The 56795-nt window shown below is 62.5% G+C and carries 49 protein-coding genes (1 of these 49 cut by a window edge); 18 read left to right on the top strand and 31 right to left on the bottom strand.

The window, feature by feature from the left end; translation table 11 throughout:
• From ACOX7T_RS03475 to ACOX7T_RS03460, 4 genes are all read left to right on the top strand, one after another.
• Positions 1 to 1095: the 3' portion of a V-type ATP synthase subunit B gene (locus ACOX7T_RS03475; protein ID WP_433439935.1), read on the top strand. 333 nt of this gene lie to the left of the window's left edge; 1095 of the gene's 1428 nt are visible here — the last part of the coding sequence; its start codon lies off the left edge, out of view; it ends in the stop codon at positions 1093 to 1095.
• Between the two features lie 19 nt (positions 1096 to 1114).
• Complete coding sequence (locus tag ACOX7T_RS03470; protein WP_433439933.1) at positions 1115 to 1744, top strand: V-type ATP synthase subunit D; 630 nt, start codon at positions 1115 to 1117, stop codon at positions 1742 to 1744.
• 121 nt (positions 1745 to 1865) lie between these two features.
• Positions 1866 to 2162 (top strand): DUF2089 family protein, encoded by a 297-nt coding sequence (locus ACOX7T_RS03465; RefSeq protein WP_277216025.1) that lies wholly within the window; start codon positions 1866 to 1868, stop codon positions 2160 to 2162.
• A gap of 5 nt (positions 2163 to 2167) precedes the next feature.
• Entirely contained in the window at positions 2168 to 2500 is a 333-nt protein-coding gene (locus tag ACOX7T_RS03460; RefSeq protein WP_433439931.1) for a hypothetical protein, read from the top strand.
• Positions 2501 to 2559: 59 nt separating this feature from the next.
• Here ACOX7T_RS03460 and ACOX7T_RS03455 read toward each other — a convergent pair whose 3' ends face one another.
• From ACOX7T_RS03455 to metF, 6 genes are all read right to left on the bottom strand, one after another.
• Positions 2560 to 2736: a hypothetical protein gene (locus ACOX7T_RS03455; protein ID WP_433439929.1), complete on the bottom strand. Its 177-nt coding sequence runs from the start codon at positions 2734 to 2736 to the stop codon at positions 2560 to 2562.
• Between the two features lie 35 nt (positions 2737 to 2771).
• Entirely contained in the window at positions 2772 to 3470 is a 699-nt protein-coding gene (locus ACOX7T_RS03450; protein ID WP_433439927.1) for a hypothetical protein, read from the bottom strand.
• Between the two features lie 169 nt (positions 3471 to 3639).
• The gene (locus ACOX7T_RS03445) at positions 3640 to 4206 is read right to left on the bottom strand and encodes a uracil-DNA glycosylase (RefSeq protein ID WP_433439925.1); all 567 of its coding nucleotides are present in this window, start codon (positions 4204 to 4206) and stop codon (positions 3640 to 3642) included.
• Positions 4203 to 6602 (bottom strand): homocysteine S-methyltransferase family protein, encoded by a 2400-nt coding sequence (locus ACOX7T_RS03440; RefSeq protein ID WP_433439923.1) that lies wholly within the window; start codon positions 6600 to 6602, stop codon positions 4203 to 4205. Before ACOX7T_RS03440 ends, ACOX7T_RS03445 begins: the two co-directional genes overlap by 4 nt.
• A gap of 12 nt (positions 6603 to 6614) precedes the next feature.
• Positions 6615 to 7265 (bottom strand): Vitamin B12 dependent methionine synthase activation subunit, encoded by a 651-nt coding sequence (locus tag ACOX7T_RS03435; RefSeq protein WP_433439921.1) that lies wholly within the window; start codon positions 7263 to 7265, stop codon positions 6615 to 6617.
• Positions 7262 to 8122 (bottom strand): methylenetetrahydrofolate reductase [NAD(P)H], encoded by an 861-nt coding sequence (gene metF / locus ACOX7T_RS03430; RefSeq protein ID WP_433439919.1) that lies wholly within the window; start codon positions 8120 to 8122, stop codon positions 7262 to 7264. The genes ACOX7T_RS03435 and metF overlap by 4 nt, the downstream gene beginning before the upstream one ends.
• Before the next feature lie 503 nt (positions 8123 to 8625).
• Here metF and aspS point away from each other — a divergent pair.
• The 4 genes from aspS (at position 8626) to gatB (ending at position 13295) form a co-directional block, all read left to right on the top strand.
• The gene (gene aspS / locus ACOX7T_RS03425; protein ID WP_433439917.1) at positions 8626 to 9948 is read left to right on the top strand and encodes an aspartate--tRNA(Asn) ligase; all 1323 of its coding nucleotides are present in this window, start codon (positions 8626 to 8628) and stop codon (positions 9946 to 9948) included.
• A 148-nt stretch (positions 9949 to 10096) separates the two neighbouring features.
• A complete protein-coding gene (gene gatC, locus ACOX7T_RS03420) occupies positions 10097 to 10384 on the top strand; it encodes an Asp-tRNA(Asn)/Glu-tRNA(Gln) amidotransferase subunit GatC (protein WP_433439915.1) in 288 nt (95 codons plus the stop codon).
• A 12-nt stretch (positions 10385 to 10396) separates the two neighbouring features.
• Positions 10397 to 11863 (top strand): Asp-tRNA(Asn)/Glu-tRNA(Gln) amidotransferase subunit GatA, encoded by a 1467-nt coding sequence (gene gatA / locus ACOX7T_RS03415; RefSeq protein WP_433439913.1) that lies wholly within the window; start codon positions 10397 to 10399, stop codon positions 11861 to 11863.
• Between the two features lies 1 nt (position 11864).
• Complete coding sequence (gatB, locus tag ACOX7T_RS03410) at positions 11865 to 13295, top strand: Asp-tRNA(Asn)/Glu-tRNA(Gln) amidotransferase subunit GatB (protein ID WP_433439911.1); 1431 nt, start codon at positions 11865 to 11867, stop codon at positions 13293 to 13295.
• Positions 13296 to 13369: 74 nt separating this feature from the next.
• Here gatB and ACOX7T_RS03405 read toward each other — a convergent pair whose 3' ends face one another.
• The 4 genes from ACOX7T_RS03405 to ACOX7T_RS03390 all read right to left on the bottom strand — a co-directional run bounded on the left by ACOX7T_RS03405 (position 13370) and on the right by ACOX7T_RS03390 (position 15314).
• On the bottom strand, positions 13370 to 13552 hold the full coding sequence (locus ACOX7T_RS03405; RefSeq protein WP_433439909.1) for a hypothetical protein: 183 nt from the start codon (positions 13550 to 13552) through the stop codon (positions 13370 to 13372).
• A 6-nt stretch (positions 13553 to 13558) separates the two neighbouring features.
• On the bottom strand, positions 13559 to 14044 hold the full coding sequence (locus tag ACOX7T_RS03400) for a hypothetical protein (RefSeq protein WP_433439907.1): 486 nt from the start codon (positions 14042 to 14044) through the stop codon (positions 13559 to 13561).
• 154 nt (positions 14045 to 14198) lie between these two features.
• On the bottom strand, positions 14199 to 14807 hold the full coding sequence (locus ACOX7T_RS03395) for a TetR/AcrR family transcriptional regulator (RefSeq protein WP_433439905.1): 609 nt from the start codon (positions 14805 to 14807) through the stop codon (positions 14199 to 14201).
• Positions 14808 to 14984: 177 nt separating this feature from the next.
• On the bottom strand, positions 14985 to 15314 hold the full coding sequence (locus ACOX7T_RS03390; RefSeq protein ID WP_433439903.1) for a hypothetical protein: 330 nt from the start codon (positions 15312 to 15314) through the stop codon (positions 14985 to 14987).
• A gap of 208 nt (positions 15315 to 15522) precedes the next feature.
• On the opposite strand from ACOX7T_RS03390, the gene ACOX7T_RS03385 reads away from it, so the two are divergent.
• The 3 genes from ACOX7T_RS03385 to ACOX7T_RS03375 all read left to right on the top strand — a co-directional run bounded on the left by ACOX7T_RS03385 (position 15523) and on the right by ACOX7T_RS03375 (position 18740).
• Positions 15523 to 15894, top strand: coding sequence for a BlaI/MecI/CopY family transcriptional regulator (locus ACOX7T_RS03385; RefSeq protein ID WP_433439901.1), 372 nt, complete (start codon positions 15523 to 15525; stop codon positions 15892 to 15894).
• Entirely contained in the window at positions 15891 to 17747 is a 1857-nt protein-coding gene (locus ACOX7T_RS03380) for a M56 family metallopeptidase (RefSeq protein ID WP_433439899.1), read from the top strand. The genes ACOX7T_RS03385 and ACOX7T_RS03380 overlap by 4 nt, the downstream gene beginning before the upstream one ends.
• Positions 17748 to 17882: 135 nt before the next feature.
• Positions 17883 to 18740, top strand: coding sequence for a carboxypeptidase regulatory-like domain-containing protein (locus ACOX7T_RS03375; RefSeq protein WP_433439897.1), 858 nt, complete (start codon positions 17883 to 17885; stop codon positions 18738 to 18740).
• 451 nt (positions 18741 to 19191) lie between these two features.
• Here ACOX7T_RS03375 and ACOX7T_RS03370 read toward each other — a convergent pair whose 3' ends face one another.
• From ACOX7T_RS03370 to ACOX7T_RS03355, 4 genes are all read right to left on the bottom strand, one after another.
• The gene (locus tag ACOX7T_RS03370) at positions 19192 to 23478 is read right to left on the bottom strand and encodes an EAL domain-containing protein (protein ID WP_433439895.1); all 4287 of its coding nucleotides are present in this window, start codon (positions 23476 to 23478) and stop codon (positions 19192 to 19194) included.
• Between the two features lie 318 nt (positions 23479 to 23796).
• Positions 23797 to 25173, bottom strand: a complete 1377-nt coding sequence (gene ypeB, locus ACOX7T_RS03365; RefSeq protein WP_433439893.1) for a germination protein YpeB — start codon at positions 25171 to 25173, stop codon at positions 23797 to 23799.
• A 68-nt stretch (positions 25174 to 25241) separates the two neighbouring features.
• Complete coding sequence (locus tag ACOX7T_RS03360; protein ID WP_433439891.1) at positions 25242 to 30881, bottom strand: family 16 glycoside hydrolase; 5640 nt, start codon at positions 30879 to 30881, stop codon at positions 25242 to 25244.
• A 303-nt stretch (positions 30882 to 31184) separates the two neighbouring features.
• Positions 31185 to 31646 (bottom strand): pyridoxamine 5'-phosphate oxidase family protein, encoded by a 462-nt coding sequence (locus ACOX7T_RS03355; RefSeq protein WP_433439889.1) that lies wholly within the window; start codon positions 31644 to 31646, stop codon positions 31185 to 31187.
• Positions 31647 to 31933: 287 nt separating this feature from the next.
• On the opposite strand from ACOX7T_RS03355, the gene ACOX7T_RS03350 reads away from it, so the two are divergent.
• From ACOX7T_RS03350 to ACOX7T_RS03340, 3 genes are all read left to right on the top strand, one after another.
• Entirely contained in the window at positions 31934 to 33457 is a 1524-nt protein-coding gene (locus ACOX7T_RS03350) for a 4Fe-4S dicluster domain-containing protein (RefSeq protein WP_433439887.1), read from the top strand.
• A gap of 266 nt (positions 33458 to 33723) precedes the next feature.
• Positions 33724 to 34623 (top strand): hypothetical protein, encoded by a 900-nt coding sequence (locus tag ACOX7T_RS03345; protein ID WP_433439885.1) that lies wholly within the window; start codon positions 33724 to 33726, stop codon positions 34621 to 34623.
• A 234-nt stretch (positions 34624 to 34857) separates the two neighbouring features.
• A complete protein-coding gene (locus ACOX7T_RS03340) occupies positions 34858 to 35304 on the top strand; it encodes a DUF6465 family protein (protein ID WP_433439883.1) in 447 nt (148 codons plus the stop codon).
• A gap of 74 nt (positions 35305 to 35378) precedes the next feature.
• Here the strand turns inward: ACOX7T_RS03340 and ACOX7T_RS03335 are convergent, their stop codons facing one another.
• From ACOX7T_RS03335 to ACOX7T_RS03315, 5 genes are all read right to left on the bottom strand, one after another.
• The gene (locus ACOX7T_RS03335) at positions 35379 to 35906 is read right to left on the bottom strand and encodes a Crp/Fnr family transcriptional regulator (RefSeq protein ID WP_433440115.1); all 528 of its coding nucleotides are present in this window, start codon (positions 35904 to 35906) and stop codon (positions 35379 to 35381) included.
• Between the two features lie 256 nt (positions 35907 to 36162).
• The gene (gene hslO, locus ACOX7T_RS03330; protein ID WP_433439882.1) at positions 36163 to 37038 is read right to left on the bottom strand and encodes an Hsp33 family molecular chaperone HslO; all 876 of its coding nucleotides are present in this window, start codon (positions 37036 to 37038) and stop codon (positions 36163 to 36165) included.
• Positions 37039 to 37270: 232 nt separating this feature from the next.
• Complete coding sequence (locus ACOX7T_RS03325; RefSeq protein ID WP_433439880.1) at positions 37271 to 38020, bottom strand: class I SAM-dependent DNA methyltransferase; 750 nt, start codon at positions 38018 to 38020, stop codon at positions 37271 to 37273.
• Positions 38007 to 38318: a YerC/YecD family TrpR-related protein gene (locus ACOX7T_RS03320; RefSeq protein WP_294532724.1), complete on the bottom strand. Its 312-nt coding sequence runs from the start codon at positions 38316 to 38318 to the stop codon at positions 38007 to 38009. Before ACOX7T_RS03320 ends, ACOX7T_RS03325 begins: the two co-directional genes overlap by 14 nt.
• 116 nt (positions 38319 to 38434) lie before the next feature.
• A complete protein-coding gene (locus ACOX7T_RS03315) occupies positions 38435 to 38716 on the bottom strand; it encodes an acylphosphatase (protein ID WP_433439878.1) in 282 nt (93 codons plus the stop codon).
• A 107-nt stretch (positions 38717 to 38823) separates the two neighbouring features.
• Between ACOX7T_RS03315 and ACOX7T_RS03310 the strand changes: the two genes are divergently transcribed.
• The 4 genes from ACOX7T_RS03310 (at position 38824) to ACOX7T_RS03295 (ending at position 43748) form a co-directional block, all read left to right on the top strand.
• Positions 38824 to 39498, top strand: coding sequence for an RsiV family protein (locus ACOX7T_RS03310; protein ID WP_433439876.1), 675 nt, complete (start codon positions 38824 to 38826; stop codon positions 39496 to 39498).
• Positions 39499 to 39813: 315 nt separating this feature from the next.
• Positions 39814 to 41088, top strand: coding sequence for an adenylosuccinate synthase (locus tag ACOX7T_RS03305; RefSeq protein ID WP_433439874.1), 1275 nt, complete (start codon positions 39814 to 39816; stop codon positions 41086 to 41088).
• Between the two features lie 206 nt (positions 41089 to 41294).
• Complete coding sequence (locus tag ACOX7T_RS03300; protein WP_433439872.1) at positions 41295 to 42491, top strand: coenzyme F420-0:L-glutamate ligase; 1197 nt, start codon at positions 41295 to 41297, stop codon at positions 42489 to 42491.
• A 126-nt stretch (positions 42492 to 42617) separates the two neighbouring features.
• A complete protein-coding gene (locus tag ACOX7T_RS03295; protein WP_433439870.1) occupies positions 42618 to 43748 on the top strand; it encodes a DUF3048 domain-containing protein in 1131 nt (376 codons plus the stop codon).
• Between the two features lie 61 nt (positions 43749 to 43809).
• Here ACOX7T_RS03295 and ACOX7T_RS03290 read toward each other — a convergent pair whose 3' ends face one another.
• The 12 genes from ACOX7T_RS03290 to ACOX7T_RS03235 all read right to left on the bottom strand — a co-directional run bounded on the left by ACOX7T_RS03290 (position 43810) and on the right by ACOX7T_RS03235 (position 56782).
• Positions 43810 to 45093 carry an O-acetylhomoserine aminocarboxypropyltransferase/cysteine synthase family protein gene (locus ACOX7T_RS03290; RefSeq protein WP_433439868.1) on the bottom strand — a complete coding sequence of 428 codons (1284 nt, stop codon included), beginning with the start codon at positions 45091 to 45093 and terminating at the stop codon, positions 43810 to 43812.
• A gap of 123 nt (positions 45094 to 45216) precedes the next feature.
• The gene (locus ACOX7T_RS03285) at positions 45217 to 46161 is read right to left on the bottom strand and encodes a GerMN domain-containing protein (RefSeq protein WP_433439866.1); all 945 of its coding nucleotides are present in this window, start codon (positions 46159 to 46161) and stop codon (positions 45217 to 45219) included.
• Positions 46158 to 47642 carry an ATP-binding protein gene (locus ACOX7T_RS03280; RefSeq protein WP_433439864.1) on the bottom strand — a complete coding sequence of 495 codons (1485 nt, stop codon included), beginning with the start codon at positions 47640 to 47642 and terminating at the stop codon, positions 46158 to 46160. The genes ACOX7T_RS03285 and ACOX7T_RS03280 overlap by 4 nt, the downstream gene beginning before the upstream one ends.
• Positions 47643 to 47675: 33 nt before the next feature.
• The gene (locus ACOX7T_RS03275) at positions 47676 to 48524 is read right to left on the bottom strand and encodes a metal ABC transporter permease (protein ID WP_433439862.1); all 849 of its coding nucleotides are present in this window, start codon (positions 48522 to 48524) and stop codon (positions 47676 to 47678) included.
• Positions 48524 to 49294: a metal ABC transporter ATP-binding protein gene (locus ACOX7T_RS03270; protein ID WP_433439860.1), complete on the bottom strand. Its 771-nt coding sequence runs from the start codon at positions 49292 to 49294 to the stop codon at positions 48524 to 48526. Before ACOX7T_RS03270 ends, ACOX7T_RS03275 begins: the two co-directional genes overlap by 1 nt.
• Positions 49291 to 50238 (bottom strand): metal ABC transporter substrate-binding protein, encoded by a 948-nt coding sequence (locus ACOX7T_RS03265; RefSeq protein WP_433439858.1) that lies wholly within the window; start codon positions 50236 to 50238, stop codon positions 49291 to 49293. Before ACOX7T_RS03265 ends, ACOX7T_RS03270 begins: the two co-directional genes overlap by 4 nt.
• A gap of 105 nt (positions 50239 to 50343) precedes the next feature.
• Positions 50344 to 50799 (bottom strand): MarR family winged helix-turn-helix transcriptional regulator, encoded by a 456-nt coding sequence (locus ACOX7T_RS03260; RefSeq protein ID WP_433439856.1) that lies wholly within the window; start codon positions 50797 to 50799, stop codon positions 50344 to 50346.
• 12 nt (positions 50800 to 50811) lie between these two features.
• The gene (locus tag ACOX7T_RS03255; RefSeq protein WP_433439854.1) at positions 50812 to 52665 is read right to left on the bottom strand and encodes an ABC transporter ATP-binding protein; all 1854 of its coding nucleotides are present in this window, start codon (positions 52663 to 52665) and stop codon (positions 50812 to 50814) included.
• Positions 52665 to 54401: an ABC transporter ATP-binding protein gene (locus ACOX7T_RS03250; protein WP_433439852.1), complete on the bottom strand. Its 1737-nt coding sequence runs from the start codon at positions 54399 to 54401 to the stop codon at positions 52665 to 52667. The genes ACOX7T_RS03255 and ACOX7T_RS03250 overlap by 1 nt, the downstream gene beginning before the upstream one ends.
• A gap of 157 nt (positions 54402 to 54558) precedes the next feature.
• The gene (locus ACOX7T_RS03245; protein ID WP_433439850.1) at positions 54559 to 55359 is read right to left on the bottom strand and encodes an ABC transporter permease subunit; all 801 of its coding nucleotides are present in this window, start codon (positions 55357 to 55359) and stop codon (positions 54559 to 54561) included.
• Positions 55356 to 56180 (bottom strand): ABC transporter ATP-binding protein, encoded by an 825-nt coding sequence (locus tag ACOX7T_RS03240; protein WP_433439848.1) that lies wholly within the window; start codon positions 56178 to 56180, stop codon positions 55356 to 55358. The genes ACOX7T_RS03245 and ACOX7T_RS03240 overlap by 4 nt, the downstream gene beginning before the upstream one ends.
• Positions 56177 to 56782 carry a TetR/AcrR family transcriptional regulator gene (locus tag ACOX7T_RS03235; protein WP_433439846.1) on the bottom strand — a complete coding sequence of 202 codons (606 nt, stop codon included), beginning with the start codon at positions 56780 to 56782 and terminating at the stop codon, positions 56177 to 56179. The genes ACOX7T_RS03240 and ACOX7T_RS03235 overlap by 4 nt, the downstream gene beginning before the upstream one ends.
• Positions 56783 to 56795: the final 13 nt, after the last annotated feature.

Raw genomic sequence — 56795 nt, 5'->3', positions numbered from 1 at the left:
AACGGCGCCGCCATCAACCCGGTGTCCCGCCAGTACCCCCGCTCCTGCATCTACACCGGCATCTCCGCCATTGACGGCTGCTCCACCCTGATCCGCGGTCAGAAGCTGCCCATCTTCTCCGGCTCCGGCATGAAGCATAACGAGCTGGCGGCCCAGATCGTCCGTCAGGCCCGGGTCGGTGACCAGGACGGCGAGTTCGCCATCGTGTTCGCCGCCATGGGCGTCAAGAACGACACCGCCGAGTTCTTCCGCCGCAACTTCGAGGAGGCCGGCGCCCTCCAGCGGGTGGTCATGTTCATGAACCTGGCCTCCGACCCCATCATCGAGCGTATCCTGACCCCCCGCTGCGCTCTCACCGCCGCTGAGTATCTGGCCTTTGACCTGGGCTACCACGTGCTGGTCATCATGACCGATATGACCTCCTACTGCGAGGCCGTCCGTGAGTTCTCCTCCTCCAAGGGCGAGATTCCCTCCCGTAAGGGCTTCCCCTCCTACCTGTACTCCGACCTGGCCTCCCTCTACGAGCGCGCCGGTATGATCAAGGGCCGCCCCGGCTCCGTGACCCAGGTGCCCGTCCTGACCATGCCCAACGACGATATTACCCACCCCATCCCCGACCTGACCGGCTACATTACCGAGGGTCAGATCGTGCTCAACCGGGACATGGACCAGAAGGGTATCTATCCCCCCATCGCCATCCTGCCCTCCCTGTCCCGTTTGATGAAGGACGGCATCGGCAAGGGCTTCACCCGGGACGACCACCCCGACCTGTCCAACCAGCTCTTCGCGTCCTACTCCAAGGTGCAGGACGCCCGCAGCCTGGCCAGCGTTATCGGCGAGGACGAGCTGAGCGACATCGACAAGAAGTACCTGGAGTTCGGCAAGGCCTTTGAGTCCCTGTTCATCAACCAGGACATGGTGGACAACCGCACCATCGACCAGACCCTGGACCTGGGCTGGAAGCTGCTGAGCATCCTGCCCAAGAGCGAGCTGGACCGTATGAGCAGCACCATGATTGAGGCCCACTATGTGGAGGACGCCTACAAGACCATTCTCAACCCCGAATCCGCCGCCGGAGACGGGAAGCTCAACTAACCTGAGAGGAGGCCCGTAAATGGCCGCTGTCCTACCAACCAAAGGCAACCTGATGGCCACCAAGCGCTCCCGGGCCCTGGCTCAGACGGGCTATGAGCTGATGGACCGGAAGCGGAACATCCTCATCCGGGAAATGATGTCCCTGATGGAGACCGCCAAGGAGGTCCAGGACCAGATCGACACCGTCTTCACCGAGGCCTACGCCTCCCTCCAGACCGCCAACATCAAGCTGGGCATCTGCGACCGTATCGCCGAGGCCGTTGACGTGGACGAGAGCCTGGAGGTGCAGTACCGCTCGGTCATGGGCGTGGAGCTGCCCCATATCCCCGACCGGTCCGCTCCGGTCCGGCCGGAATACGGCTTCGCCTCCACCAGCTCCGAGCTGGACGAGTGCTACCTCAAGTTCCACAAGGTGAAGGAGCTGGTGCGCCAGCTGGCGGAGGTGGAGACCTCCATCTACCGCCTGGCCACCGCCATCAAAAAGACCCAGAAGCGGGCCAACGCCCTGCAGAACATCGTCATTCCCGGCTTCAACGACACCATCCGCTTCATCACCGAGGCGCTGGAGGAGAAGGAGCGGGAGGAGTTCACCCGCCTGAAGGTCATCAAGGCCTTCCAGAACAAGAAGCGTTCCCGCACAAGTGCCTGAGAAAGAAGTCCCCTTCCTCCGAAGGGGACTTCTTTATTTTATTTTTATTTTCTTTTATCTTAACTTTCATAAAATTAAAGTTTATATTAATATTATGAAAGTCACAGAAAGGGTGATTCGCATGTCCATTGACCGGGTTCCAGGCTGGATGGCCGGACTGGAGGAGGAAGACGCGGCCTTTATCCGCAATTTTCTCCTGTGCTCCGGCTCCCTCAAGGACATCGCCGGGCAGTACGGCGTGTCCTACCCCACCGTCCGCCTCCGGCTGGACCGGCTGATCCAGAAAATCCGGCTCAGCGAGGAGGCCGACCAGGACCCCTATGTGGCATTGATCAAACGCCTGGCCGTCAATGAGAAGCTGGACTTCGACACGGCAAAGCTCCTGATTCAGGAGTACCGCAGGCAGAAAAAGGAGTGAATTGTATGTCCGTCCCCATGTCCCTTGTTGTTCTTCTGGTCCTCTTGACCATCCCCACCTGCGTCCTTGGCGCGGTGCAGTACCTGCTCTCCCGCCTGACGCCCCCCCCCTGGCCCGGGCTGATTATCCCTGCTCTCTCCGGCATCGCTTCCGTGGCTCTGTCCCTCCTGTTCCTGTTCAATATGGTTTCCCTCTCCCCTATGGGCGTGCTGATGTCTCTTCTCCTGCTGGTCGTGCTCAATCTGCCCACCGCGGTATACATCGTCATCTACTGTCTCACCCGCCGCCGTCTCCAGTCGCAGGATGAGGTCACGCGCATGAACCTCCAGGACCTGTAACCCATATACAAAAACCGCCCGCTGTACAAGACAGCGGGCGGCTTTTTCTCTTTTTCACTTCATTCCTCTTCCTCACGGGACCAGTCCGAAATCATATGCAGTTCCCCGGAATCCATGTCCATCGCCATGTGGTCGTCCATCCGCATCAGCAGGTCCCCATCGGAATCAATTGCCATGCGGTCTGAGATGGCGTATGCAAAGTCCCCGTCGTCATAGTCAAAGAAATGCTTTCCCATAGAATACCGTTCTCCTTTCTCTTGCGTCTCCGCTGTCAAAGTATGATGCGGAATCCGCTTTGCATTATCTGATTATATACATTGTTTACGGCCTCAATATAGCATACAAAGGACGGATGGTTCACATACATATTTCCCAGCCAGACAGTATGGCCGCTACGGCTCAAGTATCCGTTTTTGATTTTCAGATACTCCTCGCGCAGCTGCGCCCATTTTCCATGGTTTTTGATACAGTCTGCCTTTTCCCTGAGTCCCGCTGAGTTCCGTACAATATTCCAGTAATACCGGTCGTAAGCGATGCTCCCTGTTTTTTCATGGATCAGTCTGTGGTAGTAGTCCGCTTCATCCCGTTTTGTGATACACACATCGATGGAAAATTCCGTTTTGTTCCCTCTCGTAAAATATATCCTTGGGCTTGCCAGGCAGGAGGTGGATTCCTGGCAGTCACCGAATCTATGTTCATTCAGCACCTCATTGAACGCCTTTCTGACGCCCTCCTTGAGTTCCCGGCCGTTATTGATGTCCTGGTATCTGAGAATTTCCAGATTGTAGTCCAAATCCACCGGCTCGTCGGCGTTCTGCAGGATGAGATTGCGCCCGCCGCTGCCCACCAGCTTGAAATTTGCCCCGATGTCATACTCGACCTTCAAGCGATGGCACAGGCTCTGCATGATTTTTCCCGCCAGGCGCCGCATTCTGTGCTCAAATTCCCTGTCATCCAAATAGTGGTACATATACCTTCTCCTTTCTTTTCCCCAACCGACCATTCAGACTTGGAATCTAAATCATTGTATTGTATCTGTGCCGGATATGATTGTCAATCCTTTTCCAAGATTTATCTGCTTATATAGAAAAAATTCTCCTGCTGTCCCAAGGGGCAGCAGGAGAATTTTTTCTTATCACTCAATAGGTTCTGGTACAGATTTCCTTGATTTTGGCCTGGAGGGACTTCAGGTCCTCAAAGGCGGCGGGGCGCCAGCCCGGGTTGCGCAGCAGGGCCGCCGGGTGGTACATGGCGGTCATCTGTACCCCCGCCTTCTCCACCCACTGGCCGTGCTCCCTGGTGATTTTGAAGTCCTCTTTGATCAGCTTCATGGCGGCAATCCGGCCCAGACAGACGATAATCTTGGGCCGGATGATGGCTACCTGGTTGCGCAGATAGCCGATGCAGGCCTCCTGCTCCACGTTGAGGGGGTCCCGGTTCTGGGGCGGACGGCACTTGACCATGTTGGTGATATAGATTTTGCTCCTGTCCAGGTCGATGATCTCCAGCATGTCGTCCAGCAGCTTACCCGCCCGGCCCACAAAGGCCTCCCCCTTCAGGTCCTCCTGCTCGCCGGGACCCTCGCCGATGAACATGACCTCAGCGTTGGGGTTTCCGGAGCCGAACACCACGTTGTGGCGGGTCTCAGCCAGGGCGCATTTCCGGCAGGCCATACACTCGGCCTGGAGCGCTTCCCAGTTTTTCATGCCTTCTCCTCCGTTTTGTAGACTTCCTTGGCGTAGCGGACGGTGGCCATGGCGTCCCTGGCGCAGCAGTCCGCGCCGATGCTGTCGGCGTACTCCTGTGTGAGCACCGCGCCGCCTACCACCACCTTGACGCCGCTGCCGCTCTGCCGCAGGGCCTTGATGGTCTCCTCCATGCTGACCACCGTGGTGGTCATGAGGGCGCTCAGGCCCACCAGCCGGATATCAGGGGCAGCGGCAGCCTCCACAATCTTCTCCGGGGCCACGTCCTTGCCCAGGTCCACCACCTCAAAGCCGTAATTCTCCAGCAGGACCTTGACGATGTTCTTGCCGATGTCGTGGATATCTCCCTTGACGGTAGCCAGCACCACCTTGCCCTGCTTCTCCTGAGGCTCACTGGCCATGGCGGCCTTAACCACCTCAAAGGCGGCCTTTGCCGCCTCGGCGCTCATGAGCAGCTGGGGCAGAAAGAGGGTCTTTTTCTCAAAGCCCTGACCCACCTTGTCCAGGGCGGGAATGAGGGCGCTGTTGACCAGCTCCAGGGGCTGTGCGCCCTTGTCCAGGGCCGACCGGGCGGCCTGGGCCGCGCCCTCCTGCATGCCCCGCATCACACACTCCTCCAGGGACAGGTCTGTCCCGGAAGCGGGCACAGCGGGGGCGGCGGTCTGGCCGCTGTACGCCCCGATATAGCCGCCGCACTGGCTGTCCAGCCCGGCAAGAGCGCAGTAGGACCGCCAGGCGCCCATCATGCCCTCGGCCAGAGGGTTGATGATGGCGCAGGACAGCCCGGCCTCCAGGGCCATGGCGAAGAAATTGGCGTTGATGATGTCCCGCCGGGGCAGGCCGAAGGACACGTTGGACACGCCCAGAATGGTATGGCCGCCCAGCTCGTCCCGCACCCGCCGGAGGGTCTCCAGGGTGACCACAGCCGCCCTGGGCTCAGAGGAGACGGTGAGGGTCAGGCCGTCAATTACGATGTCCTCCGGGGGGATGCCGTACTCAGCGGCGGTGCTGTAAATCTTCCGGGCCACCGCCAGGCGGCCCTCAGCGGTCTCGGGGATGCCGCCCTCGTCCAGGGCCAGGCCCACCACCACGCCGCCGTACCTGCGCACCAGAGGGAACACCGCCGCCATGCTCTCCGCCTTACCGCTGACCGAGTTGATCATGGGCTTGCCGTTGTAGCGGCGCATGGCACGGGCCATGGCCTGGGTGTCGGAGGTGTCAATCTGCAGGGGCAGGGGGATGACGCTCTGGAGGGCGCACACCGCCTCCTCCAGCATGGCGGGCTCGTCAATCTCGGGCAGGCCCACGTTTACGTCCAGAATGTGGGCCCCCGCCTCCTCCTGGGCAAAGCCTTCATTCAGAATATACTCCAGGTCGTGGCTGCGCAGAGCCTCCTTGAAGCGCTTCTTGCCGGTGGGGTTGATGCGCTCGCCGATGATGACGGGCATGGGGCCAATCTCCACCGCCTGAGAGAAGGAGGACACCACGGTCCGCCCCTTACGCTCTGGCGGAGTGACGGGGATGTCCCGGCAGGCGGCGGTGAGGGCGCGGATATGGTCGGGGGTGGTGCCGCAGCAGCCGCCCAGACCCCACACGCCCAGCTTGGCGATGCGCTCCATGACAGCGGCGAACCGCTCCGGGTCCACGTCGAACACGGTCTTGTCCCCCTCACGCCGGGGCAGGCCGGCGTTGGGGTTGACTACCACGGGGACAGAGGCCAGCTTCACCAGCTCCTCGGCCAGGGGAAGCATCTGCTCCGGGCCCATGCCGCAATTGACGCCCAGGGCGTCCACCCGCAGGCCCTCCAGCAGGGCCACGGTGGAGGCGATGGTGCCGCCGGTGAGCATCTTGCCGTTCTCGTCGTACACCGTGGTCACCACCACGGGCAGGTCGCTGTTCTCCTTGGCCGCCAGCACGGCCGCCTTGGCCTCGTAGCCGTCGCTCATGGTCTCAATGAGCACCAGGTCGGCGCCCGCCTGGGCGCCCACCCGGACCACCCGGGCAAACAGCGCCACCGCGTCCTCAAAGTCCAGGTCCCCCATGGGACGCAGCAGCCGCCCGGTGGGGCCCATGTCCAGGGCGATGTAGGCGTCGGCCTCGCGTCCCGCCTCCGCTCTGGCCTTCTTGGCATTGTCCACGGCAGCCCGGACAATCTCGTCCAGGTCCCACTCTCCGCCATCGGGGAATTTCAGGGCGTTAGCCCCAAAGGTGTTGGTGCAGATGACGTGGCTTCCCGCCTCCAGATAGGCCTTATGCACGGCCTGAATCCGCTCGGGATAGCGCAGGTTCCAGGTCTCGGGCAGCTCGCCGCCCTTCAGGCCCTGGGCCTGCAGCAGGGTGCCGGTGCCGCCGTCAAAAAAGAGGCGCTCACGCCCCAGTTTCTCCAAAAAACTCATAGGTTCCTCCTGTTATCTGCGAAAGGCGCAGTCGGTCTTATCGCAGGCCTCACAGCCCTGCCGGTGACAGGGCGCCGCCTGGCGGGACATGCCGATCACCGCGGTGACCGACTTCATGGGGGCCAGCAGCATCTGCTCCGTCACCGTCAGGCCGATTCTGGCCGGAGTCTGGAGCAGGGTTGTGATATCCCGCTGGTGGGCGATGGAGAAGTCCCCGTAGCCGGGGCTGAACCGGGGCCGGAGATACCAGCCCTCCCCCTCCGCTTCAAGGCGCAGCTCCTCGCAGGCATTGTCGCAGCACACCTCGATGAGGGAGGCTGCCGCGGCCTGGAGAATCACCGCCTCGCTCATCCGAACGGCGGTGGCTCTTGCGATGAGCCGGTCGGCCTCCACCCCCAGGGTAGCGGCGAAGAAGATCACCCGCTCGCAGCCCTTCAGATTACGGGACAGGCTCTTGCTCTCCACCCGGACCTCCCCCAGTTCCAGCGTCCCATCGGGCAGATGGGTGAGGGGAAATTCCCGGCTCACCCACCGGGGCGTAACCGCCTGCTCCAGCCGCCTGGCGCAGGAGCGGATGGTCTGCTCCATGCCGCTGTCCGGCGGCGTGTCTTTCCGGTAGCCTAAGTACCGGCATATCTCGCCGTAGTCCGCCTCCAGGGTCACTTCAGGACCTCCGACAGGCTGGCCTGAATGCCGGCGGCAATCTCCGGCTTGTTCATGGAGTAGATATGGATGTGGTTGACGCCGTTGGCGATGAGGTCGATGATCTGTCCGGCGGCGTAGGCCACACCGGCCTGGCGCATGGCGGCGGGATTATCCCCGAACTTGTCCACAATGGCCTTGAATTTTTCAGGCAGATAGGTGCCGGACAGCTTGCAAATACGGGCCATCTGCTTGCCGTTGGTTACCGGCATGATGCCCGCCACCACGGGGACGGTGATGCCCTTCTCCCGGATGCGGTAGAGGAAGTTGTAGAGGATGTTGTTGTCAAAGAACATCTGGGTGGTGAGGAACTCGCAGCCTGCCTCCACCTTGGCCTTCAGGTAGTCGATGTCGCTGGCCTTGGTGGGGGACTCAGGGTGGCCTTCAGGGTAGCAGGCGCCGCCCACACAGAAGTCGCCGCTGGCCTTGATCTCCCGCACCAGCTCGGCGGCGTGGTGGTAGTCATGGGCCGGAGCGCCCCCTTCCGGGATGTCTCCCCGCAGCGCCAGCACATTGCTGATGCTGCTCTCCTTCAGCTTGCCCAGCACCTGGTGGACGTGCTCCCGTGTGGAGGAGGCGCAGGTCAGGTGGGCCAAAGGCTCCACACCGTACTTGTCCCGGATGCCCGCGGCGATGCCCACGGTGTAGTCGCTGGTGCCGCCGCCGGCTCCGTAGGTCACGCTCATGAAGTCGGGCTTGAGGGCCGCAATCTCCTGCGTGGCCTTTGCCACAGACTCGTAGGAGTCGCTGGTCTTGGGCGGGAATACCTCGAAGGACAGGGTGACCTTGTCCTGGCTGAGAATGTCAATAATTTTCATGGCTGGGTTCTCTCCTTTGGGTGTGCTCAGCGCCAGGGGGCCGGACAGCCCCTGCGGCAGCTGATTCAATGCTGTTCATTATAGCACATTCCATCGGCAAAGATCACCTTTTTTCTTTCATGGAAAAATATTGAAGAAAAATAACCGTTGACAAATGTCCGTCTGCGGGCGTATAATGCCCCCAACATCACAAAGGCAACGAGAAAGACCGCCCCTCGGGCATCCGACAGAGAACGCGGGTCACCGACTGAGAGCCCGCCCCGGAGAGAAGAGATGGCGCAACACTTTTGAGCCGGCGTGCCGAGCCTCCTGACGGAGGGGTAGGTCCGCCCGTCCCCCTCCGCGTTAAGGAGTATAAGAGGTCGCGTCAATGGGGACGCCGCAACTTTGGGTGGTACCGCGGAACAGGTATGTTTCGCCCCGAAACTGCTTTGGCAGTCTCGGGGCTTTTTTCGTTTTTTGTGGTGGAATTTTTTTACTTTTTCAAAAGGATGTGAACGGTCATGATCACAGCGACAGCTCTTACCGCAGTCAAGCAGCCCGCGATCCGCGACATTATCGGAGGTGCCCTGTCTAATCAGGCCGTCTCCGTCCGTGGTATGGTCCACTCTCTGAGAGACATGGGAGGCCTCACCTTCCTGCTCCTGCGCAAGGGAGATGGGGTGCTCCAGTGCGTGTGCCCGCCGGAGGTGGATCTGGACGGCGTCACCGAGGAGTGCGCCGTGGAGGTGCTGGGCACGGTGCACCAGGAGGAGCGGGCTCCCGGCGGGGCCGAGCTGGCCGCGGCAGCGGTGCGGGTCCTCTCCCGGCCCGCAGCTCCCGCGCCGGTGCCCGTGTCCAAGTGGAAGCTGAACCTGACATTGGATTCCCGCCTCTCTCTCCGCCCTGCGGTGCTGCGCAGCCTGCGGGAGCGCAGCGTGTTCCGCATCCAGGCGGGCATCTGCCGGGCGTTCCGGGAGTACCTCCAGAGCCAGGACTTTACCGAAATCCACACACCCAAGATTGTCCACGCCGGAGCCGAGGGCGGCAGCAACATCTTCCGGCTGGACTACTTCGGCCGCAAGGCCTTCCTCACCCAGTCCCCCCAGTTCTACAAGCAAACCATGGTGCCCGTCTTTGAGCGGGTGTTCGAGGTGGGCCCCGTGTTCCGGGCCGAGAAGCACAGCACCACCCGCCACCTGAACGAGTACACCTCCATGGATTTTGAGATGGGGTATATCGACAGCTTTTATGATATCATAGCCATGGAGACCGGCTTCCTCCGCTACTGCTTCCGCCTGCTGAGCGAGGAGTACGCCGGCGACCTGGCCCGTCTGGGCGTCACCCTCCCCGAGATGAAGGATATCCCCTGCGTCCGGTTTGACGAGGCCAAGCGGCTGGCGGCGGAGAAATACGGCTACGCCATCCGCAACCCCTACGACCTGGAGCCCGAGGAGGAGCACGCTATCGGCCGGTATGCCAAGGAGGTATGGGGCAGCGACCTTGTCTTTGTCACCCACTACCCGGCCAAAAAGCGGCCCTTCTACGCCATGGATGACCCGGAGGACCCCAAATACACCCTGTCCTTCGACCTGCTGCTCCGGGGCATGGAGGTGACCACCGGCGGCCAGCGCATCCACGACTACCACCAGCAGGTGGCCAAGATGGAGCGGCTGGGCATGGACCCGGCGGAGTTTGAGTCCTACCTCATGCTCCACAAGTATGGCGCGCCCCCCCACGGCGGCCTGGGCATCGGCCTGGAGCGGCTGACCATGCAGCTGTGCGGCCTGGACAATGTGCGCCTGGCCACCCTCTTCCCCCGGGACCGCACCCGGCTGGAACCTTAAAGGGCGCATCGATTTTCTGCGGAAAATCTCTGCCGCGCTGCGGCAGGATATGCGCCCTCCAGGGGGAACCAGTTCCCCCTAGATACGCGCCTGCGGCGCGATACCCCCTCCGCTCTCCGAGGGGATTGGACGAAAGGATGCTGCTGTTATGAAAATTACCGAAGAGCTGGTGGACTACGTCTCCACCCTGTCCCGGCTCCGCCTCCCCCAGGAGGAGAAGGCCAAAATGGCCGGTGAGCTGGAACAGATCGTCACCTATATGGACACCCTCAACACCCTGGACACCGACGGCGTGGAGCCCATGAGCCACATCTTCCCCCTGAAAAACGTGCTCCGTGCTGACGAGGTGGTCCCCTCGGCGGACCGGGAGGTTCTGCTGTCCGGCGCGCCGGACAGAGACGAGGAGACCTTCCGGGTGCCCAAGGCTGTGGAATAAGGAGGGTTTACTGTGAAAGAACTGCTGGAACTGAGCGCCCTGGAGCTGGGCGCGGCCATCAGGGCTGGGGACGTGTCCATCGCTGAGGCCACCCAGACCGCCCTGGACGCGATGGCGGAGCGGGAGCCCTCCCTCAACTGCTTCATCACCGCCGCCGGTGAGCAGGCCATGGCCCGTGCCCAGGCCCTCCAGGCCGGGGTGAAGGAGGCAAAAAGCCCCCTGTACGGCGTGCCCATGGCCATCAAGGACAACATCTGCACCAAGGGCGTCAAGACCTGCTGCGCCTCCAAAATTCTGGGCGACTTCACGCCCCCCTATGACGCCGCCGTGACCGAGCGCCTGACAGAGGCCGGATCCGTCTCCCTGGGCAAGCTGAACATGGATGAATTCGCCATGGGCTCCACCACCGAGACCTCCTTTTACGGTCCCACCCGCAACCCCTGGGACACCGACCGGGTGCCCGGCGGCTCCTCCGGCGGAGCGGCAGCTGCGGTGGCCGCCCGTGAGTGCTGGTTCGCCCTGGGTTCCGACACCGGCGGCTCCATCCGCCAGCCCGCCTCCTTCTGCGGCGTCACCGGCATCAAGCCCACCTACGGCACTGTCAGCCGGTACGGCCTCATCGCCTACGCCTCCTCCCTGGACCAGATCGGCCCTCTCGCCCGCTCTGCCGCTGACTGCGCCGCCGTGCTGGACGCCATCCAGGGCAAGGACAGACGGGACGCCACCTCCCTGGACGTTTCCACAGGCGGCCTGCTCTCCAGCCTGACCGGGGATATCAGGGGCATGAAGATCGGCCTGCCGTCCGACTGCTTCGGCGAGGGTCTGGAGCCCCAGGTGGCCGATGCCGTCAAGGCCACTGCCGCCGTGCTGGAGGCAAGAGGGGCCAGAGTGGAGACCTTCTCCTTCCCCCTGATGAAATATATGGTGCCTACCTATTATATTATTGCCTGCGCCGAGGCCAGCAGCAACCTGTCCCGGTATGACGGCGTGAAGTACGGCTGGCGTGCGCCCGAGCACGAGGACCTGACCGACCTCTACTGCCGCACCCGCACCGAGGGCTTCGGCTCCGAGGTGAAGCGGCGCATTCTGCTGGGCACCTTTGTCCTCTCCTCCGGCTACTACGACGCCTACTACAAAAAAGCCCTCCAGGTCAAGGCCCTCATCAAGGAGGCCTTTGACAGGGCCTTTGAGCAGTACGACCTGCTGCTCACCCCTGTCTCCCCCACCACCGCCCCTAAACTGGGTGAGAGCCTCAGCGAAGCGCTGAAGATGTATCTGAGCGACATCTACACCGTGCCCGCCAATCTGGCGGGTCTGCCTGCCCTGTCCATGCCCTGCGGCTTTGACGGCGGCGTACCTATCGGCGCCCAGCTCATCGGCCCGGCCCTGGGTGAGGCGGCCGTTCTCAACGCCGCCCACGCCTTCCAGCTGGACACCGATTACCACAGACGTTCCCCCTATGGGAAGGAGGTCAAATAATATGACCTGGGAAACCGTCATCGGTCTGGAGACCCATGTGGAGCTCTCCACAGCCACCAAAATCTTCTGCTCCTGCACCACTGCCTTCGGCGGCGCGCCCAACACCCACTGCTGCCCGGTGTGCACCGGCATGCCGGGCGCCCTGCCCGTGCTCAACGAGAAGGTGCTGGAGTTCGCCGTCAAGGCCGGGCTGGCCCTGGGGTGTGAGATCACCAGGAAGAGCCGCTTTGACCGGAAGAACTACTTCTACCCCGACCTGCCCAAGGCCTATCAGATCTCCCAGCTCTACCTGCCCATCGCCCGGAACGGCAGGGTGGACATCGGCGGCGGCAAGACGGTGGGTATTCACGAGCTGCACATGGAGGAGGACGCGGGCAAGCTGGTCCACGACCCCTGGACCGACCAGACCTGCTGCGACTACAACCGCTGCGGCGTGCCCCTCATCGAGATTGTCACCGAGCCCGACTTCCGCACCGCCGGGGAGGTCATCGCCTATCTGGAGCAGCTGCGCTCCACCCTCCAGTACCTGGGCGTGTCCGACTGCAAGATGCAGGAGGGCTCCCTCCGCTGCGACGTGAACCTGTCGGTGCGCCCCGCAGGCTCCACGGAGCTGGGCACCCGCACCGAGATGAAGAACCTCAACTCCTTCAAGGCCATCTCCCGGGCCATCCAGTACGAGAGCAGGCGGCAGATTGAGCTGCTGGAGGAGGGCAAGCGGGTGGTTCAGGAGACCCGCCGCTGGGACGAGAACAAGGACGCCACCTACGCCATGCGCTCCAAGGAAAACGCCCAGGACTACCGCTACTTCCCCGACCCCGACCTGCCTCCAGTGGAGCTGTCGGAGGGCTATCTGGAGCGTCTGCGTGACGCCCAGCCCGAGATGGCTCCGGCCAGAATGGAGCGGTATCAGCGCCAGTTCGGCCTGCCCGCCTACGACACCGAGATGATCACCTCTCAGAAGGCCCTGTCCGACTTTTTTGAGGCCATGGTTGAACTGGGCGCCCCCGCCAAGCAGGCGTCCAACTGGATTATGGGCGAGGTGCTGCGGGCCCTGTCCGCCCGGGGCATGGAGGCGGCGGATATGCCCCTCTCCCCCGCCACCCTGGCCCGGCTCATCGCCCTGGTGGCGGCGGGCAAGCTCAACCGCAACACCGCTGTCACCGTCTTTGACGCGGTGTTTGACAGCGACGGCGACGTGGACGCCTATGTGGCGGAGCACGGCCTGGAGCAGATTCAGGACGACAGCCTGGTGGAGTCCGCTGTGGAGCAGGCCTTTGCCGACAACCCCAAGTCAGTGGCCGACTACCGCGCCGGCAAGGAGAAGGCCTTCGGCTTCCTGGTGGGCCAGGTCATGCGCCAGCTCAAGGGCAAGGCCGACCCCAAGGCCGTCAACGAGGCGGTGCGCCGCCGCCTCAGCGGAACAGAACTGTAAAACAGAGCCCCCGGCACAGTTCTGTGCCGGGGGCCCACAGCCTGCCGAAAGACTTCTTTCGGCAGGCTGCTTCTTTAGTCTCCGTCTTTTTTCTCGTCCTCCGGCGCAAGGGGATGCCATGCCGGCGGCTCCCTGCGGCGGGCAAACAGACCCTTTATCCAGCCCAGCAGCCCCTCCACCATGTGAAACCACAGGTTGCCGACGATCACCAGTATCGTAAGGGCCAGCACAATCCCGCCCAATTCACCCAGCGGCATGGCGCCTCACTTCTTCGCAAAGCGCTCCGTAAAGAACGCCGTGAAGTCGGCCAGCTCCTGCTCCTGGGACACGTAGACATAGAGGCTCTCATCCTCCAGCCAGTCATAGGCGTTGATGGCGATATAGCCCCTTTTGTCGGGATAGATGATAAAGGCGTCGGTGGGGTACTTGTTCCGGTAGGCCTTCAGAATCTCGGACCGGCGGTACCAGGTGGGGTCGCCGCAACCGGACAGGTCGGGAACCGTGGGCACCACCACGATGGTCTCCTCCGCCTCGTTCCAGCCCACAATCAAATTGCCTATTTTGGTCTTGCTGCCGTGGACAAAGCCATAGTTGAACCGGCTCACATCCTCTGTGTAGCCATAAATCAGCTTGTAACTGTCCCCGTTCTCCACCACCTGGTTGAACAGCCGGCGCATCTTTCCGGCGTTGGCTTTGCTCTTCTCCATGTCAACCTCCGGACCCTTGAAGAGCTTACTGAAAAATCCCATGCTTTTTTCCTCCTGAATAATCTATTTGAGCAGACGGACCGGCCGTCTCTTCTCTTTAAAATAAAAACTTTTTTGAAAATTCATCTTTATTCTATTTAAAAAGAACTCCGCCTGAATGGGGCAGAATCTGCATATTCAGGCGGAGCTGCACGGTTTACGCTCTGAACGTCTCCAGGCAGTTCACAATGGCTTCAATCTGTATGGCCGCGGTTGCGTCGGCGGCCTCGGGGACAAACAGCGGCAGGGTCTGGGGGATGGCCCGGCGGAACACCATCACCGCCAGGCTCAGATTGGTAAACAGCGCGATCCGCTCCCTGTCCGCCCTGATGCCGAAGCACTCCAGAATACCACCGAAAAGGCGGGCCTGCTTTTCCCGGAAAAGCTGATGGCTCTCTGCCGACAGGCGGCGGAACAGCATCTGCTGCTCCTCAACGGTCAGCACCGCAATTCCGTTCTGCTCGCCGTAACAGCAGGTATGGAGGAACTGTCTGACCCCCTCCCGCCAGCTCAGGGCCGGGTTGTCCATCAGAGCCCGGGCATAGGCGAGGATTTTGGGCTGCTGAAGATAGAGCGCCTCCACAATCAGATCCTCTTTTGTGGGGAAAAAAGTGTAGAAAAAGGTGCGGGAAATGCCTGCCGCCTGATAAATCTGCTCCACAGTGGTGTGCTGAACGCCCTGCCGGGCCATCAGCTCCAGCCCCCTGGTGAGCAGTGTGTTCCGGATATTCTCCCGGTCCTCCTCCGAGTAGGACACCTTCGGCATGTTCCTCTCCCCCCTTTAAAAATAAATTATCATTTTTGTCTTTATTGTATCACGTCAGCTTATCTGCTGCAAGCGGCAAAACCGATCTCGCCGCCTGAACAACGGGCGCCTCCGGCTGTACCGGGGGCGCCCATATTTTTTACGATTCTGTTTTGCGCTCCTGCCCCTTCGAGCAGATTACTCCTTCATAATCACGACGGCCACAGGGGTGGCGTTCTCATCTCCCAGGACGCCGGTGTAGGTCACCTCCACCCGGTCGCCCTCGGCAAAGCTGCTGGGATCCACTTCCTTGTCAAAGTCGAAAATCTGATACTCACCGTCGTCGGTCAGCAGGACCATAAAATCCTCTATCCGGTTGATCACGCCGCTGACGGTCTTCTCCTGCGTCCCCTCCACAGCGGTCTCTGTATTCTTGGGCTGGCTGGTGCTGGGGGCCTCACCCTTTTTGCAGGCGGCCAGGGAGAGCAGCAGCGCGGCGCTGAGCAGAATTGCGGCAATTCGTTTCATATCAAACATTCCTTTCTGTTTGCGGTCCCCCTGTCCGGGGAGCTGTGCCTCTATTATAAGTCTGGATTATGTAAATTCAATATAGGCCGCCTTACCATTCGTAAAGGTTCCCTTCACATTTTCTTCCCATTCAAAAACCGGTTGACAGCATTGTCTACATCATGTAGACTATAATTGACTACAAGGAGTAGACAGAGGAGGTGTTCCCATGAAGGACTATCAGCTGGGGGCGGTGGAGTCCCGCTTTGCCGACCTGATCTGGGCGGGCGCGCCCATTGCCACCGGGGAACTGGTGCGTCAGGCGGATCAGACCCTGGGCTGGAAGCGCACCACCACCTACACGGTGCTCAAGCGGCTGTGTGAGCGTGGGCTCTTCCAGACCCGGGACAGCGTGGTCACCGCTCTCATCTCCCGGGAGGAGTTCTACGCCATGAAGAGCCGCCGCTTTGTGGAGGAGAGCTTCGACGGCTCCCTGCCCGCCTTTCTGGCTGCCTTTACCGCCCGGAAAAGGCTCTCTCCCCAGGAGGTTGAACAGATCCGCCGCATGATTGACGCCTGCGGAGAGGAGGTGGACCCATGAGTACCCTGTTCTGGAAGCTGCTGAACATGAGCATTTCCGCCGGGTGGCTGATTCTGGCGGTGATGGCCCTGCGGCTGCTGCTGCGCAGGGCGCCCAAGGGCCTCCGGTGCGCTCTGTGGGGCATTGTGGCCCTGCGGCTGGTGCTCCCCTTCTCTCTGGAGAGCCCGGTCAGTCTGATTCCCAACGGTGAGACCGTGTCCGCCTCCGTGCTCAGCGGCGGAGCGCTCCAGGTCAGCACCGGAGTGGACCTTCTGGACAGGCCGGTCAGCAAGTACCTGGAGCCCTCGTCCGCCGTGACAGCCACTGCCGGAGGCGGCATCCACTCCATGGAGCTGCTGAGCTGGCTCTGGCTGGCGGGTGTGGCCATTCTGCTGGCGTACGGCCTGGTCAGCTGGCTGCGGCTGCGGCGCAGGGTGGCGGAGGCCGTCCCCCTCCGGGACAATCTGTGGCTGTGCGACCACATCCCCACCCCCTTTATCCTGGGGCTGTTCCGTCCCCGGATTTACCTGCCCTCTGATATGGCGGAGGCGGACATCCCCTATGTGGAGGCCCATGAGCGGGCCCACCTGGCCCGCCGGGACCACTGGTGGAAGCCGCTGGGCTTCCTGCTGCTGGCGGTCTACTGGTTCAATCCCCTGGTGTGGGCGGCCTATCTGCTGTTCTGCCGGGATGTGGAGCTCGCCTGCGACGAGCATGTGGTGTCCGGCTGGGACGCCGGAGCCCGGCAGGCCTACTCCCAGGCCCTGCTCGCGTGCAGCGTATCCCATCCCACACTCTCCGCCTGTCCTCTGGCCTTTGGGGAGGTGGGCGTGAAGGAGCGGGTCAAGGCCGTGTTCCACTGCAAAAATCCCGCCCTGTGGGCCATCCTGGCCGCCGCCGGGCTGTGCGTGGCGGTGGCGGTCTGCTTCCTCACCGACCCGGAACAGCTCACCCTGGACAATATCAAGACAGAGCGCGGCTATGCCATCACCAGTCAGACCCCTTATATTCTCACCCTGTCGGTGCCCAAGGACGTCCTGACCGAGGACTGCTACACCGGAGAAGGACAGCTTTTCAAGGAGAATGAAGTCCCCGCCTTTCAGAACGACACCACAACCATCTATCTGGAACGGGTCATGCCCGCCAATGAGGGGGACGAGTATCTCTACTTCATGTTCGACTTCTCTTACCAGCTGCCCGAGTCGGGCACCATTCTGCTTCCCTGGCAGAAATCAGAGGATGGCTATGTGTCCTTCAGCTATGAGCCCAGTGAGACCCTGACCGATGACAACACCATCTACCCGGATGCAGTTTCCATGCGTAGTTTAGGCCCCGGGCAACAGTTCGCCTTCTATGTCCGGACTGATGCGTGCAGGGCAGCCAGCGGCACGCTGGAGCTTCAGTCCATCATCTGCAACGCCCTGACCTATGTCCGGCTGAAGCCGGGCCAGGCAGCGCCCTCTGGCGTGCAGGAGACCCAGATGGTCGCCGATGTAGCCGATGTAAACAACACGATTGCCGGGCTGCTGGCTGAGATTGCCTCCTCCCCGCAGGAGGCATCCAGCACGGCGGCCTACCTCTCCGCCCACCCCGAGGCCCACCAGCAGCTGCTGGACTACGGGGACTTCACCCTGCGGTACTGCTTTTCTCAGTTCCTGATGGGTGGTCAGACCGGCCTGGAGGGCGGGCTGATGTGGTACCTCATCTGCGAGCTGGCCCCCGAGGCGGAGCAGATTCCCCCCGCCGGTTCAGGACAGGACTGCTTTGACGCCTGGCTCTCCTCCGCCCGGGCGGACATGGCGGAGCACGGGGCAAGCTGGATGGAGAAACACACCCCCGGTGCCCTCATGCTGCTCCAGGCGTCCAACGGATAGTCCGCCGCGAAGGCGGTCGGTTTTTGTTCCTCCTGTCACCGTCCTCCCGGCGGCGGCATAGACTGCTCCAGAGCCCGGCGCCAGCGGCACGGGCTCCCGCAGACCATGCGGCATCCTTCAGGAGGTAATCATTTTATGGCCGATATCCAGCAGGATCTCTTAGGTCTTCAGTACAGCCCCAGCTTCTCCCTTCAGGGTCTCCAGGAGGAGGACGTCAACCTGACCCTCCCCCCTGCTCCCAGTACCTTTGCCACCGTCTTCGGCACCGTGACAAACGGCACCGACCCCATCCCCGCCGCCACCGTCAAGCTCTTTGACAGCGCCGGTCTGCCCTACCAGCATACCATCACTGCCGCTGACGGCACCTACACCCTGGACGGTATCCCCGCCGGCACGTACAGCGTGGCCGCTGTGGCCGAGGGCTACGTGATGAGCACCGCCGTGGGCGTCACCGTGTCCGACGGCAGCACCACTGAGATTCCTCTGGTATGTACGGCGGATGCCACTCTGGCCCTGGGCGCCATTGCGGGCACCCTGACCATCTTCGGCACCGCCAACACCCCGCTGGGCGGGGCGAAAATCACCCTGACCAACGCCGCGCTGGAGACGGTAGCCACCACCTACACCGCCGCTGACGGCGAGTTTCTGTTCTACGATGTAGCTGACGGTGTGTACACCCTGCGTGCCTCCGCCCAGGGCTATCTCACCACCGCCCCCATGACCGCCACCATCCTGGGCGGCTCCACCGTCAACCTGACCATGGCCATCCAGGTGGACAGCCAGACCTACAACGGCACGGTCAGCGGCATCATCACCGACCAGAACGGCGCGGCGGTGGCGGGCTGCTTTGTGGGCCTGTATCAGGTCACCACCATTGGCGGCGTCACCACCGAGCAGCTCATCGCCGGTACCAAGACCAACGCCGAGGGAAAGTACCTGTTCGGCGGCGTCACGGACGGTCAGTATCTGGTCAAGGCAAAGGTAAGCCAGTAACCTGTCCCTCCTCCCTGGAGCACAGCCCGGTCTTCTGTCTGACCTGCGGCGGAGAGGCGGAGCAAAACCTCCGTCTCTCCTTCCGTAGGGAGCTGTGTCTTGTCCGGGTGTGTGTATCCGGCTGCTGTCCCTGGGACAGCGTGACGCTGCAGAACTGGAAGGGCTGCTTTCAGTCCTCCCGGCAGCTGTGTGCCTGCGGCCAGGTGTTTTTCACCGCCCTGCCGCCAGGCCCATACCTTCTCACCCTTTGCAGAGGCCGGGCAGGCGTCCGCCTGCTGCTCTGCCTGCCTCCCGGCGGGCAGATTACCCTGTGCCACGACCCGGCCACCGGCTGCTGCCGGTGGTACAGACCGCCTGCCCGTAGCTTTCCACTCTGTCCTCCGTAGTGCGATAAAAAGAAAACAGCGGCCCGTCAAACCTGGTTTGACGGGCCGCTGTTCCTCTCTTTTCCTCAGGACTGGCTGTCCGACTCCTCGTAGAAGCAGAACCGGTTTTTGCCCTGCCGCTTGCTCTCATACAGCGCCAGGTCAGCCCGTCTCAGGTAGTCGGCATACTTAACGTCGGAATCGCACACATAGGTCAGGCCGATGCTGCCGGTGACAACAGGGTCCGGCGTGCGCTCCAGCGCACTCAGCAGGCTGTCCACCCGCTGCTCCAGCCGCTCCCGGCGGATGCCGCCCCGGATGAATACCAGGAACTCATCCCCGCCCAGACGGCCCACAAGGTCCTCCTGCCGGAAGGTGGAGGTGAGCACCCGTGCCACGGTCTGAAGGGCTTTATCTCCCTCCAGATGGCCCATTTTGTCGTTAATCTGCTTGAAATTGTCGATATCCATTATCATCAGTACGCCGCAGGGGCTCTGCTCACACTCGTTCAGGCACCGCTTGACCTCCCGCTCGAAGGCGGTGCGGTTATACAGGCCGGTCAGCGGGTCCCGGTCGGCGGCCTGTGCCTGGGCAAACTCCCGCTCCTTCTCGGCGTTGATGTCCTTGAGGTAAATGAGGGTATATACATTCCGGGTGGTGTCCTCCCGGAAGAGGTAGATGGTCAGCTCCACCCAGTGCAGCGTCTCACCCACAGGACGGCGATAGCAAAAACGGCTGCTGGTCTCGCCCCGGGCCAGCATCTCGTTCCACACCGCCGGGTCGCGGTAGCGTCTGAGCCGCTCCAGGTCCTCCTCGGACAGCATGGAAGCCAGCTGCTGCTCCAGCACCTCGATAAAGTGGCGGGAGCTCTGGCGGTAGTCCTGCTTGTAGACCCGCCACAGGCCCCCCACTGACTTGAGCTGGCCGCTCTCCAGATCCACCTCCGCGTAGGCGATGGTCTCGGACAGCATGGTGTGGTAGAACTTGCGCATGCGCATGTACTCCAGCTCCATGACACGGTCGGCGCCGATGGGCTCCAGCACGGCGATAGCCGCCTCCTGTCCCTGCTCTTCCCGGTCCAGCCGCTGGGTGGTCAGCTTGTACCACTCGTAGGTTCCGTTCTTGGACTTGAGCAGCAGCTCCTGGCGCTCCGTCCCCTCTTTCCTGTGCAGCCCGGAAAAGGCGCTGCGGAATTGTTCCATAAAATGGGGATGGACAATTTCACTGTCAATCCAGCACTGGGGGAAGTTGGTCTCGTGGGTCTCCTCTCCCAGCAGCAGGGTCCGCTCGGTGTGGAAAAACATGGTCTTTTCCGCCGCGTTGTACTCAAAAATATCCCGCACGCAGGACTCAGGCACCAGCTTGGGACGCTCCATGTCGTTGACGATGCGGTGGTAACCCTTCAGGCAGATCATGCCGTTCTCGTCCTGGAAGCGCATGCCGGTGCAGCGCACCAGCACATCTCCTCGCTCGGGATGCCGCCAGCTGTACTCCAGCTGAACAGGCCGCTCCGAACGGGTCATGGTCTGAATCGACTCGTCCACATAGCGCCGGTAGCCGTCGTTGACCCTGCTGTACCAGAACTGATAGCACTCCTCCGGGTCGGGAATGCCGGCGACACCCAGAACATGGAGCATGGTGTCGTTGGCCACCATCTCATGGCGCTTTCCCTCCCGGTCAAATCGGATGACCCACAGGCCCAGGCCCAGCATCTCAAAGACGTCGTGGTAGTTGGCCCGGAGCAGCTCCCGGTAGCGGCTATCGTTGCGCTCCTGGTGGATGCGGTCCAGCAGGAAGCTGGACAGCACCCTGATCTGGGCGTCGTCATGGATAGAGTAGCGGGGATTATCCACGCCGATAAAGGCGATGGTTTTGTCTCTGTCCCGCACCGGCACGGCAATGAGCCGGTTAATGCCCTGAGCCTCCAGAATCCGCCACTCCTCTGGGCTCTCTCTGCGCAGGGTGTCCAGATTGAGTATGAGCACCGAGCGGTCATGGTCGAAGAGGTCCATCCAGCGCTTCAGCGCATGGGGCGGGACATCCTGCAGGTTTCCAGCCTGGGGTGTCACGTTGGGCGCGCACCACTCAAAGGTGTTGGCCCAGCAGCCCTCACACTGAGGACTTGGCGCAAAGAGATAGGCCCGGTCCGCCTGATAGAACTCCCCCACCGAAGCCAGCACCCGGTTGACCGCCTCGCCGTAGTCGGCGTGCTCCGAGAGGGTCTTGGTGTAGCCCGCGATCTTCTGTGCAAAAATCAGACGCTCCTGGGTGTTGCGGCTGACCACCTCATGCTTGGTAATGTCCAGCGCCACCTCCATCCGCAGCTGCTTGCCCTGAAGGGTGATAATTTTGTCCTTGAGCAGAAAGTGCCGCCCGCAGTACTCATTCTGTCGGTCCCAGATGTAAAAATTGTCCCGCTTCAGCATGGAGTTGGTACAGAAGGAGCAGGGCTCATCCAGCCCCTGAAGCGCCTTGTAGCACTTCCGGCCCCGGTAATCCCGCAGGCCCATCAGGCGCTGTCCGGCCGGGTTGATGTAGTACAGCTCATAGGTGTCCATGTCGCTGATGTAGAAGATGTCGTTCTCCGCCTCCAGAATCACTTTGGCCAGCTCGTCCTCCGACCAGTCGATGGCGGAGGAGATGTCCGAGACGTGGAACTGGCTGCGGTAGGCGTTCTCCCGCTCCATCCGAGCCTGGTAGCTGGGGCTGTCCGGCTGCAGATACCGCTCCTCCAGCTCCTGAGGCGTGCAGGGCTTGGAGAAGAGGAAGCCCTGAAGCAGCGCGGGATGGAGTTCCTCCAGAACCGTCAGCTCGTTCTCGGTCTCCACACCCTCGCAGCACACTCGGATCTGGCAGCTGTCCGCCAGCTCCAGCATGTTGCTCAGCAGGCGGTAGTTATACACACTGTGCTGGATATTGTTGACAAAGCAGCGGTCGATCTTGATCTCGTCAATCTCCAGTTCCTTCAGCCGCCCCAGGCTGGAGTAGCCGGTGCCGAAGTCGTCCACCGAAATCTCAATGCCGCTCTTCTTCCACTGAAGGAACAGCTCGTTGATGTGGGGATAGTCCAGGAGCTGCATACTCTCAGTGATCTCCAGGGTCACCGCGTCGCCGGGCAGGCCGCTCCGGTTCACCGCGTCCAACACCTTCTGGACGATGTTCTCCTCACACAGCTGGGTATAGGACACGTTGATGCTCATGTGGAAATCAGGCACCTGCTTGCGCCACACTCTGCACTGCTCCAGCGCAGTGTCCAGCACCCAGATGCCCACCGGACAGATCAGCTTGCTCTGCTCCAGAATGGGCACAAACTCAGACGGCGGCACGTTTCCCCGCCGGGGAGAGGTGTACCGCAGCAGGGCCTCGGCGCCATAGAGTCGGTATGTTCCGGAGAATACCTGGGGCTGGTAGCACAGGGAAAAGCCTCGGAAGCCCTCCTGAATGCTCTTGGTCAAATCCTCCTTTAGCTCCAGGGTGGCAATTTCCTTCTCATAGTCCTCGGCGGAAAAGAACATCAGCCGGTTCTTTCCCTGGGCCTTGGCGTGGTCCAGGGTGTTCTCCGCGTACTGATAGAGGGTCTCGGCGTCGGGCACCATGTACTCCCGGAAGGGCACGCAGCCGCCCGACAGCGTGCACAATCCCTCCAGCAGCCGCTGGGCCCGGGCGAACACCTCCGCCGCCTGTCCGGCGTCGACATCGGGCAGATTGACCGCAAAGCAGTCGCCGTTGGTGCGGTAAATCCGCTGTTTCCCGTCCGCTGCATACTCCAGGGCGTCGGCCACACGCCGGAGCACCGTGTTCCCCTGCTCCCGGCCCTGCTTCAGGTTGATGGATTTCAGGTCATCCACACCCACCAGCAGCAAAAAGCCGTCCCGCTCTCCGGCCAGCAGCTCTCTGCTCTCCTGCTTGAGCTGGTTCATGCCAAACATACCGGCAAAGCCGTCAGCTCTGCCGTTGGTGGCCATCTCTGAGATACAGCCGATCACCCACAGCGGCTGCCCCTGCTGGTCCAGTTGGCTCTTGCCCCGGCTGCTGATCCAGACCACGTCGCCCTGCCGGTTGATAATGCGGTACTCCAGCCTGTGGACCTGCTTTTCGCCTCTGCGCAGCTTTTGATAGGCCTCCCGCAGCAAGGGCAGATCCTGGGGATATACCATCCGGCACCACTCCTGAGGCGTGACATACTCCCGGCCATCTTCCATCAGGCAGTAATTTTTACCAATATTTTTGGAAAAATAGATTTGATCGGCCTTCAGGTCAAAAAAGAAATAGTGGTCGCTGGTGCTCTCATTCAAAAAATCCAACACACTGCGGCATGTATCCACCGCATACTGCCCATCCAGTTCAATATTCATGGTTACCTCGCAAGCCATTGGTTTGCATCCGCACGAAATCTCCCCACCCACGCCATCAGGCGGCAGCACAGACGCGGTACCCGCGTCTCGCTTGTCTCCACAGCCGGAAACTGGAATCATTCCGGCTTGAAAGGCAGATTCCTGTGCCATGTCTATCAATTTAGTGGTATTTATTCTACCATGCTTCCCATCTCCCTTCAAGGCTCTTTTTCCGTGCCGTCAAAAAACGCCGCCCCCACCTCTTGTGCTGCGCGGCGGCCCCATCCACGCGGAAAAGGCCCGGGCGTGGACTGCCTGTCTTGCCGTCCGCGCCCGGGCCGTCTTTCGCCCAAAGGGTTATATGGTCAAGGTTCCGTTCTCATCTTCAATCAGGAGCAGAATCTTCTCCTCATTGCCCGTCTGGGCGTTTACATAGACGATATAGTGCCGCCCATCCTCCAGCTGGCACTTGAACTCGTGGCAGAGCACCTCATACTTGCCGCTGGTGGGGATGAGGACCAGCTGGTGGGAGAGGCACTCCAGCTCCGGGTCCAGCACGGCCCGGGCCGTCTCCTCCGAGACAGCCGGGGTCTCCAGCGTCCGCTGGGCGTGGTTCATCAGATAGCCGTCCGCCTCAAACCCCACAATGCTCCCGTTGTCCAGGGCCACCGCCACCTTGATAAGGTCGGGGTAGCAGAGCACATCCCCCTGCCGGGCTGCAAAGTTGACGGTGAGGATGTTATTTTGATTGATATAATAAGTGGGCTCCATGTCCCCGTAGCCCTGCTCCGCCAGGAAGGCCCGGGCCGCCTCCACGCCCTCCTCCGCCGTGAGGGACGCCTCCCCCACCGGCCGGGAATTCATCAGCTCGGTCACCTTGCCGCCCTGGCGGGAGACCTCAATATAGACCTCTCCGCCGTCTACCACGGCGGAAAAGCTCCAGTTGGGAATGGCCCCATCGCCGCCGGACAGGGGATTGAAAATCTCCGGCTTCAGGCCCATGAACGCCCCTGCGGCTGCCTGAGCCTCCTCCTGGGTCACCTCCTCCAACCCCTCCAGCGCCCTGGGCTGCTGCTGGGTGGAGAGATGCTCGGAGAAGGGGCCGTCGTAGATGAGGGTGGGCACCTCGGGGAAGTCGGCCTCCACGTTCTGGAAGCTGCTCCCCGCCGCGTCCCCCGTGGTCTCCTGGGCCTGGGCCAGCCGGGCCTGAGCCTGCTCCAGGTCATCCAGGGTAATGGTGCCGCTGTGAATATCGGCCTGCAGGTCCTGGAGCATCTGGGAGAGCTGGCTGGAGGCTTCTGCCAGGGCGCGCAGGCTCTCCTTCTCCTCCTCCGTGGTCCCCCCGCCTACTGCATTGCTCTTGGACAGCGCCGCGGCATAGTCCCCCACCTTGGCCACGAAGGACGCGGTCTGGGCCAGCTCCACGTTGCCGTAGGGCAGCTCGCCGATGGCCATCTGGGCGGACATGGCCCGGCCGAACAGCTCGGTACACAACTGGGCCAGTAAGGGCTGTGACGTGGCATAGGCGCTCTTCTGCAGCGCCGCGTCCATCTCCGCCACCGCGGTGGTCAGCTCGGCAAATGCGTGCTGGTAGGTGTTGTTGACAATGTTCCGGTAGGCCTCCGCCCTGGCGTGGCTCTTGAGCGCCGCGCCGCCGGTCACCGCAAAGGCCGCCGCTGCAAAGCTGACGAACAGCGTCTTTGCCCGCCGGCTGCGGAAAAATTCCCTGGTCATGAAAACCGCCCCCTTTGGACCTAGTTTGATCCAAAGGAGGCGGTTCTTTTCAGGTAATTTTTGCTGCTTTACTTTTCAGATGCCTTGCTGAGAAAACGGGTGAGAATCTGGGCGCACTCAGCCCGGGTGGCCGTGCCGCCGGGGTTCAGGACGGTCTGCCCGCCGGCGGAGGCTCCCTGGATGAGCCCCTGCTCCACCGCCCAGGCCATGGCCTGAGCCGCATAGCCGGAGACCTGGTCCCGGTCGGGATAGGTCTGAAGGACGTCCTCCGCGGGGGCCGCTCCGCCCTCATAGCGGAAGAGCATGACCGCCAGCTGTTCCCGGGTGATGGCCTGGTCGGGCCGGAACAGGCCGTCTGTGCCGCCGGTAACCACGCCGTTCTCCGCCGCCCAGGCCACTGCGTCGCTGTACCACAGCCCGGACGCCACATCGGCAAAGGCACTCTCCCCCTCTGCCGCCGGGCTGCCCGCCGCCCGGTAGAGGATAGCGGCCAGCTGGGCCCGGCTGAGCACCGCGCCGCCGTCAAAGCGGCCTTCACCGGTGCCCTCCATGTAGCCCATGCTCAGCATGTAGTCGGCGCTGTCGTGGTACCAGACGCCGGCGGGAATGTCGGTGCAGGCGGCAGCGGGGCAGGCCACCTCGTCCAGGGCCGCCTTGGCGTCCTCCAGGGCGGCATTAATCCGGGCGGCGGTGTACGCGCGGGAGATTGCCGCTTCGCCGTCCTCCACTGCCTCCGCTCTGCGGGCCGTGACGTAGGCGCAGTCATCCGCCCGGGCCAGCCCGGCGGCGTACTCCTCCAGCGCCTGCTGGGCCTTCCGGCGGTTTTGCAGCAGCAGCCCGTAGCTGCCGTTGTCCATGGGCTCCAGGTTCTCCACCGCCTCATCCAGGGCCGCGGCCGCAGCGTCCAGCTCCTCCTGGGAGCCCTGGCCCTTCAGCAGCGCCCTGGCCCGCGCCAGCGCCTCCTCGTAGGCCTCCACGGACGCCTCCGTCATGCCGTCCAGGGAGACCTTCTCAGCCCGCTCTACCGCCTGGGCCAGCGCCTCCTTGTCCAGAGGCGTGCCGTCGGTCTCCACCACGATGTCCGCCGTGGTCTGGGCCAGTACATTGCCCTCGCCGTCCAGCAGCTGGGCGGTGGCCTGATGGGTGCCCCGGGGCAGGTAGTAGATGTCATAGGACCACTGGCCGTCCCGGCCCAGGGGCAGGACCGCCTCGTATCCGTCAAAGACCAGCCGGACCTGGCTGCCGCTCTGGGCCGTGCCGCCCAGAACAGTGGGGAAGGCGGTGACAGAGGACTTGATGGTGATATTGTCGTAGTCCGCCTTCATGCCGCTGGTGTACAGGCCGCAGGGGCCGGTGGCCAGCGCCGGGACGCTTCCGCTGCCGTCCGTGATATCAAAGATTTCTTCCTCATCAATATAGCAGGTGAAGTGGTTTCCCTGGACGACCACCTTGAAGCGGTAGGTCTCCCCCGCTTTCAGAGTGTAGTCATCCCTGGTCTCATTAATGTCAAGCTTATTGTCCGCCCGTTTGAGGAACCGCAGGCCCGTATCGGGGGTGTACACAAAGAGGTAATTGTTGTTGCTGTCGTTGTAGCGGAAGGTGATGCCGAAGGTCTTTCCGCTGACCATGGTATCCGGCGTCACGTCGGCCTCAATGGTGTAGTCCGTGCCGATTCCCCGGCTGGTGACGATGGTGCCCCGGCCGCCGTTGCCGTTATAGGTGAGGGCGCCGTCCGCGATGGAGTAGGCCCCCAGGTGGTCGGTCCAGCCGCTCAGGTCCCCGCTGAAGTCCTCGGTAATATCGGCGGCGGGGCTGAGAATCCGGATGCTGCTGGGCTCCACGGTGACGGACACCGGGTCCGTGGTCACGGTGACGGGTGTGCCGTCCCGGTCGGGCAGGGTGATGTCGGCGGTGATTTCCGCCGTTCCGGCGGATTTGGCGGTGATGACGCCGGCCTCATCCACCTCCGCCGTCTCCGGGCTGGAGGAGTGGTAGACGATCTCCGCATCGGCCAGGTCGGCCACCGAGCCGTCGTCCAGCCGGGCCTTCAGGGTGGTGCCGGTGGTCTCGCCCACCCACAGACTGGTCTGCTCCGCCTGGATGGTGGCCGTGGTCAGGGCGCCGGTACCCTCGCCGCCCCGCAGCTCATAGCTGTGGCCGGCGGTGAAGGGGAACTTGATGGAGCCGTTGACCTCGTTGTAGGTAAAGTCCACGGTCTCCTTGGCAGTCAGGTCGTACACCTCCAGGGCAGAGACGGCCCAGCCGTCGTTGTTGTTGGTGATGGTGGAGGTGGTCTTGCCGTCAACAAAGGTGTACTCATAAACCGAGCCCTTGCCGGCCACGGGGAACACCTCGGCGAAGTAGTAATCCTTGTTCTTCATGTCCTCGCCGATGAGCACGCCCTTGCCGCCGATAAAGGCGGGCATCATGTCAATGGGGGACTCCCAGTCCTCCAGCAGCAGGGGGCCTTCAAAGACCTCGCCGGTGTCGTACTGAATCCACCGGCCCTCGGGCAGGTACACGTCCCGGCTGGTGGCGGTGGTGTGGTCAGTGCCGAAGAGCGGGGCCGCCAGCACGGACTCGCCCAGCATCCACTGGAACATCCGCTTCTCGCTGTTGATCATGTCGTAGGTGTTCTCATCATCGGGATAGGCGATATAGAGGGGGGTCATGGAGAGAGGGTAGCCGGTCTCATAGCTCTTGAGAGCGGCGTCATAGATATAGGGCGCGTAGGTGCTGTGCCAGTTGATGGCCTTGAAGGCCGCGTCCTTCATCTCCTTGTTGTCCATCTTCAGCACGTTGACGCCCACGGACTGGCTGGGGCACAGGGCCGCCATGTAGGCGTTGCGGACGATGTAGTTCTGATGGTTGGGGTCGTGGACATTGGCCCCGGTACCGCCGATGATGTCGGGGTACACGTTGGACTGGCCGCTGGCCGCGTAGGCCAGGGCGTTGATGACCATGCGGTCGGGGGAGTTGTTGAAGCTGTTGTTTTTGTCGCCGTAATTGGCGTCGTTGATGCGCAGCACGTCGCCGGGCAGGCAGTAGGATGCGTTGCGGACGATGATCAGGTCGTCCTTCTCCTCGGCCATATAGGCCAGCAGACCGTTCCAGTTGTCGTCGTGGTGGGAGGGGCTGTTGGTCATGTTGTCTTCCTTCCAGCCGTCCACGCCCCACAGGTCGGCCATGTCGGAGAACCACTTCACAGCCTCCGGGTTGTCGCCGTCGATGAGGCCCACGGTGCCCCGCTCGATGCCTCCGGTGGGGTACTTGGAGTTGACGGCGTAGACGCTGCCGTCGTCATTCTTGACGAAATAGCCCTTCTCCAGCGCCTCTTCCACAAAGTAGCCGTCCACTGTGGGGTCCCACTTGCCGCCGTACTCCGCGGGCAGCTTCAGGTGGTTGCGGATGCCCAGCAGCAGCTTCATGTCGTTGTCCTTGAAGAACTGCTTGAGCTCATTTGGCTTGGGGAAACGGGGGTTGGGCAGGCCGTCAGTCCGCCCGTCGGGGTCTTTCGTATTGTCCCACATGCCGAAGCTGGTGGTGGTACCCTCCAGGGCCTTCCGGTCGCCGGTCCAGAAGCCGGAGCCGATGACGCCCCAGGTCAGGTCATAGCCGCTCTCCAGATAGTCGGTAAGGGTGTCCATCACCGAGGACTGGTAGGCGTTCCAGCCCAGGGAGCCGAAGGCCTCCCACCCCAGGCCGAACATCTCATAGTGGGGCTTGGTGTCCTGGTAGCCCGCCGCGTTGCGGACCGCCTTGTAGTCGCCGTAAATCTCCTCCATGGTGCCGAAGAAGTAGTACAGGCCGTCCACCTTCTCGGTCTTATAGGCGCCCAGCAGGGTCTGGTCGCCGGTGATGGCCACCCGCTTGTCGTCGGTCTCAAAGAGGACCTGGGCAAAGCCCAGCTGAGGGGCGATGGAGAAATTGCTGATAAAGCGGGCGGTGGAGTTCTTGTTGGTAAAGTCCCCGGCGTTCAGCCGGTTCACCCCCACCACGTTGGAGGTCTCCCGCACGTCCATGCCGGTGTTGGTGTGGGCGCCGTAGTCCCCCAGGCCGTACATGTACTCAATGCCGCCCGCCAGCCGGGCGTCGATGACGTAGTACTGCTTGCCCGGCTCGGGCTCGGGCTCAGGCTCCTCCGTGCCGTCGGTGACCTGGGCCTTGCCGCTGACCACGGTCCAGGCCTCCTCCAGCTCGCCGCCGGAGAAGTCGGCTTCAAAGAGAGGGCCGTCGCTGCCTGTCACGGCAAAGCTGTCAATCCGGCTGGTGGTGTCCACCGTGCGGATGCCCGCCTGTCCGGCGGCAAAGGTACTGTCCTGGGCGGTGAGCAGGGGCTTGCCGTCCACAGAGCAGGTGATGGTCCCGCCCTTCAGCTCTGCCGTCAGGGTGTAGGTCTTGTCAAAGGAGTAGGCCATCTTCTCACTGGCCAGCACGGTCTCCGTCCCCGCCTCCATTTTGTACAGCTCCATGGTCTCCTGGGCGGCGAAGCGGAAGCCGTAGTAGTTGTCGTCCTGGTAGCCGAACACCAGGCCATGCTCCGTCAGCTCGTCTCCGCTCTTAAAGGAGGTCTGCGCCGTGACGGTATAGCTGGTCCATCCCGCGTCTCCCACCGCCATCAGGCCGTTGGGGCTGCCGGTCAGCTCCAGCCAGTAGGAGGAAGGCTCCGAGGCAGCAGGCCGGGACAGCTCCAGGGTCTGAGCGCCCATCACCCAGACAAAGTCCTCCTTCACCTGGTCGGCAGTGTCGGTCTCAAAGCCGTTCTCATAGTACACGGTCCGGCCGTCCACACTGGTGACCCGGAAATTGTCGAACCAGGCGTCCATCTTGTCCGCCCGCAGGCCGGGTGCGCCGGTAATCTGGGCATCGCTGGCCTCCTCGTCGGTCACATCCACCACCAGGACGTCGTCCACATAGCCCCTGATATTCTTCCCCTCGCACACCAGCTTCAGGTCATACCACTGTCCGGGCTGGATGTCCACTGGAACACTGGTCTGAAAGTCCACCGAGTTTCCGTCGTCCTTGAGCCGCTTGAGCATCACGCTGCCGTCCTTGATGAACAGCAGGTGGAAGGCGTTTTTGGCGTTGAAGTGGGCGTAGATGCCCGCCGAACGGGTCCCGCCCTCGGGCAGCTTCACGCTGGCCTCCACGGCGTAATCCCCCGCCGGGAAGCCGTCGATGCCTTCGGTGTTCAGCTTCCACACCGTGGCATCGGCGGCGCTGGCGCTCCCCTTTACCAGCAGGGAGCTGCTCGCTCCATCCTCCGCCAGAGTCTCCACGGGCACGGTCAGGGTCTGGGCCTCTCCGGCCTCCTCCTGTGCCTTGGGGACGATCTCAAAGTTGACGTACCGCTCCGCCAGGTGGAGCTTTACGTCGGCCTGGGCGCCCTGGCTGTTGGTCACCAGGAAGGAGACCGTGTCGCCCTCCGTGCCCAGATACTGGCTGCTCACCACCGGGTAGGATGTCCCGCCCGTGGGGCCGAAGCAGATGCCCGACTCCTGGTGGGCGTCCACAATAACGGTGCCGTCCGGCCGGTAGAAGCCGTACCGGAAGCCGTCTTTCTCAATCTGAATGGTGTAGTTCTCCCGCTCCACCACTACGGTGGTCTTAGTCTCGGTCACGCCGGAGGTGTCCGCCGCCCAGGCAGGCGGCATGAGCATCCCCAGCACAAGTGTACAGGCCAAAATGAGTGACAGCGTTCGTTTCATCTTATTCCCTCCTGGCGCCCCGGCGCAAATTTGATAGAATCAGCTTCCTTTCTCCGGCCCACTCCCTGTCTGGCATGCCCCCTCCATTCCAAATGTTCTATTTAATCCAGAATTATTTCCTTCTTCTCTGTTTTCTCCCCTGATTTTCTCTTCTTCCATCCATCTTTTGGACTTAGTATACAAGACCTGTGCAGGATTTTCCTTGAATTATCTGCATTCTTATCTGGAATAATCCGCACAAAATTTTGCCGCCTCCGGGCATATGCCCGGAGACGGCAGTCTCCTCTGTTGTGTTTTTATCTCTCAGTCTCCGGGATTGGCCTTGCCGGTGGCGGCGTCAATATGGATCTTCCACACCGCGGTGCGGGGCAGCCAGGCCTTCGCCACCTCGTCAAACCGGTCCATGTCTCCGGGGCAGTGCCGCAGGCAGAGCAGCCGCAGGGCCTCCACCTTCTCATCCAGCTCCGCCACCTCAGCAGCGGTCCCTCTGGCCAGGACGGAGGAATACCGGGCGGTAAATTTCCGTGGCACCGTCTCCGCCTCCCCCACAAAGGCCATGGCCACTCTGGGGTTGGCACGCAGGGCGTCCACCTTCTCCCCCTCCGGCGCACAGTGGAAGTAGATATCCTCCCCGCTGCGCACCGGCGTCACCGGCACGCAGTAGGGCAGCCCGTCCGCCCCGGTCATGGACAGCACCATGTATGCACAGCTGTCCATCACCTGGTGGATAAATTCCGTTCCCTGCTCCCGTTCCTTTCGTCTCATGGCCTTCATCCTCTCTGTTTTTTCTCCATCATATGCGCAGGACCGCAAAAATTCAAGTCTCTTCTTCCCGTCCGCTTCCCCGCTTCTGTGAAACGTACACGAAAGCCGCCGTTCCCCCACCCTGTTTTCTTCTCTAATGTGAAAATCGTATTTTAATTTGTCCCTAACGATTTACAACCGGAAATATTTGCGGTATTCTTTCTCTGTAAATAAAAATCCCGTCCTTTAGCGGGCAAAATATGTTCTGTATGCAACACTGAAGAAACACAAGGGGGATCTAAAAAAGTATGAGAGGCGTTGAAACGCGTATTCAGGAGATCCGGCACAGAATCTTCCGTGAGGTGGCCCGCATGGCCTACCACACCGAGTGGCCGGTGGACAAGCGCATTGAGGAGCTTCCTTATAAGATTATTCCCGGCGAGGTGGGCAACTTCCGCAACGACGTGTTCCTGGAGCGGGCCATCGTGGGTGAGCGGCTGCGTCTGGCCATGGGCCTGCCCTGCCGCAGCGCGGCGGAGCACGCCCCTCTGTCCGACAATATCGAGGCCGCCGACCGGGACGAGACCTATTACACCCCGCCTCTGATCAACGTCATCAAGTTCGCCTGCAACGGCTGCGCCGAGAAGAAGGTCATAGTCACCGAGGGCTGCCAGGGCTGCCTGGCCCACCCCTGTGAGGAGGTCTGCCCCAAGGACGCCATCAAGCTGGACCGGTACAACGGCCGTTCCCATATCGACCAGGACAAGTGCATCAAGTGCGGCCGCTGCGCCGACGTGTGCTCCTACAAGGCCATTATCATCCAGGAGCGGCCCTGTGCCGTGGCCTGCGGTGTGGATGCCATCCGTACCGACGTCAACGGCAAGGCCGAGATTGACTACGACAAGTGCGTCTCCTGCGGCATGTGCCTGGTCAACTGCCCCTTCGGCGCCATCGCCGACAAGTCCCAGATCTTCCAGGTCATCCGGGCCATCCAGTCCGGCGAGCGCGTGTATGCCGCCGTGGCTCCCGCCTTTGTCGGCCAGTTCGGCCCCAAGGTCACCCCCGGCAAGCTCCGTGCCGCCATGAAGCAGCTGGGCTTTGCCGACGTCTTTGAGGTGGCCGTGGGCGCTGACCTCTGCGCCACCCAGGAGGCCGAGGACTTCATCCGCGAGGTCCCCAACGAGCTGCCCTTCATGGGCACCTCCTGCTGCCCCGCCTGGTCCGTCATGGCCAAGAAGAGCTTCCCCGACCACGCCAACTGCATCTCCATGGCCCTCACCCCCATGACCCTGACCGCCCGCCTCATCAAGCACAACCACCCCAACGGCAAGGTGGTGTTCATCGGGCCCTGCGCCGCCAAGAAGCTGGAGGCCATGCGCAAGAGCGTCCGCAGCGAGGTGGACTTCGTCCTGACCTTTGAGGAGATGGCCGGTATCTTTGACGCCAAGCACGTGGATCTGGCCACCATTGAGGAGGACCCCACCGGCGTCAACGACGCCTCCACCGACGGCCGCAACTTCGCCGTGTCCAGCGGCGTGTCCCAGGCCGTGGTGAACGTGATCAAGGCCCGCTACCCCGACCGTGAGGTCAAGATAGCCAGCGCCGAGGGCCTGCGCGAGTGCCGCAAGATGATGAAGGACGCGGTGGCCGGCAAGTACCCCGGCTATCTGCTGGAGGGTATGGCCTGCCCCGGCGGCTGCGTGGCCGGTGCCGGCACCATGCAGCCCATCAAGAAGTCCCAGGTGGCCGTCAACCTCTACGCCAAGCAGGCCAACCACAAGACCTCCAACGAGACCGAGCACATCAAGGAGCTGGACAAGCTGGTGGACTAAAGTCCCCAGGCTCCCGCTGCCCTATATCGTTTCGGAGCGCCTCCCAAGGGAGGCGCTCCGTTTTTTCTTTTCCGGGCATACGGCCCCTTTTTCCCCTGTTCCGGCCCCGCTTTCATCGTTTCTCTCCCCTTCGCCCGTTTTTCATGGGCCCCATGATATGCGCCTGCCGCGGGAATGGCAATCCGCTCCGCACCAATCCCCCGCCCGGTCCATAGTATGGCGTGAGGGGTATCCAGCCCTTCACTACTCTATCGGGAGGTATTTCCATGCCTGAAAAGGTTATGCCCGGCCCCGTGCAGGACTCCGCCTGTATCCGCGAGGCCGTCTGTATCCATACCAAGAAGATCTTTGATTCCTGCCGGGATAAGGACTGTATCGAGGATCTCCGCTTCTACCCCACCCAGAGCTCCCAGTGCGCCATTGACCGTGCTGTGTCCATCCGTGCCGGTCAGGCCGAGCTGCTCTATGTGTACATCGACGTGGAGCCCATCGGCTTCAACCGCGGCTTCTTCACCGTAGACGTCCGCTACTTCTACCGCGTCACCGCCGACGCTTTTGTGGGCGCCGCCCGGCCCGTCCAGGTCTGCGGCCTGTGCGTATTTGACAAGCGGGTCATCCTCTTCGGCAGCGAGGGCAGCGCCAAGGTGTTCTCCTCCGAGGCCGCTCTGGGCGCCATGGACGAGCAGAACATCATGAAGACCAATCTGCCCACCGCGGTGGTGGAGGCGGTGGACCCCATCGTGCTCAACATGAAGCTGGTGGACGTGTGCGAGTGCCGCCCCTGCTGCGACTGCGAGCTGTCCGACATTCCGCCCTGCATCTGCTCCTGCTTCGGCAGCGACCTGTGCTTCGGCAACGAGGGCAAGCGGGTCTATGTCACCCTGGGTCAGTTCTCCATCATCCGCCTGGAGCGGGACACCCAGCTGCTCATGCCCGCCTACGACTACTGCATGCCTGAGAAGGAGTGCACCTGCGGCGGCTGCGAGGACGATCCCTGCGAGATCTTCCGCCACGTCCAGTTCCCCGTGGATGAGTTCTTCCCGCCCAACGGCGCTGTGGGCGGCTGCAGCTGCGGCTGTGGTTGTGAGCGTCCCGAGCGGGACTGCGGCCACGGCGACCGCCCCGACCGCTGCCCGCCCTCCGGCGGCAAGTGCGGCCGGAACTGAGCACCCTGCCCCAATTCATGGAGAGAGGGTCCGCAGCCTGCGGACCCTCTCTCCATGCCCTGTAAACTGTTTTCAAGTCATTTCACCCGGTTCAGTACGCATTAGCTAAAATCCCTTCTGTCCGCTTTTGAAAATTCTTACATTTTATATATGACAATTACCGGAAAATTGTTGTAGAATAATTGCAGCAATTCATAAAACACGTCTGAACAAATGGACTGGAGGAATTTACACATGATCGCTGGTGCGAAGCGTCGCGAGGCCGCCGTGAAGGCCGCCGAGGAGAAGACCGCCGCCAAGGCCGTGGAGGCCGTGGAGACCAAGGCTGTCAAGGCTGAGGCTGTGGCCAAGAGCGAGCCCGTCAAGGCTGAGCCCGTGGCTGAGGCTGCCCCCAAGGCTGCCGAGAAGAAGACCGCCCGCAAGACTGCCGCCAAGAAGACCACCACCAAGAAGGCCGCTGAGAAGGCTGCTGAGAAGACCGTGGAGCCCAAGACCACCATCATTCTGGAGTACTGCGGCCGTCAGGTCACTGAGAACACCATGATCGCCGGCGCCAAGAAGGTGTGGGCCGAGGCCGGCCACACCGAGGCCATTGAGACCATGGAGCTCTATGTCAAGCCTGAGGATGGTGCCGTCTACTGCGTGATCAACGGCGATCCCGCCGGCAAGTTCTGCTACTAATCTCCGCCTTAAAAAAAATCCGGAACCGCGCTCTGCGGCTCCGGATTCTTCTTTTTTGCTCTTTTTCTCTCCCGTTATGCGCCGCCCTGTCTCTTCAGCTCCTGCTTGAGCCTGCTCAGCGTCACAGGGGTCATATTGAGAAAGGACGCAATGTACTTATTGCTGATTTTGTCGCTCAGCCCCGGATAGGCGGCCCGGAACCACTGGTAGCGCTCCATGGCCGTATACTGGTACACCGCAATTTTCAGCTCCCAGTGGAGTCTGGACGACTCCATGATAAGCTGGCGGTACAGCTCTGACAGTGCCGGATATTCCCGGAGCATACGGTTGACCTCAGGAATGGCAATCCGCACCATCTCGCACTCGGTGAGCGTCTGGATGTCGATGGGTGCGGGCTGGGTGATGTCGGAGCTCGGCATAACAGGTGAGCCGCATTTGAATACCAGACAGTCCGTGATTTCCTTCCCGTTCACATCGGAGAGCACGCCCCGCGCAATTCCCTGCATGAGAAAATAGACGTGGGTCGGCACATTTCCCTGCCGAATCAGATACTCTCCCCTTTTCAGTACCCTCGTCTCTGATACACGGAGCGCCTCCTGCACCAGTGCCTCATCGGAGATCCCAAGGGCCTTCTGAAAAAAATCAATCAGCAGCAACCCTCTCCCCCCTTCCTTTCGTGGTGCTTATTATATTACAGGCTCTCCTTTTTTATCGCATTATCCCATGTTAATTTTCCCAATTATCATGGGAATTGCGGGGATTCTGTATTTTCACTTAAAGCAGACACCCCCTGCCGGAAAAAACCGGCAGGGGGTGTTATGTGATGATGACAGGTACTCCGCGCCCCGGAATATCTGCTTACATTTTAGCCAGAATGGCCTCCAGATCCTCTTTGGAGTAGTGATACACCCTGTCGCAGAACTGGCAGGTGAGCTCCGCCTTGCCCTGGTCGGCGATCAACTCCTCCAGGTCCTTCTTCCCCATGCTGATGAGGGCACGGGTCACCCGGTCCCGGCTGCAGTAGCAGCGGTACTCCACCGGGCTCTCCTCCAGCACCTCCATGTCGAAGTCGGACAGCACCTGCAGCAGCAGGCCTCTGGCGGTCATACCGTCCCGGAGGGCGTCGGTCACCGCGCCTACTCGGGCCACCCCCTGCTCGATGGTGCGGATCACGCTCTCGTCCGCGCCGGGCAGCAGCTGGATGAGGTAACCGCCGGCGCAGAGGACGGACTGGTCGGTGTCCAGCAGGACCCCCAGGGCACAGGCCGTGGGGATCTGCTCGCTCTCCAGGAAGTAGGCGGCGATGTCGTCGGCAATCTCGCCGGAGAGCAGCTCAATGGTGCCCACATAGGGCTCCTTCATGTTCAGGTCCTTGATGATGGTGAGGGAACCGGCGCCCACGGCGGCCCCCACGTCCAGCTTTCCGGGCCGCTTCCGGGGCAGGTCGGCCGCCGGGTTCTGGACATAGCCCCGGACGTTGCCCTCGCTGTCGGACACGGCGGTGATGCCGCCCAGAGGGCCGTCTCCCTTCACCCGCAGGGTGAGGGAGGCCGCCTCCTCCTTGAGCTGGTTGCCCATCATGGAGGCCCCCATGAGGGCGCGGCCCAGGGCGGCGGTGGCGGTGGGCAGGGTCTTGTGAATCTGGCGGGCACGCTCCACCAGAGCGCCCGCCGTAATGGCGGAGGCCTTCACCGGGGCGTCCTTGGCCAGCATACGGATAATCTGATCAGACATAAATGGTTTTGTTTCCTTTCTCTTCCGTCGAAAAAGGTATGGGCACCTTTTTCGAATAAGATGCAGTCCGCTGCCCGCAGCATTTGTCCCCATTCAGCAGACAAATGCCGCACTTGCGGCCTGAGAAGTATTTTCTCCGACGCTCATGTCACCGGAGAAAATAGATTTCACTTGCTTCGCGCCTGCGGGCGCGAACTCTGCGAGGCTTTTTTCACAGACCAAGTGGCTGTGTTCAGCCCTTTTTCACGGCGGTGAAGAAGATGCGCTCCTCTCCCGGCACGGGGGCGCGCATTTTCAGGCAGCCGTGGCGGCGGATGCGGGTGAATCCCGCCTCCCGCAGGTATTCCTCCAGCTCGTCGGGCTCGTAGGCGTACTCCTCATGGACCTCCTCGCCCCTGCTCCAGCGGCCGTCCTCCTCCAGGCGGAAGATGTCCATGCCGTAGGTGCAGATGCGCCGCCGGGGGGAGTACTCCGCCCGCCAGACACAGTATGCGTCGTCGGTCTCGTCGATAAACATGCCGCCGTCCAGGCCCCGGAGCTTGTCCGGCGTGTTAATGTCAAAGAGGAACATCCCGCCGGGCATGAGGAACAGGTGGACCCGCTCAAAGGCCTTTTTCAGCTGTCTGGGATTGGTCACATAGTTGACGCTGTCCAGACAGCAGACACAGGCGTCAATGGTGCCGTACAGGTCCAGCTTCTCCATGCTCTGGCACAGGAAGATGGGCGGTTCGCCCTCCAGGTCCCGGCACTTCTCCGCCGCCACCGACAGCATTTCCGCCGACCGGTCGGCGCCTATCATCTCGTAGCCACGGCCCATCAGCTCGGCCGTCAGGCTGCCGGTGCCGCAGGCCAGGTCCAGCACCGTGTGGATGGGCAGGGCGCTGCGGGCAAAGTGCTTCTCGATGTAGTCCGCCCAGCGGCTGTACCGCACGTCGGTGGTCAGCTCATCGTAGCACCCGGCCAGGAACTCATAGCTTTCCATCGGCCTTCAGCTTCTCCTTCACCCGGGGCAGCACGGTGGTGTAGCCGTCGGCGCCGTAGTTGAGGGACCGGTTTACCCGGCTGATGGTGGCGCTGGACGCGCCGGTCCGCTCCAGGATGTCGTTGTAGATCATGCCGTTGGACAGAAGAATGGCCACCTCAAAGCGCTGCTCCATGGCCCGCAGCTCGGCCACTGTGCACAGGTCGGAGAAAAACTTCTTGCACTCGTCCAGGTCTTTGAGGGTGAGGATGGTCTCGTAGAGAATATCGCTCCGCTCCTTCTTTTCACCCTTGGTCATAGGCTGACAGCCTCCTTTGGTAGATTTTGGGGTTTGCTTTCTTACTTTATCGTTTTATATTTTACTTCAGTGAAGCATGAAAGTAAACATATTTTGTCCGTTTTGCAGGGAAAATTTCACCACAGGCTGCCCCGCTCGTGGAAGGACCGCTCGCCCGGCTCGGGAATCAACGGATGACGCTCCATATCCTCCACAATGGCGTACCGCGGACCCCGGGACACTGCCTGGACAAACTCCTCCACAGGCCCCTCGTCCCCCTGGACCTCCATTTCCACGTCGCCGTCCTCCCGGTTGCGCACCCAGCCGGTCAGGTCCAGCCGTGCGGCGGCTGCACAGGTGAACCACCGGAACCCCACGCCCTGGACCCGTCCGGACACCCGGATATAAAACCGTACCATGCCGTATCCCCCTTTCTTTTTTAAGCGTAGCACAGGGAAAAACTTCTGTCAAACCGGCATCTCCGGCATAGAATGGGGCAAACTGGTCTGGAGAAGGAGGGGCGGCCATGGAGCTGGAAAAACGCCGTGTGGAGTTTGTTGAGGTGCGTTCTGTGCCGGAGGAGAAGGTGCTGACGCTGGAGGAGGAGCCGGTGCTGACTCTCTCCCTTCGCGTCCCAACCCTGGAGGGGGACACGCCGCCGCTGCGGCGGATTGGCCGGTGCTTCGCCCGGCAGGCCCAGGTCTGGCGGGCACGGTGGGAGGGTCCGCTGTACGCCATGGCCTGTGCCGCCCTGACCGAGGCCAGGGAGCAGTCCCGGCCCTTTGTCCCCTGGACGGCGGCGCTGGACTTCACCGTCACCCGCTGCTGCGGCGGCGTGCTCAGCCTGCATACCGACGCCGCCGAGCGCCACGGAACCGCCCGGCCCCTGCTGGTCCGCTCCGGCGAGACCTGGGACCTGTCCTCCGGCACCCCGGTCTCTCTGTCCTCCCTCTTTCCGCCCCGCACCCGCTGGCGGCAGCAGGTGCTCTCCGCAATCGAGGAGCAGTGCGCCGGGCGGGCCGCCTCCGGGGAGTTCCTCTTCTATGAGGACTGGCCCCGCCGGGCGGCGGCGGACTTCGACCCGGACAATTTCTATCTGACGGAGGACGGCATTGTGGTCTTTTACCCCCTCCATACCCTGTGCCCCGCCGCCGAGGGCATCCCGGAATTCCCCCTCGCCCTGCCGGAGATTTCTCAGTGACGGACACTGTTTTCCATCCTCTTCCGTCCAAGGCGGACACCTTCCTGTTTTCGAAGAAAAGTTCCGTGTAAATCGTAATTATTTTTTACAGCTTGTCAATACAAGCTGTAAAAACGTCCATATGGCGCGTTCCGCCGCGCCATGGACTTATAAATCCAAGCGCACGGGCGCATTGCGCCCGTATGCGCGTAAAAAATAGCGCGAGGCGCTATTTTTTACATTTTGTCCCTTGTAATCTGAAAAACACCGGGATATAATATCGTCCGTCCGTGGGAAAAGGCCAATGCGCGAATCCCCGCGGCAGGAGGCACTACTATGGTCAAAGCAATTGTAGGCGCAAACTGGGGCGACGAGGGCAAGGGCAAAATCACCGACCTGCTCGCTGAGGAGTCCGATGTGGTCATCCGCTTCCAGGGCGGCGCCAACGCAGGCCATACCATCATCTGCGATTACGGAAAGTTCGCACTGCATCAGCTCCCCTCCGGTGTGTTCTACCCCCACACCACCAACATCATCGGCAACGGTGTGGCCCTGGACGTGCCCAAGTTCGTCCACGAGCTGAAAACCCTGACCGACGGCGGCGTGCCCGCTCCCCACATCATCGTGGACCAGCGGACTCAGGTGCTGATGCCCTATCATGTGCTCCAGGACACCTATGAGGAGGAGCGCCTGGCGGGCGCCGCTTTCGGCTCCACCAAGTCGGGCATCGCCCCCTTCTACTCCGACAAGTACGCCAAGATCGGCATCCAGGTCTGCGACCTGTTTGACGAGAAGCGGCTGATGGAGCGGCTGGAACATGTCTGTGTCATCAAGAACGTGCTCTTTGAGCACCTTTACCACAAGCCCGCTCTGGACCCCAAGGAGCTGTTCAGCACTCTCATGGGCTACCGGGATATGATCGCTCCCTATGTGGGCGACGCGGTGGCTTTTGTCCATCAGGCCCTGAAGGATGGCAAGAAGATCCTGCTGGAGGGCCAGCTGGGCTCCATGAAGGACCCCGACCTGGGCATCTACCCCTTCACCACCTCCTCCCACACCCTGGCCGGTTACGGCTGTGTGGGCGCCGCGGTGCCTCCCTCCGCCCTGACCGAGGTGGTGTGCGTCACCAAGGCCTACTCCTCCGCCGTGGGCGCGGGCGCCTTTGTGTCCGAGCTGTTCGGCGATGAGGCTGACGAGCTGCGCCGCCGGGGCGGCGACGCCGGCGAGTTCGGCGCCACCACCGGCCGTCCCCGCCGTGTGGGCTGGTTCGACGCCGTGGCCACCCGGTACGGCTGCATGGTTCAGGGTGCCACTGAGGTTGCCCTCACCGCCATCGACTGCCTGGGCTACCTGGACGAGATCAAGGTGTGCACCGGCTACGAGATTGACGGCAAGGTCACCACCGACTTCCCCGTCTCCCCCCTGCTGGACAAGGCCAAGCCGGTCTACGAGACCCTGCCCGGCTGGAAGACCGACATCCGGGGCATCACCGAGTACGGCAAGCTGCCCCAGGAGGCCCGGGACTACGTGGACTTTATCGAGAAGCACATCGGCGTGCCCGTCAAGACCGTGTCCACCGGCCCCAAGCGCCACGAGATTATCCGGCGCTGAGCTGCTTTATTCCCACTCCAGAACGCCCCGGCCAGAGACCGGGGCGCTCTGCTGTGTATAATTCTCCCCCGTTTTACGTATTTTCTTCCGCTGCGTCAGAATTCTCTATTGTGCGGCGGGCGGAGCTTGTAGTATAATATATTGTAATATTGCCGGGCGGTTCCTGCCGCCCCATACAGAAATCTGAAAATTTAGGAGTGTTTTTCATGAGCCGGATGGTCGGTACTGTTTCCAGAGGCGTTCGCGCCCCCATTATCCGCAGCGGCGATAACCTGGTTGATATTGTCACCTCTTCCGTGCTGGAGGCCGCCAAGGACGACGGCTTCACCGTGCGCGACCGGGACGTCATCGCCCTCACCGAGGCCATTGTGGCCCGCAGCCAGGGCAACTACGCCACCGTGGACGACATCGCCGCCGACGTGCGCGCCAAACTGGGCGGCGGCACCGTGGGTGTCATCTTCCCCATCCTGTCCCGCAACCGCTTCGCCATCTGCCTGCGGGGCATCGCCAAGGGCTGCAGCAAGATTGTGCTGATGCTCTCCTACCCCTCCGACGAGGTGGGCAACCACCTCATCAGCCTGGACGCCGTGGACGAGAAGGGCATTGACCCCTACAAGGACGTGCTCACCATGGAGCGCTATCGTGAGCTCTTCGGCTATGAGAAGCACCCCTTCACCGGCGTGGACTACGTGGAGTACTACCAGAACCTGATTCAGGAGTGCGGCGCCGAGGTGGAGATCATCTTCGCCAACGACCCCCGTGCCGTCCTGAACTACACCAAGACCGTCCTGGCCTGCGACATCCACACCCGCAAGCGCACCAAGCGCCTGCTCCAGGCCGCCGGCGCCGAGAAGGTCCTCACTCTGGACGACATCATGACCGCCCCCATCAACGGCAGCGGCTGCAACGAGACCTACGGCCTGCTGGGCTCCAACAAGGCCACCGAGGACAAGGTGAAGCTCTTCCCCCGTCCCTGCCAGGACCTGGTGGAGGCCATCCAGGCCAAGATGCTCGCCGAGACCGGCAAGCACGTGGAGGTCATGGTCTACGGCGACGGCGCCTTCAAGGACCCCGTGGGCAAGATTTGGGAGCTGGCCGACCCCGTGGTCTCCCCCGCCTACACCGCCGGCCTGGAGGGCACTCCCAATGAGCTGAAGCTGAAGTATCTGGCCGACAACGACTTCGCCGCCCTGTCCGGCGAGGCTCTGCGCGACGCCATCAAGGAGCAGATCCGCAAGAAGGACGGCAGCAGCCTGGTGGGCAACATGGTCTCCCAGGGCACCACCCCCCGCCGCCTTACCGACCTCATCGGCTCCCTGTGTGACCTGACCTCCGGCTCCGGCGACAAGGGCACCCCCATTGTCTATATCCAGGGCTACTTCGACAACTACACCACCGACTGATTTTCGGTCTCTCCAGCCGCCCGGACAGTTCTGTCCGGGCGGCTTTTTCTACCCGCTCCGCCCTTGACACCGGCAGCGCCGCCGGGTACTATAAAAACAGAATCTTGACGAACGGAGGCCCATGCCATGCGACTGCGCCGGATGCTCCCTCTCTGTCTGTCCCTGCTGCTTCTGCTCTCCGCCTGCGGCTCCAAGACGGCGGAGGTCACCCCCACGCCCCCGGACATCCCCACCCTGCCCGCCAGAACCGAGGCTCCCGAGCCCTCCCCCACCCCCACTGAGACGGCGGAGCCCGAGTACACCGGTCCCCGCAACCCCCTCACCGGCGAGCCCATGGAGGAGGAGTGGGTGAACAAGCGCCCGGTGGCCATCATGCTCAACAATCTGGAGCAGGCGCTGCCCCAGCAGGGCCAGTCCGAGGCGGATATCATCTACGAGTGCCTGGAAGAGGGCGGTATCACCCGCATGATGGGCGTGTACCAGAACCCCCGGGATGTGGGGGTCATCGGCTCGGTCCGCTCCACCCGCACCTACTACCTGGAGCTGGCCCTGGGCCATGACGCCATCCTCATCCACGCGGGCGGCAGTGATGTGGCCGGTGTGGAGGACGCCTACGGCAAAATCAGAGCCTGGGGCGTCACCTCCCTGGACGCCGTCCGTGGCCCCTACATGAGCAACAGCGAGGGCGGCAATCTGATGTGGCGTGACCCGGGCCGGAAGTCCACCAACGGGTACGTCCACAGCGTCATCACCACCGGCGCGAAGATTGACGAGATCTTCTCCGCCGCCTCCTTCCGGCAGGAGCACGAGGAGGGCTGGAGCTACCAGATGGACTTTGCCGACGACGGCACCCCCGCCGGCGGCACCGACGCCCCCGTCATCACGGTGCCCTTCTCCAACTACAAGACCGGCGTATTTACTTACGACCCGGAGACCAAGCGCTACCTGGTCTCCGAGTACGGCGCGCCCTACATCGACGGCAACACCGGCGAACAGGTGGGCGTGACCAACGTGGTGGTGCTGCGCACCGCCTGCCGCAACACCGGCGACTCCTACGGCCATGTCTCCGTGGACCTGTCCAGCGGTGGCACAGGGTACTTTGCCTGCGGCGGAAAGGTCACGGACCTGGTGTGGAGCAAGTCCGAGCCCGACGGGCAGCTCTACTACACCGACCTGGAGGGCAACCCCATCGTCTTTGGCCGGGGCAAAACCTACGTAAACATTGTCCCCCTGGACTCCCAGGTCACCTTTGAATAAATGTCTTTATACAAAAAATCCCTCTCCCGGTACGGGAGAGGGATTTTTGTGTTATCTCCGGTTACACACCGGCCAGGGCCTTATCAATGTCGGCCAGGAGGTCAGCGGGGTCCTCGATACCCACGGACAGGCGCACCAGGTCAGGAGAGACACCGGCGGCAGCCAGCTCAGCGTCGTTCATCTGGCGGTGGGTGGTGGAGGCGGGGTGGAGCACGCAGGTCTTGGCGTCGGCCACGTGGGTGGCGATGGAGGCCAGCTCCAGCCCGGCCATGAACTTGGAGGCCGCCTCACGGCCGCCCTTCACGCCGAAGGACACCACGCCGCAGGTGCCATTGGGCATGTACTTGGCGGCCATGGCGTGGTACTGGTCACCCTCCAGGCCGGGGTACTTGACCCAGGCCACCTTCTCGTGGCTCTGGAGGAACTGGGCCACAGCCAGGGCGTTGGAGCAGTGCTGCTTCATCCGCAGAGGCAGGGTCTCAAGGCCGATGTTCAGGTAGTAGCAGTTCTGGGGAGAGGGGATGGAGCCCAGGTCCCGCATGAGCTGGACAGTGGCCTTGGTGATGTAGGCGCCGGCCAGGCCGAAGCGCTCGGTGTAGGTCACGCCGTGGTAGCTCTCGTCGGGGGTGGTCAGGCCGGGGAACTTGTCGGAGTGGGCATTCCAGTCGAACTTGCCGGAGTCCACAATGGCGCCGCCCACCGCGTTGGCGTGGCCGTCCATGTACTTGGTGGTGGAGTGGGTGACGATATCAGCGCCCCACTCGAAGGGACGGCAGTTCACAGGGGTGGGGAAGGTGTTGTCCACGATGAGGGGCACGCCGTGGGCGTGGGCCGCCTTGGCGAACTTCTCGATGTCCAGCACAGTGAGGGCGGGGTTGGCGATGGTCTCGCCGAACACGGCCTTGGTGTTGGGCCGGAAAGCGGCCTCCAGCTCAGCCTCAGAGCAGTCCGGGTCCACAAAGGTGAACTCAATGCCCATCCGCTTCATGGTGACGGCGAAGAGGTTGAAGGTGCCGCCGTAGATGGCGGAGGAGGCCACCACATGGTCGCCGCAGGAGGCGATGTTGAACACGGCATAGAAGTTGGCCGCCTGGCCGGAGGAGGTGAGCATGGCCGCCGTGCCGCCCTCCAGGGCGCAGATTTTGGCCGCCACGTGGTCATTGGTGGGGTTCTGGAGGCGGGTGTAGAAATAGCCGCTGGCCTCCAGGTCAAAGAGCGCGCCCATCTGCTCGCCGGTGGCGTACCGGAAGGTGGTGGACTGGACAATGGGAATATTCCGGGGCTCCCCGTTTCCGGGGTGGTAGCCGGCGTGGATGCAGTTGGTGTTCATACGGTAGTCACTCATGGTCATGCTCTCCTTTTTCTTGGGTAAGCCGTCTGTCCGGCGGCAGGCCTGTTCCCAGGCCCTGAACTGGTCAAATTTCTCTTTTTACGGCAAGTTATATCCTACACGTCCGGTGGGATTCTGTCAAGACTCCAGCAGGGTCCAGTCCGGCTCCAGGGGCATGGAGGCGGGCACGCCGCCGATGGACTCTATGGCGTGGCCGTCAGAGAGAAGCTGCACGGTGCTGATGGACAGCTTCTCCTGCATGCACAGGGTGTCCACAATGGAGTACAGCAGCAGCCGGGCCGCCTGCGCCTCTTCGGGCAGTCCGGCCATGAACTCGGACGACAGGTTCACGGTGCACACGCCGCCCTCCACCGAGATGCCCCGCAGTTTGGTGCCCTCCGGCATCAGACTGGTCAGTTCCTGGTATCTGGGACCCTCCAGCAAGGCGGTGAACACCGCGCTGGCCAGGGTCTCACCCTCGTTCTGCACCACGTCCCGGTACTCCACGCCCAGGCCGCCGCCGTCGGCCCTGGGGAAGCACAGGCCCACCGACACGGTGAGCGCCCCCTCCCCCGTCCCGGGCAGCAGCACGTCGTCCTTCCCCATGGTGCGCATGGTCTGGTAGGGCAGGGGCTCCCCCTCCACGGTGATGTACACCTCCTCCACCCCCTCCAGCTGGCAGAGGGTGAGGGTGAGGCAGGAATTGGCCACGGTCAAATCCACGCCGGACAGGCCGCCGTACTGCTCGGACAGGTCCAGCCGCAGCTGTCCCTCCTCCTGCTGGCAGGAGAGCAGCCGGGTACCGGAGGGCGCGGGCGAGGCCAGCCCGGCCGTCTCAGGCTGGGAGAGCACCAGCTCCGCCAGGGCGGAGGCGGTGTCCTCGCCGGAGGGGATGCGGTACTCCCAGTCCACCACCTGCACCGTGGACTGCTCCCCGGTCACCGCGTAGTAGACCCGATAGGCGCCCTCGGGAGGCGATTCCTCGCCGCCCTCCAGCAGGGCGCAGGCAGAGAGGAGCAGCAGCCCGGTCAGAACCAGCAGCAGTCCGCCGCTCCGGTATTGGCGCAAATCACACCGTCTCACAGCTTGCTCCCCCCTTCCGGCCCGCAGAGCGGAAACACAACCTCAAAGCAGGTGCCCGGGTCCGGGTCGCGGCGGCGGACGGTGACGCTGCCGCCGTGCTGCCGGGCGGTGTCCCGCACGATGGACAGCCCCAGGCCGGTGCCGCCCGCCTCCCGGGAACGGGCCTTGTCCACCCGGTAGAACCGGTCGAATACCTTGGGCAGGTCCTCCTCCGGGATGCCCACGCCGGTGTCCTCCACCCGGAGGAGCACGCTGGAACCGCGGACAAACAGCTTGACCGTCACAGTGCCGCCGGGCAGGTTGTACTTGATGGCGTTTTCCATCAGGTTAAAGGCAATCTGGTAGATGTCGTCCTGGGTGGCCCGGACAAAGCAGCCCTCGTCCAACCGGCAGAGCAGCTCCACGTCCACCGCCTTGGCCAGGGGGGTAAGCATGTGCTCCACCTTCTCCACCACGTACTTCACGTCCACCGGCTCGGTGTGGACCGGGGCGGCGTTGTCCATGCGGGTGAGGGTGAGGAGCTTTTCGGTGATGCGGGTGAGCCGCTCGGCCTCCTCGCCGATGTCGCTGACAAACTCCTTGCTGGTCTCCGGGTCGATGTGGTCGGACTGGAGGATGGAGTCGGTGAGCAGGCGGATGGAGGCCAGCGGGGTTTTCAGCTCGTGGGAGGCGTCGGACACGAAGCGGCGCCGCACCTCCTCCGTGGTCTGGAGACGGCCGGTGAGCTGGTCGAACTCGTCGGCCAGCAGGGCCAGCTCGTCGTGGCCGCCCAGCTGGACCCGGTGGCTGTACTCGCCCTCCCGCACGATGCGGATGGCCTTGAGCAGGGTACCCATCCGCCGGGTGAGGGCCCGGGAGAACACCACACTCAGCAGCAGGGCCACCAGGCAGATGACCACCGAGATTCTGCCCAGATTCCGCTGGACGCCGGAGAGCAGGGCTCCCTGGTCGGCGTCGTACTCATAGAGGCACACCGCGCCGATGATGGACCCCCGGTAGACCACCGGCGCGGCCGCCCGGTTGCGGAACACACCGTCCTGGTACTGGCAGGTGAACACGTCGTAGCCCTGGCCCTTGAGGGCGGTGACCACCTCGCCCACCAGGGCGTACCGGCCGATGGTGGCGCCGGTGTCCCCGGTGTCGTAGATGATCATGCCGGAGGCGTCGGTCACCAGGATGCGGATGCGGGCCAGGTCCACGTTGTCCTGGAGCCGCAGCTCCTGAAAGACGCCGTCGGCGCCGTCATAGGTCATGGTACGCAGGCTGGACAGGGCCGAGGAGATGATGGACGCCTGGCTCTGGAGGGCGGTCTGCTTGGAGGTCTCCACCAGCTCCCGGGAGGCCAGGAGCGGGTAGGTGTTGAGCAGCACCAGCACCGCCGCGATGACCGCGATGTAGGTCAGGGCGAATTTGGTCTGGAGGGAGCTCCAGAGGTGCACCTTCCGGGGCGCGGAGCGCTCGGGATGCTTTTTTCTGTTCAAGGACTCCGCCTCCTCTCGTCTCCGGCGGTGATGTCAGGCCCGGCGGCCCCGCAGCAGGAAGGTGACGGCGAAGAAGGCCGCCAGATACAGCGTGATGGACGCGCCGGCAGAGGTGCCCGCGTAGTAGGAGGTCATCAGTCCGGCGATGCCGGCCACAATGGCCCCCAGGATGGAAAACAGGTGGTACTGCCGCATGTTGCGGGCCAGGTTCCGGGCCGAGGCGGCGGGGAGCACCAGCAGGGAGTTGATGACCAGCAGGCCCACCCAGGTCATGGACACGGTGACCACCACGGCGATGGCCGCGGAGAACAGACCCTCCTGCCAGAACACCTTAATGCCCCGGCTGTCCGCCAGGGCGGGGTGGATGGAGGAGAGCATCAGCTGGTTGAAGGACACCAGCCACAGCACAATCACCAGCAGCAGAATGAGGGCCAGCAGGCCGATTTTGCCCGGCTCCACGCTGAGAATGTCGCCGATGAGCAGGTTGTTGAACTTGGTGAAGCTCTTGCCGCCCAGGGTGGCCAGGAAGATGCCCAGAGCCACCGCCGTGGAGGAGAAGACGCCGATGACGGTGTCGCTGGCCATATGGGTCCGGTGGCGCACCAGGGTGAAGAGCAGGGAGAAGGCGATGGCAAAGACCACCGCGCACCACATGGGGTCCACAAAGCCGAAGATGGCGCCGATGGCCATGCCGGTAAAGGCGGAGTGGCCCAGGGCGTCGGAGAAGAAGGACATCCGGTTGGTGACCACCATGGTGGACAACAGCCCGAACAGGGGTGAGATAACCAGCACCGCCAGCAGGGCGTTCTTCATGAAGTAGAGCCCGTCGGGCCCGGCCCAGTCAAAGGGCAGGACGGACACAATCTGATACCACAGCTCCATTACGCGCCCGCCCCCTTTCTCAGGTCCAGGTGGAACACCGACTTGAACTCGTCGGAGGAGAGGACCTCCGCAGGCGTGCCCACCTTCAGCACCGTGGACTTGAGGAGGATCACCTGGTCGGCGTACTCCTCCAGGGTGGCGAAGTCGTGGGTGGACAGGAGGATGGACAGGTCGTACTGGGTGCAAATCTCGTCCAGCATGTCCAGCAGCTGCCGCTCGCCGTCGATGTCCACACCGGAGAGAGGCTCGTCCAGAATCAGGATGTGGGGCAGGGGCTCCAGGGCCATGGCCATGAGCACCCGCTGGAGCTCACCGCCCGACAGGGCACCCATGCGCTTGTCAATGAGGTCGGCCCCGTGGACCCGCTCCAGGCAGGAGAGTACCCGCTTGCGCAGGCTTTTGGGCGTGGGCAGAAACACCGGCCAGGAGGAGATGGCGGCGGAGAAGAAGTCGAACACGCTCACCGGGTCCCCCCGGTCAAAGGCGGGAGACTGGGGCACGTAGCCGATGAGGGGTCGGGTGTGCTTTCCCCCCGCCTTCTGGAACTCGATGGTGCCGCTGTGGGGAATCTGGCCCAGCACGGCCTTGAACAGGGAGCTCTTTCCCGCGCCGTTGGGGCCGATGAGGGCCACAATCTGGCCGCAGTGGAGGTGGAAGCTCACGTCCCGCAGGATGTCCGCTCCACCCATGTCCACCCCCAGGCGCTCCACCCGGAGGCAGCAGGCGCCTGCACAGCCGGCGCCCTGGATTTCATGCTTTGGTTTTCTCATTCATAGGCCTCCAGGATTGCGTTGACATTCTGCTCCAGCCCGGCCCGGTAGGGGTCGGCGCTGTCCGCGGGCACCGCCTCGGCGCTCATCAGCATGGTCAGCTGCGCCACCCTGACCCCCGTCTCCCGGGACACCGCGTTGGCGGTGGCGTCGGAGCCGTTGGCCTCGGTGAAGATGGCGGGCAGCCGGTATTCTTCAATCAAATCCAGAATCTCCACCAGTTCCCTGGCGCTGGCCTCGCTGCCCGCCTCCTCCTCAATGGCCTTGACCACCGTCAGGCCCATGGCGTCGGCAAAGTAGCCAAAGCCCTCGTGGAAGGTGATGAGCTCCCGGGGCTCCAGGCCGGAGAGCTTGTCCCGCAGCTCCTCCCCCAGGGCGGTCAGCTCGGCGGCGTAGGCCGCGGCGTTGTCCGCGTACAGCTGGGCGTTGTCCGGGTCGGCCTGGGCGAGGGCGGCGGCGATGTTCTCCACCATCACGGCGGCCCGGGCCGGGTCCATCCAGATGTGGGGGTCGTACTCGCCGTGGTCGTGGCCGTCGTGGTCCTCCTCGTCGCCGTGCTCGGCGTGCTCCTCGGCGCTCTCGCCGTAGTGGAGGAGGGACACGCCCTCGGAGCAGTCCACCGTGGGCACGCCGCCGGACTCAATGGCGGCGGACATGGCGTCCTCCAGACCCACGCCGTTGAGCAGCAGCAGGTCGGCGCCCTGGATGGCCTTCATGTCGTTGACGCTCAGGGTATAGTCGTGGAGACAGCTCATGGGCTGGTTGATGACCGCCTGGGTCTCCACCCCCTCGGCGCCCTCAATTACCCGGCTGGTAAAGAGATAGATGGGGTAGGTCATGGCCGCCACAGTCAGGGTGTTGTCCTCCTCCGCCGGGGCGGAGGCCGGGCCGCAGCCGGACAGCAGCAGCGCAAGGCTCAGGAACAGGGGGATGAGTTTCTTCATACAATACCTCGCCAATAAAATACCTGCCGGACCGCGCTTTCCCGCAGGTCCGGCAGGTTTTATTATACCGCTCTTTGCACATTTTGTAAAATGTTTTCCCACTTGTCAGGTGGATTTTCCCCCGAACAGGGTTTCGCACCGGTCCAGGTTCGTCCGGATATGCTCCAAATCCCGCCGGAGCCGTTCCTGCTCCTCCTGAGAAAAGCCCTGGCAGAGCAGATCGTCCACCCGGTCAAAGCCCTCCTGTACCTTGGCGGCCTTCTCCCGCCCGGCGTCGGTGAGCCGGACCAGATAGGACCGCCGGCTGCCCGGGTGCTCCTCCCGGCGGATGAGCCCCATCTCCTCCAGCCGGTCCAGCGCCCGGGAGAGGGTGGCGGCGTCCAGGGAGCAGGCGTCGGCCAGCTCCCGCTGGGTCAGTCCGTCCCCCTGGAGAAGCCGGGCGAGAATCCGGGGCTGGCCCTGGCCCAGGGTGAGCCCCAGGCCGGAGAACCAGGGCTGGATCAGCCGGCGGCGGCTCAGCTCCATCTGAAACAAAATGGTCCGCAGCGCATCCTTTTCCACAGTGTTCCCCCCTTACTCCAGCTCGAACTGGCCGGTGTAGAGCTGGTAATACCGGCCCTTCTGGGCCAGCAGCTCCTCGTGATTGCCCCGCTCGATGATCCGCCCCTGCTCCAGCACCAGAATGGCCTGGGCGTTGCGGACGGTGGAGAGCCGGTGGGCGATGACAAACACGGTGCGGCCCTCCATGAGCCGGTCCATGCCCAGCTCAATGAGCTGCTCGGTGCGGGTGTCCACCGAGCTGGTGGCTTCGTCCAGCACCAGCACCGGCGGCGCCGCCACGGCGGCCCGTGCGATGGTGAGCAGCTGGCGCTGGCCCTGGGACAGATTGGCGCCGTCGGAGGTGAGCATGGTGTTGTACCCGTCAGGCAGGCGGCGGATGAAGGAGTCGGCGTTGGCCAGCTTGGCCGCCGCCTTCACCTCCTCATCGGTGGCGTCCAGCCTGCCATACCGGATGTTCTCCAGGATGGTGCCGGTGAAGAGGTGGGCATCCTGGATGACCATGGCCATGGACCGGCGCAGGTCGTCCTTACGGATGTCCCGCAGGTCAATGCCGTCGTAGGTGATGGTGCCCTCATTGAGCTCATAGAACCGGTTGATGAGGTTGATGATGGTAGTCTTGCCCGCGCCGGTGGAGCCCACAAAGGCGATCTTCTGCCCCGGCTTGGCAAAGAGGTCAATGCCGTGGAGGATGGTCTTTTTGCTGTTGTAGCCGAACACCACGTTGTGGAACCGCACGTCCCCCCGGAGCGGCACCAGCCTGACCGTCCCGCCGGCCTGGGGCACCCGCCAGGCGTAGATGCCGTCGGCGTCCTCGGTGAGGGTGCCGTCAGCCCTCTCCCGGGCGCGGCACAGGGTGACCTTGCCCTCATCCACCTCAGGCTGCTCCTCCATCATCTCAAAAATACGCTCCGCGCCCGCCAGGGCCGCCATCAGCAAGTTGACCTGCTGAGTGAACTGGTTCATGGGCATGGCGCTCTGCCGGACATACACCAGGTAAGCTGACAGGCTGCCCAGGTCCATCAGCCCGGAGAGGACGAACATGCCGCCCACGCAGGCGGACACGGCGTAGTTGAAGTAGGACAGGCTGACGATGGTGGGCACCGTCATGCCCGAGTAGGTGACGGCCTTGGTGGCCGATTTCCGCAGGGCCTCGTTCCTGCGGCAGAACTCCTCAAAGTCCTGGGGCTCGTGGTTGAACACCTTCTCCACCTTCTGGCCGGAGACCATCTCCTCAATGAAGCCGTTCAGGTCGCCCAGCCGGGCCTGCTGCTCGTTGTAGTACCGGCGGCTGCGCCTGCCGTTCCAGCGGATGAACAGGGCCATGGCCGCCAGGAAGGCGATGACAATCAGGGACAGCTTGAAATTGAGCACCAGCAGCATGGTAATGGTACCCACCACCATAATGCCGCTCTGGATGATCATGGTGAAGGAGTTGTTGAGCATGTTAGTGAGGGTGTCCACGTCGTTGGTAAAGCGGCTCATCAGCTCGCCGTGGGTGTGGGCGTCAAAGTACCGCAGGGGCAGGGTCTGGACGTGGGCAAACAGGTCAGCCCGGATCTCGGCCACCACCTGCTGGCCGGTGTGGGCCATGAGCTGGTTGTAGCCCCAGGTGGCGGTGACGCCCGCCAGGTACATCACGCCCATCATCAGCAGCATGGTCAGCAGTCCGCCCACATCTCCGGGCAGCACATATTGGTTGATGACCGGCTTGAGCAGATAGGTGCCGAAAATATTGGCGCCGCTGCCGATGAACACCATCACCGCCACGGCGATGAGGGCCAGCTTGTGCCGGCCCAGGTAGCGCATCAGCTGGAGCACGGTCTTTTTGGTGTCCTTGGGCCCCCGGCCTCTTACCATTGCAGCCATTATTCCAGCGCTCCTTTCTGCTGAGACTGATAGAGCCCCTGGTAGAAGGTGTTGGAGGCCATCAGGCTCTCGTGAGTGCCCACGGCGCTGATTTTTCCGTCCTCCAGGATGAGGATCTGGTCGGCGTCCTGGACGGAGGTCACCCGCTGGGCGATGATAATCTTGGTGGTGCCGGGCAGGCCTTCGGCCAGGCCCTGGCGGATTTTGGCCTCGGTGGCCGTGTCCACCGCGGAGGTGGAGTCATCCAGGATGAGCACCTTGGGGCGCTTCAGGATGGCCCGGGCGATGCACAGCCGCTGCTTCTGGCCGCCGGATACGTTGACGCCCCCCTGGCCCAGCTCGGTGTCGTACCCGTTCTGGAGCCGGTCGATGAACTCGTCCACGCAGGCGATGCGGCAGGCGGCGTCAATCTCCTGGTCGGTGGCGTGGTCGTTGCCCCAGCGGAGATTGTCCTTCACCGTGCCGGAGAAGAGGGTGTTCTTCTGGAGCACCATGGCGATGGCGTCCCGCAGGTGCTCCAGGGGGTACTCCTTCACGTTGCGGCCGTCCACATACACCGCGCCGTCGGTGACGTCGTAGAGCCGGGGAATGAGCTGGACCAGGGTGGACTTGGCCGAGCCGGTCTGGCCCAGAATGCCCACCGTCTGCCCCGCCTCAATACGGAAGGACACATGGTCCAGTACGTTCTCGCCCTCCCCTGCCCGGTAGCGGAAGGTCACGTCGTCGAACACAATCTCACCCCGCTCCACCCTGGCGTCAGGGTCGGTGACGCCGGGGGTCTCGGTGATGTCGATCTCCTCGTCCATGACCTCCAGAATCCGGCGGCAGGAGGCCAGGGACCGGGTGAGCAGGAGGAATACGGCGGAGAACATCATCAGAGAGTTGAGCACCTGGAGCACATAGCTGAGGAAGCCGGTCAAGTCGCCCACCTCCATGCCCCCCACCATGGTCAGCCGTCCGCCGAACCAGAGGATGGCCAGGATGGTGCTGTACATGATGAGCTGCATGGCGGGCATGTTCAGGGCCGCCAGACGGAAGGCCCGCTCGGTGGTGTCCCGCAGGTTTTTGTTGACCTCCTCGAACTTCTCCACCTCGTAATCGCCCCGGACGCAGGCCTTTACCACCCGGATGGCAGTCAGGTTCTCCTGAATGATCCGGTTGACCTGGTCCATGGCGCCCTGCATCCTGCCGTACATGGGCCGCACCCGCCTGACAATCTGCCACAGCAGGATGCCCAGCAGAGGCGCCGCCACCAGGAAGACCATCGCCAGCCTGGGGCTCATGCGGAAGGACAGAGCCAGTGCCATAATCATCATGATGGGGGACCGGACGCCGGGCCGCAGGCCGGTGGCCACCGCGTTCTGTACGGCGGTCACGTCACTGGTGAGCCGGGTGACCAGCGAGGAGGTCTGGAACCGGTCGGTATTGGCGAAGGAGAAGGCCTGAATCTTGCGGTACTCCTCCTTCCGCAGCTCTGCGCCCAGACCCTGGCCGCAGATGGCGGCAAACCGTGCGCTGCCCGCGCCGAAGAGCAGGGCCAGCAGGGCGCACACGCCCATCATGGCGCCCCGTGTGAATATGTACACCGTATCCCCGTTTTTGACGCCCACATCCACGATGTCCGCCATCAGGAAGGGGATAATCAGCTCAAAGACCGCCTCGATGGCGATACAGAGCACCGCCAGTATGGTGTATTTCCGATAGGGCTTCAGGTAGGAGAAAATCCGCAGAAGCACAGGCCGTCCCTCCTCAGTTGCAGTTCTTATTATTGCATGTGCAATTATTGTATACGCATCACATGCAGATGTCAACCCTGGCGCCCTTTTCCTTGTCAATTTCCTGAAAAAGCATAGAAAACGGCCTGTCTGCCAAATTGACAGACAGGCCGTTTTCTTACAGGTGCAGGTCTCTGCGCCGGAATACCGCAACGGCCAGCGCCGAGAGGAGGACAGCGCCCGCCAGCAGAATGCCCGCGCACAGCCATGCTCCGCTCTCTCCGCTCACCAGGCCCTCGGCCTGATAGAGGGAGAAGATGGTGGCGTACTTCATGTTCTCCAGCTTGCCGCCCATGTTGGCCAGCATCTGCACCACATACATGAGCACCGGCACACCCGCCCCAAAGGCCAGGCTGTATCTGGTGTCCTGGAAGGCGCAGGAGCACAGGAAGCAGAAGCCGCCGATGAACAGCTGGAGGAACAGCAATCCCACATTGAGCCGCAGCAGCTCCGCCGCCGCCAGCTCTCCCGGGAACAGGGCCTGGGCTGTGGCTAGCTCCAGGGCGGTGCAGTAGCCCAGCAGCAGGAAAATGCCCGTAAAGAGCACGGCCAGCTGGGTGAGGGCCACGGTGGTGCGATGCACCGGCGCCGCCAGCAGGGAGGCCATGCTGCCCCGGTCCACATATTTGGCCACCAGGCCGTTGGAGCGGATGATGGTGTACACCATGGGGAACACCAGCATGAGCATGCCGTAGAGGTAGGAGATCATGAATCCGGCCAGGGTGTCCCCCGTGCCCGTCATGCCCACCGCCGCCATCACCTCGGGCATCAGCTCTTCAAACTGCTTGAGGGCATCGGCCATCTCCGGGTCAAACATGCCGATGATCATGGTGATGTAGAGGGTCAGAACGCCCGCAATGATCACCAGCAGCTTCCAGGAGCTCTTCAGCTCCTTCTTGTACAGCGTCAGATTGATCATGTCCGGTCACCCCCATAGTAGTGCAGGAAAATTTCCTCCAGCGACTGCCGGGCGGTGACGGTGACCCTTCTCGGCTGCTCCGGGTCCTGCCTGCCGCCGAACTCCCTGGCAAATTCCGCCGCTGTCTGCTCCTGGTCCAGAGTGACCGTATAGGTCTTGACGTGCCGCTCCCGCAGAGCCTGGGCGCTGTCCATGGCCACCAGCCTGCCGTCACGGATAATGCCAATCCGGTCGCAGGTCCGGTCCACCTCCTCAAACATATGGCTTGACATGAGGATGGTCTTGCCCCGTCCCTTCTCCTCCTGAATCAGCTCAATAAACCGGTTCTGCATCAGCGGGTCCAGGCCGCTGGTGGGTTCGTCCAGAATCAGAATGCCCGGGTCGTGCATGAAGGCGGCCACAATGCCGATTTTCTGCTTCATACCCTTGCTCATCTTCTTGATTCTGCCCTTGGGGTCAATCTCAAACCGCTCCAGCAGCTCCTTCATTCTGCCGCTGTCCGGGAGCCCCCGGTATTTTCTGATAAAGGCGAGATACTCGTCGCCCCTCATCTCGTCGAAGAAGCAGATCTCTCCGGGGATATACCCCAGGTTCTTCTGAATCTGGACCGCCTCACGCCAGCAGTCGTGCCCGGCAATGGTGCAGCTGCCGCTGCTGGCCTTGATGAAGCCCATCAGGTGGCGGATGGTGGTGGTCTTTCCCGCGCCGTTGGGGCCCAGGAAGCCGAACACCTCTCCCTCCCCCACGTCCATGGTCAGGTCAAAGACCCCTTTTCCTCCCCCGTAGTCCCGGGTCAGATGCTCGATCCGGATGACACTCATAGATACTCCTCCCTGTACAACGCCTTTTTCAGCAGCTCCAGGAGCGGCTTCAGCCCTTCCATAATCTTCTCCGGCGGCTCCTCCGCGTGGTCACGGATAAATCCGCCTGACACATAGGTCACCATCTGATACGCGCTGACCCGGTCTACCTCCGGCTTCAGCTTCTCCCAGTTCACATTCCGGAAGACCAGCGCCGCCGCCTGCTGAATCTGACACTGGTTTGACCGCTCCAGCTCCTGCTCCAGCTGCCGGTCGTCCTCTTTCACAAGGGACAGCAGAAAGGGATACAGGCCGGAGTAGGACTGCATCACCCGCAGCTTGATCTCGCTGGCCAGCCACAGGCAGTCAAAGAAATCGTCGTTTCCCTCCCGCATCTCCCGTGAAATGATCTCGCAGGAAAACCGGAAGAGGTATTGATACAGCGCCTGCTTGGTACCGAAATAGTAGAACAGTGCCGCCTTGCTGATACCGGCAGCCTTGGCCACGTCGTTCATGGAGGTCTTGGTATAGCCGTTCCTGCCAAAGGCGTTCAATCCGGCGTCAATGATATTCCGCTGCTTTTCCGGCGGCAGGTTCTGAAAATTTGCCCGGCCGTCCTCCATTTGACACCACTCC

Origin of the sequence: Pseudoflavonifractor sp. (assembly GCF_050943825.1) — a bacterium.
Lineage (GTDB): Bacteria > Bacillota > Clostridia > Oscillospirales > Oscillospiraceae > Pseudoflavonifractor.
The sequence above is the reverse complement of the archived record's forward strand: the minus strand, read 5'-3'. Positions and strand labels throughout refer to the sequence as shown.

What these genes read in the sequence shown, in the direction of transcription:
- ACOX7T_RS03470 (WP_433439933.1), top strand. Translation starts at nt 1,115, where the DNA reads ATGGCCGCTGTCCTACCAACCAAAGGCAACCTGATGGCCACCAAGCGC.
- ACOX7T_RS03465 (WP_277216025.1), top strand. Translation starts at nt 1,866, where the DNA reads ATGTCCATTGACCGGGTTCCAGGCTGGATGGCCGGACTGGAGGAGGAA.
- ACOX7T_RS03460 (WP_433439931.1), top strand. Translation starts at nt 2,168, where the DNA reads ATGTCCGTCCCCATGTCCCTTGTTGTTCTTCTGGTCCTCTTGACCATC.
- ACOX7T_RS03455 (WP_433439929.1), bottom strand. Translation starts at nt 2,736, where the DNA reads ATGGGAAAGCATTTCTTTGACTATGACGACGGGGACTTTGCATACGCC.
- ACOX7T_RS03450 (WP_433439927.1), bottom strand. Translation starts at nt 3,470, where the DNA reads ATGTACCACTATTTGGATGACAGGGAATTTGAGCACAGAATGCGGCGC.
- ACOX7T_RS03445 (WP_433439925.1), bottom strand. Translation starts at nt 4,206, where the DNA reads ATGAAAAACTGGGAAGCGCTCCAGGCCGAGTGTATGGCCTGCCGGAAA.
- ACOX7T_RS03440 (WP_433439923.1), bottom strand. Translation starts at nt 6,602, where the DNA reads ATGAGTTTTTTGGAGAAACTGGGGCGTGAGCGCCTCTTTTTTGACGGC.
- metF (WP_433439919.1), bottom strand. Translation starts at nt 8,122, where the DNA reads ATGAAAATTATTGACATTCTCAGCCAGGACAAGGTCACCCTGTCCTTC.
- aspS (WP_433439917.1), top strand. Translation starts at nt 8,626, where the DNA reads ATGATCACAGCGACAGCTCTTACCGCAGTCAAGCAGCCCGCGATCCGC.
- gatC (WP_433439915.1), top strand. Translation starts at nt 10,097, where the DNA reads ATGAAAATTACCGAAGAGCTGGTGGACTACGTCTCCACCCTGTCCCGG.
- gatB (WP_433439911.1), top strand. Translation starts at nt 11,865, where the DNA reads ATGACCTGGGAAACCGTCATCGGTCTGGAGACCCATGTGGAGCTCTCC.
- ACOX7T_RS03405 (WP_433439909.1), bottom strand. Translation starts at nt 13,552, where the DNA reads ATGCCGCTGGGTGAATTGGGCGGGATTGTGCTGGCCCTTACGATACTG.
- ACOX7T_RS03400 (WP_433439907.1), bottom strand. Translation starts at nt 14,044, where the DNA reads ATGGGATTTTTCAGTAAGCTCTTCAAGGGTCCGGAGGTTGACATGGAG.
- ACOX7T_RS03395 (WP_433439905.1), bottom strand. Translation starts at nt 14,807, where the DNA reads ATGCCGAAGGTGTCCTACTCGGAGGAGGACCGGGAGAATATCCGGAAC.
- ACOX7T_RS03390 (WP_433439903.1), bottom strand. Translation starts at nt 15,314, where the DNA reads ATGAAACGAATTGCCGCAATTCTGCTCAGCGCCGCGCTGCTGCTCTCC.
- ACOX7T_RS03385 (WP_433439901.1), top strand. Translation starts at nt 15,523, where the DNA reads ATGAAGGACTATCAGCTGGGGGCGGTGGAGTCCCGCTTTGCCGACCTG.
- ACOX7T_RS03380 (WP_433439899.1), top strand. Translation starts at nt 15,891, where the DNA reads ATGAGTACCCTGTTCTGGAAGCTGCTGAACATGAGCATTTCCGCCGGG.
- ACOX7T_RS03375 (WP_433439897.1), top strand. Translation starts at nt 17,883, where the DNA reads ATGGCCGATATCCAGCAGGATCTCTTAGGTCTTCAGTACAGCCCCAGC.
- ACOX7T_RS03370 (WP_433439895.1), bottom strand. Translation starts at nt 23,478, where the DNA reads ATGGCTTGCGAGGTAACCATGAATATTGAACTGGATGGGCAGTATGCG.
- ypeB (WP_433439893.1), bottom strand. Translation starts at nt 25,173, where the DNA reads ATGACCAGGGAATTTTTCCGCAGCCGGCGGGCAAAGACGCTGTTCGTC.
- ACOX7T_RS03360 (WP_433439891.1), bottom strand. Translation starts at nt 30,881, where the DNA reads ATGAAACGAACGCTGTCACTCATTTTGGCCTGTACACTTGTGCTGGGG.
- ACOX7T_RS03355 (WP_433439889.1), bottom strand. Translation starts at nt 31,646, where the DNA reads ATGAGACGAAAGGAACGGGAGCAGGGAACGGAATTTATCCACCAGGTG.
- ACOX7T_RS03350 (WP_433439887.1), top strand. Translation starts at nt 31,934, where the DNA reads ATGAGAGGCGTTGAAACGCGTATTCAGGAGATCCGGCACAGAATCTTC.
- ACOX7T_RS03345 (WP_433439885.1), top strand. Translation starts at nt 33,724, where the DNA reads ATGCCTGAAAAGGTTATGCCCGGCCCCGTGCAGGACTCCGCCTGTATC.
- ACOX7T_RS03340 (WP_433439883.1), top strand. Translation starts at nt 34,858, where the DNA reads ATGATCGCTGGTGCGAAGCGTCGCGAGGCCGCCGTGAAGGCCGCCGAG.
- hslO (WP_433439882.1), bottom strand. Translation starts at nt 37,038, where the DNA reads ATGTCTGATCAGATTATCCGTATGCTGGCCAAGGACGCCCCGGTGAAG.
- ACOX7T_RS03325 (WP_433439880.1), bottom strand. Translation starts at nt 38,020, where the DNA reads ATGGAAAGCTATGAGTTCCTGGCCGGGTGCTACGATGAGCTGACCACC.
- ACOX7T_RS03320 (WP_294532724.1), bottom strand. Translation starts at nt 38,318, where the DNA reads ATGACCAAGGGTGAAAAGAAGGAGCGGAGCGATATTCTCTACGAGACC.
- ACOX7T_RS03315 (WP_433439878.1), bottom strand. Translation starts at nt 38,716, where the DNA reads ATGGTACGGTTTTATATCCGGGTGTCCGGACGGGTCCAGGGCGTGGGG.
- ACOX7T_RS03310 (WP_433439876.1), top strand. Translation starts at nt 38,824, where the DNA reads ATGGAGCTGGAAAAACGCCGTGTGGAGTTTGTTGAGGTGCGTTCTGTG.
- ACOX7T_RS03305 (WP_433439874.1), top strand. Translation starts at nt 39,814, where the DNA reads ATGGTCAAAGCAATTGTAGGCGCAAACTGGGGCGACGAGGGCAAGGGC.
- ACOX7T_RS03300 (WP_433439872.1), top strand. Translation starts at nt 41,295, where the DNA reads ATGAGCCGGATGGTCGGTACTGTTTCCAGAGGCGTTCGCGCCCCCATT.
- ACOX7T_RS03295 (WP_433439870.1), top strand. Translation starts at nt 42,618, where the DNA reads ATGCGACTGCGCCGGATGCTCCCTCTCTGTCTGTCCCTGCTGCTTCTG.
- ACOX7T_RS03290 (WP_433439868.1), bottom strand. Translation starts at nt 45,093, where the DNA reads ATGAGTGACTACCGTATGAACACCAACTGCATCCACGCCGGCTACCAC.
- ACOX7T_RS03275 (WP_433439862.1), bottom strand. Translation starts at nt 48,524, where the DNA reads ATGGAGCTGTGGTATCAGATTGTGTCCGTCCTGCCCTTTGACTGGGCC.
- ACOX7T_RS03270 (WP_433439860.1), bottom strand. Translation starts at nt 49,294, where the DNA reads ATGAGAAAACCAAAGCATGAAATCCAGGGCGCCGGCTGTGCAGGCGCC.
- ACOX7T_RS03265 (WP_433439858.1), bottom strand. Translation starts at nt 50,238, where the DNA reads ATGAAGAAACTCATCCCCCTGTTCCTGAGCCTTGCGCTGCTGCTGTCC.
- ACOX7T_RS03255 (WP_433439854.1), bottom strand. Translation starts at nt 52,665, where the DNA reads ATGGCTGCAATGGTAAGAGGCCGGGGGCCCAAGGACACCAAAAAGACC.
- ACOX7T_RS03245 (WP_433439850.1), bottom strand. Translation starts at nt 55,359, where the DNA reads ATGATCAATCTGACGCTGTACAAGAAGGAGCTGAAGAGCTCCTGGAAG.
- ACOX7T_RS03240 (WP_433439848.1), bottom strand. Translation starts at nt 56,180, where the DNA reads ATGAGTGTCATCCGGATCGAGCATCTGACCCGGGACTACGGGGGAGGA.
- ACOX7T_RS03235 (WP_433439846.1), bottom strand. Translation starts at nt 56,782, where the DNA reads ATGGAGGACGGCCGGGCAAATTTTCAGAACCTGCCGCCGGAAAAGCAG.